56 protein-coding genes and 1 tRNA gene (1 of these 57 running past the window's edge) are annotated in these 56,456 nt (G+C 64.5%); 21 read left to right on the top strand and 36 right to left on the bottom strand.

The features are described from left to right. Positions 1-888, top strand: the 3' portion of a protein-coding gene (locus tag I6F31_RS20585; RefSeq protein ID WP_225186028.1) for a GNAT family N-acetyltransferase. It extends 294 nt beyond the left edge of the window; 888 of the gene's 1,182 nt are visible here — the last part of the coding sequence; its start codon lies beyond the left edge, outside the window; the stop codon is at positions 886-888. Between the two features lie 186 nt (positions 889-1,074). Here I6F31_RS20585 and I6F31_RS20580 read toward each other — a convergent pair whose 3' ends face one another. Then, entirely contained in the window at positions 1,075-3,429 is a 2,355-nt protein-coding gene (locus I6F31_RS20580; protein WP_225186027.1) for an exopolysaccharide transport family protein, read from the bottom strand. A gap of 202 nt (positions 3,430-3,631) precedes the next feature. Here I6F31_RS20580 and I6F31_RS20575 point away from each other — a divergent pair, with 202 nt between their 5' ends. The 3 genes from I6F31_RS20575 (at position 3,632) to I6F31_RS20565 (ending at position 7,844) form a co-directional block, all read left to right on the top strand. Next, positions 3,632-4,765: a glycosyltransferase family 4 protein gene (locus I6F31_RS20575; protein WP_225186026.1), complete on the top strand. Its 1,134-nt coding sequence runs from the start codon at positions 3,632-3,634 to the stop codon at positions 4,763-4,765. A 118-nt stretch (positions 4,766-4,883) separates the two neighbouring features. Next, a complete protein-coding gene (locus I6F31_RS20570; RefSeq protein WP_225186025.1) occupies positions 4,884-6,434 on the top strand; it encodes an undecaprenyl-phosphate glucose phosphotransferase in 1,551 nt (516 codons plus the stop codon). A 153-nt stretch (positions 6,435-6,587) separates the two neighbouring features. Continuing rightward, complete coding sequence (locus tag I6F31_RS20565) at positions 6,588-7,844, top strand: O-antigen ligase family protein (protein ID WP_225147192.1); 1,257 nt, start codon at positions 6,588-6,590, stop codon at positions 7,842-7,844. Here the strand turns inward: I6F31_RS20565 and I6F31_RS20560 are convergent. Beyond that, entirely contained in the window at positions 7,813-8,289 is a 477-nt protein-coding gene (locus I6F31_RS20560; protein ID WP_050995948.1) for a MarR family transcriptional regulator, read from the bottom strand. The two genes, I6F31_RS20565 and I6F31_RS20560, sit on opposite strands and share 32 nt — an antisense overlap. Positions 8,290-8,436: 147 nt before the next feature. On the opposite strand from I6F31_RS20560, the gene I6F31_RS20555 reads away from it, so the two are divergent. Beyond that, complete coding sequence (locus tag I6F31_RS20555; RefSeq protein ID WP_225186024.1) at positions 8,437-9,633, top strand: FAD-dependent monooxygenase; 1,197 nt, start codon at positions 8,437-8,439, stop codon at positions 9,631-9,633. Between the two features lie 99 nt (positions 9,634-9,732). On the opposite strand, the gene I6F31_RS20550 is transcribed toward I6F31_RS20555, so the two are convergent. From I6F31_RS20550 to I6F31_RS20540, 3 genes are read right to left on the bottom strand one after another with little or no spacing between them, the layout of a single operon-like run. After that, entirely contained in the window at positions 9,733-10,911 is a 1,179-nt protein-coding gene (locus tag I6F31_RS20550) for a saccharopine dehydrogenase NADP-binding domain-containing protein (protein WP_225125136.1), read from the bottom strand. A gap of 9 nt (positions 10,912-10,920) precedes the next feature. Continuing rightward, positions 10,921-11,703 (bottom strand): DUF169 domain-containing protein, encoded by a 783-nt coding sequence (locus tag I6F31_RS20545; RefSeq protein WP_225147195.1) that lies wholly within the window; start codon positions 11,701-11,703, stop codon positions 10,921-10,923. Positions 11,704-11,758: 55 nt separating this feature from the next. Next, a complete protein-coding gene (locus tag I6F31_RS20540; protein ID WP_036010382.1) occupies positions 11,759-12,526 on the bottom strand; it encodes a YdcF family protein in 768 nt (255 codons plus the stop codon). A 168-nt stretch (positions 12,527-12,694) separates the two neighbouring features. Here I6F31_RS20540 and I6F31_RS20535 point away from each other — a divergent pair, with 168 nt between their 5' ends. From I6F31_RS20535 to I6F31_RS20525, 3 genes are all read left to right on the top strand, one after another. Next, positions 12,695-13,636 carry an acetamidase/formamidase family protein gene (locus I6F31_RS20535; RefSeq protein ID WP_225186023.1) on the top strand — a complete coding sequence of 314 codons (942 nt, stop codon included), beginning with the start codon at positions 12,695-12,697 and terminating at the stop codon, positions 13,634-13,636. A gap of 200 nt (positions 13,637-13,836) precedes the next feature. Further along, on the top strand, positions 13,837-14,034 hold the full coding sequence (locus I6F31_RS20530; protein WP_024341172.1) for a hypothetical protein: 198 nt from the start codon (positions 13,837-13,839) through the stop codon (positions 14,032-14,034). Between the two features lie 75 nt (positions 14,035-14,109). After that, positions 14,110-14,589 (top strand): GcrA family cell cycle regulator, encoded by a 480-nt coding sequence (locus I6F31_RS20525; protein ID WP_225147196.1) that lies wholly within the window; start codon positions 14,110-14,112, stop codon positions 14,587-14,589. Positions 14,590-14,858: 269 nt separating this feature from the next. On the opposite strand, the gene I6F31_RS20520 is transcribed toward I6F31_RS20525, so the two are convergent. Further along, positions 14,859-16,346 carry a porin gene (locus I6F31_RS20520; RefSeq protein ID WP_036025433.1) on the bottom strand — a complete coding sequence of 496 codons (1,488 nt, stop codon included), beginning with the start codon at positions 16,344-16,346 and terminating at the stop codon, positions 14,859-14,861. Between the two features lie 407 nt (positions 16,347-16,753). On the opposite strand from I6F31_RS20520, the gene I6F31_RS20515 reads away from it, so the two are divergent. Further along, positions 16,754-17,260, top strand: a complete 507-nt coding sequence (locus I6F31_RS20515) for a MarR family transcriptional regulator (RefSeq protein WP_036010395.1) — start codon at positions 16,754-16,756, stop codon at positions 17,258-17,260. Between the two features lie 10 nt (positions 17,261-17,270). Here the strand turns inward: I6F31_RS20515 and I6F31_RS20510 are convergent, their stop codons facing one another. Continuing rightward, entirely contained in the window at positions 17,271-18,383 is a 1,113-nt protein-coding gene (locus I6F31_RS20510; protein WP_036010398.1) for an alpha/beta hydrolase, read from the bottom strand. Between the two features lie 354 nt (positions 18,384-18,737). Further along, positions 18,738-19,709, bottom strand: coding sequence for an SDR family NAD(P)-dependent oxidoreductase (locus I6F31_RS20505; RefSeq protein WP_225133812.1), 972 nt, complete (start codon positions 19,707-19,709; stop codon positions 18,738-18,740). Positions 19,710-20,117: 408 nt separating this feature from the next. On the opposite strand from I6F31_RS20505, the gene I6F31_RS20500 reads away from it, so the two are divergent. Continuing rightward, positions 20,118-20,357: a hypothetical protein gene (locus I6F31_RS20500; RefSeq protein ID WP_025036674.1), complete on the top strand. Its 240-nt coding sequence runs from the start codon at positions 20,118-20,120 to the stop codon at positions 20,355-20,357. A 150-nt stretch (positions 20,358-20,507) separates the two neighbouring features. On the opposite strand, the gene I6F31_RS20495 is transcribed toward I6F31_RS20500, so the two are convergent. Beyond that, positions 20,508-21,479, bottom strand: coding sequence for an alpha/beta fold hydrolase (locus I6F31_RS20495; protein WP_225186022.1), 972 nt, complete (start codon positions 21,477-21,479; stop codon positions 20,508-20,510). A gap of 115 nt (positions 21,480-21,594) precedes the next feature. Between I6F31_RS20495 and I6F31_RS20490 the strand changes: the two genes are divergently transcribed. The 4 genes from I6F31_RS20490 to I6F31_RS20475 all read left to right on the top strand — a co-directional run bounded on the left by I6F31_RS20490 (position 21,595) and on the right by I6F31_RS20475 (position 24,999). Continuing rightward, positions 21,595-22,215, top strand: coding sequence for a TetR/AcrR family transcriptional regulator (locus I6F31_RS20490; RefSeq protein ID WP_036010401.1), 621 nt, complete (start codon positions 21,595-21,597; stop codon positions 22,213-22,215). A 368-nt stretch (positions 22,216-22,583) separates the two neighbouring features. After that, the gene (locus I6F31_RS20485; protein WP_063822468.1) at positions 22,584-23,837 is read left to right on the top strand and encodes an OpgC domain-containing protein; all 1,254 of its coding nucleotides are present in this window, start codon (positions 22,584-22,586) and stop codon (positions 23,835-23,837) included. Beyond that, positions 23,834-24,241, top strand: coding sequence for a hypothetical protein (locus I6F31_RS20480; RefSeq protein ID WP_225133816.1), 408 nt, complete (start codon positions 23,834-23,836; stop codon positions 24,239-24,241). Before I6F31_RS20485 ends, I6F31_RS20480 begins: the two co-directional genes overlap by 4 nt. A gap of 251 nt (positions 24,242-24,492) precedes the next feature. Continuing rightward, positions 24,493-24,999, top strand: a complete 507-nt coding sequence (locus tag I6F31_RS20475; protein WP_225133817.1) for a septal ring lytic transglycosylase RlpA family protein — start codon at positions 24,493-24,495, stop codon at positions 24,997-24,999. A 200-nt stretch (positions 25,000-25,199) separates the two neighbouring features. Here the strand turns inward: I6F31_RS20475 and I6F31_RS20470 are convergent, their stop codons facing one another. From I6F31_RS20470 to I6F31_RS20430, 9 genes are all read right to left on the bottom strand, one after another. After that, the gene (locus I6F31_RS20470; RefSeq protein ID WP_036025451.1) at positions 25,200-25,691 is read right to left on the bottom strand and encodes a YetF domain-containing protein; all 492 of its coding nucleotides are present in this window, start codon (positions 25,689-25,691) and stop codon (positions 25,200-25,202) included. Between the two features lie 197 nt (positions 25,692-25,888). After that, positions 25,889-26,179: an outer membrane beta-barrel protein gene (locus tag I6F31_RS36535; protein ID WP_276573210.1), complete on the bottom strand. Its 291-nt coding sequence runs from the start codon at positions 26,177-26,179 to the stop codon at positions 25,889-25,891. A gap of 749 nt (positions 26,180-26,928) precedes the next feature. Continuing rightward, positions 26,929-27,006 (bottom strand) — tRNA-Pro (locus I6F31_RS20460). Between the two features lie 109 nt (positions 27,007-27,115). After that, a complete protein-coding gene (locus tag I6F31_RS20455; RefSeq protein ID WP_057029740.1) occupies positions 27,116-27,691 on the bottom strand; it encodes a MerR family transcriptional regulator in 576 nt (191 codons plus the stop codon). Positions 27,692-27,715: 24 nt separating this feature from the next. Continuing rightward, entirely contained in the window at positions 27,716-28,057 is a 342-nt protein-coding gene (locus I6F31_RS20450) for an integration host factor subunit alpha (protein WP_036010431.1), read from the bottom strand. Between the two features lie 132 nt (positions 28,058-28,189). Beyond that, on the bottom strand, positions 28,190-29,170 hold the full coding sequence (locus I6F31_RS20445) for a beta-ketoacyl-ACP synthase III (RefSeq protein ID WP_036010434.1): 981 nt from the start codon (positions 29,168-29,170) through the stop codon (positions 28,190-28,192). Continuing rightward, complete coding sequence (gene plsX, locus I6F31_RS20440) at positions 29,167-30,228, bottom strand: phosphate acyltransferase PlsX (protein ID WP_225150114.1); 1,062 nt, start codon at positions 30,226-30,228, stop codon at positions 29,167-29,169. Before plsX ends, I6F31_RS20445 begins: the two co-directional genes overlap by 4 nt. A 299-nt stretch (positions 30,229-30,527) precedes the next feature. Continuing rightward, entirely contained in the window at positions 30,528-31,091 is a 564-nt protein-coding gene (locus tag I6F31_RS20435) for a DUF177 domain-containing protein (RefSeq protein WP_225186021.1), read from the bottom strand. Further along, positions 31,088-31,639, bottom strand: a complete 552-nt coding sequence (locus tag I6F31_RS20430) for a ubiquinol-cytochrome C chaperone family protein (RefSeq protein ID WP_109143544.1) — start codon at positions 31,637-31,639, stop codon at positions 31,088-31,090. The genes I6F31_RS20435 and I6F31_RS20430 overlap by 4 nt, the downstream gene beginning before the upstream one ends. A 98-nt stretch (positions 31,640-31,737) precedes the next feature. Here I6F31_RS20430 and I6F31_RS20425 point away from each other — a divergent pair, with 98 nt between their 5' ends. Both I6F31_RS20425 and I6F31_RS20420 read left to right on the top strand, forming a co-directional pair. Then, a complete protein-coding gene (locus I6F31_RS20425) occupies positions 31,738-32,223 on the top strand; it encodes an outer membrane protein assembly factor BamE (protein ID WP_036010444.1) in 486 nt (161 codons plus the stop codon). 215 nt (positions 32,224-32,438) lie between these two features. Further along, positions 32,439-33,440, top strand: a complete 1,002-nt coding sequence (locus tag I6F31_RS20420; RefSeq protein ID WP_036010447.1) for a tripartite tricarboxylate transporter substrate binding protein — start codon at positions 32,439-32,441, stop codon at positions 33,438-33,440. A gap of 175 nt (positions 33,441-33,615) precedes the next feature. Here I6F31_RS20420 and I6F31_RS20415 read toward each other — a convergent pair whose 3' ends face one another. From I6F31_RS20415 to I6F31_RS20360, 12 genes are all read right to left on the bottom strand, one after another. After that, on the bottom strand, positions 33,616-35,736 hold the full coding sequence (locus tag I6F31_RS20415) for a sodium-translocating pyrophosphatase (RefSeq protein ID WP_036010450.1): 2,121 nt from the start codon (positions 35,734-35,736) through the stop codon (positions 33,616-33,618). 236 nt (positions 35,737-35,972) lie between these two features. Further along, positions 35,973-36,971: a thiamine-phosphate kinase gene (gene thiL / locus I6F31_RS20410; RefSeq protein ID WP_225143241.1), complete on the bottom strand. Its 999-nt coding sequence runs from the start codon at positions 36,969-36,971 to the stop codon at positions 35,973-35,975. Positions 36,972-37,146: 175 nt separating this feature from the next. After that, positions 37,147-37,644 carry a transcription antitermination factor NusB gene (nusB, locus tag I6F31_RS20405; RefSeq protein WP_036010453.1) on the bottom strand — a complete coding sequence of 166 codons (498 nt, stop codon included), beginning with the start codon at positions 37,642-37,644 and terminating at the stop codon, positions 37,147-37,149. A gap of 4 nt (positions 37,645-37,648) precedes the next feature. Beyond that, on the bottom strand, positions 37,649-38,140 hold the full coding sequence (gene ribH, locus I6F31_RS20400; protein WP_036010456.1) for a 6,7-dimethyl-8-ribityllumazine synthase: 492 nt from the start codon (positions 38,138-38,140) through the stop codon (positions 37,649-37,651). Positions 38,141-38,202: 62 nt separating this feature from the next. Continuing rightward, on the bottom strand, positions 38,203-38,832 hold the full coding sequence (locus I6F31_RS20395; protein ID WP_057029743.1) for a riboflavin synthase: 630 nt from the start codon (positions 38,830-38,832) through the stop codon (positions 38,203-38,205). Further along, positions 38,832-39,980 carry a bifunctional diaminohydroxyphosphoribosylaminopyrimidine deaminase/5-amino-6-(5-phosphoribosylamino)uracil reductase RibD gene (gene ribD / locus I6F31_RS20390; protein WP_225143240.1) on the bottom strand — a complete coding sequence of 383 codons (1,149 nt, stop codon included), beginning with the start codon at positions 39,978-39,980 and terminating at the stop codon, positions 38,832-38,834. Before ribD ends, I6F31_RS20395 begins: the two co-directional genes overlap by 1 nt. Further along, positions 39,977-40,459, bottom strand: coding sequence for a transcriptional regulator NrdR (gene nrdR / locus I6F31_RS20385; protein WP_011087793.1), 483 nt, complete (start codon positions 40,457-40,459; stop codon positions 39,977-39,979). The genes ribD and nrdR overlap by 4 nt, the downstream gene beginning before the upstream one ends. Positions 40,460-40,530: 71 nt before the next feature. Next, a complete protein-coding gene (glyA, locus tag I6F31_RS20380; protein WP_036010474.1) occupies positions 40,531-41,829 on the bottom strand; it encodes a serine hydroxymethyltransferase in 1,299 nt (432 codons plus the stop codon). 263 nt (positions 41,830-42,092) lie between these two features. Next, positions 42,093-42,314 carry a hypothetical protein gene (locus I6F31_RS20375; protein WP_025036694.1) on the bottom strand — a complete coding sequence of 74 codons (222 nt, stop codon included), beginning with the start codon at positions 42,312-42,314 and terminating at the stop codon, positions 42,093-42,095. A 37-nt stretch (positions 42,315-42,351) separates the two neighbouring features. Next, complete coding sequence (locus I6F31_RS20370) at positions 42,352-42,588, bottom strand: hypothetical protein (RefSeq protein ID WP_225186020.1); 237 nt, start codon at positions 42,586-42,588, stop codon at positions 42,352-42,354. A gap of 202 nt (positions 42,589-42,790) precedes the next feature. After that, positions 42,791-43,309, bottom strand: coding sequence for a MarR family winged helix-turn-helix transcriptional regulator (locus tag I6F31_RS20365; RefSeq protein WP_025036696.1), 519 nt, complete (start codon positions 43,307-43,309; stop codon positions 42,791-42,793). 516 nt (positions 43,310-43,825) lie between these two features. Next, complete coding sequence (locus I6F31_RS20360) at positions 43,826-44,329, bottom strand: DUF6163 family protein (protein WP_225186019.1); 504 nt, start codon at positions 44,327-44,329, stop codon at positions 43,826-43,828. A gap of 138 nt (positions 44,330-44,467) precedes the next feature. Here I6F31_RS20360 and hemB point away from each other — a divergent pair, with 138 nt between their 5' ends. The 3 genes from hemB (at position 44,468) to I6F31_RS20345 (ending at position 47,146) form a co-directional block, all read left to right on the top strand. Further along, positions 44,468-45,529 (top strand): porphobilinogen synthase, encoded by a 1,062-nt coding sequence (gene hemB, locus I6F31_RS20355; protein ID WP_225186018.1) that lies wholly within the window; start codon positions 44,468-44,470, stop codon positions 45,527-45,529. A gap of 229 nt (positions 45,530-45,758) precedes the next feature. Then, a complete protein-coding gene (locus I6F31_RS20350; RefSeq protein WP_057029747.1) occupies positions 45,759-46,301 on the top strand; it encodes an RDD family protein in 543 nt (180 codons plus the stop codon). Between the two features lie 68 nt (positions 46,302-46,369). Next, complete coding sequence (locus I6F31_RS20345) at positions 46,370-47,146, top strand: arginyltransferase (RefSeq protein ID WP_036014979.1); 777 nt, start codon at positions 46,370-46,372, stop codon at positions 47,144-47,146. 56 nt (positions 47,147-47,202) lie between these two features. Here I6F31_RS20345 and I6F31_RS20340 read toward each other — a convergent pair whose 3' ends face one another. Then, complete coding sequence (locus I6F31_RS20340) at positions 47,203-48,555, bottom strand: Nramp family divalent metal transporter (protein WP_036014980.1); 1,353 nt, start codon at positions 48,553-48,555, stop codon at positions 47,203-47,205. 169 nt (positions 48,556-48,724) lie between these two features. Between I6F31_RS20340 and I6F31_RS20335 the strand changes: the two genes are divergently transcribed. Beyond that, positions 48,725-49,969, top strand: coding sequence for an MFS transporter (locus I6F31_RS20335; RefSeq protein WP_225186017.1), 1,245 nt, complete (start codon positions 48,725-48,727; stop codon positions 49,967-49,969). 113 nt (positions 49,970-50,082) lie between these two features. Here the strand turns inward: I6F31_RS20335 and I6F31_RS20330 are convergent, their stop codons facing one another. After that, complete coding sequence (locus tag I6F31_RS20330) at positions 50,083-51,342, bottom strand: adenylate/guanylate cyclase domain-containing protein (RefSeq protein WP_036014983.1); 1,260 nt, start codon at positions 51,340-51,342, stop codon at positions 50,083-50,085. A 164-nt stretch (positions 51,343-51,506) separates the two neighbouring features. Here I6F31_RS20330 and I6F31_RS20325 point away from each other — a divergent pair, with 164 nt between their 5' ends. Further along, positions 51,507-52,664, top strand: a complete 1,158-nt coding sequence (locus I6F31_RS20325) for an MFS transporter (RefSeq protein WP_225147203.1) — start codon at positions 51,507-51,509, stop codon at positions 52,662-52,664. On the opposite strand, the gene I6F31_RS20320 is transcribed toward I6F31_RS20325, so the two are convergent. From I6F31_RS20320 to I6F31_RS20305, 4 genes are all read right to left on the bottom strand, one after another. Then, positions 52,606-52,860 (bottom strand): hypothetical protein, encoded by a 255-nt coding sequence (locus tag I6F31_RS20320; protein ID WP_225175091.1) that lies wholly within the window; start codon positions 52,858-52,860, stop codon positions 52,606-52,608. The genes I6F31_RS20325 and I6F31_RS20320 overlap by 59 nt on opposite strands. Before the next feature lie 2 nt (positions 52,861-52,862). After that, the gene (locus I6F31_RS20315) at positions 52,863-53,093 is read right to left on the bottom strand and encodes a hypothetical protein (protein ID WP_225147205.1); all 231 of its coding nucleotides are present in this window, start codon (positions 53,091-53,093) and stop codon (positions 52,863-52,865) included. Positions 53,094-53,352: 259 nt separating this feature from the next. Next, positions 53,353-55,353: a hypothetical protein gene (locus tag I6F31_RS20310; protein ID WP_225186016.1), complete on the bottom strand. Its 2,001-nt coding sequence runs from the start codon at positions 55,351-55,353 to the stop codon at positions 53,353-53,355. A 36-nt stretch (positions 55,354-55,389) separates the two neighbouring features. Continuing rightward, on the bottom strand, positions 55,390-56,456 hold a 1,067-nt coding region (locus I6F31_RS20305), incomplete at its 5' end, for a phosphatase PAP2 family protein (RefSeq protein ID WP_225186015.1).

The raw sequence follows: 56,456 nt of genomic DNA, 5'->3' as shown, positions 1-56,456 counted from the left end.
GTGCGCACCGCCGGCTTCATGGGCGGCAAGCACACCACCTTCAACATGGGCCTGTGGAACGCCGAGTTCGCAGCAGAGGCCGCCAGCGCCGATCTCGATGCACTGCTTGCGCCGCTCGGCGAGCACGCCGACGTGCTCGCACTGACACAGCAGCCCGAGCGCTGGCACGACCAGCAAAACCCGTTTGCAGCCCTGCCGCGGCAGCGCCCGATCAACGGTTGCCCGCGACTGGTGATGGAGCCGGGCGGCCCGCCGGCCTCGCGGATCAGCAATTCCCTCCGCCGCCGCCTCAAGAGCAAGGAGAAGAAGCTTCATTCCCTCGCCGGCTACCGCTATCACCTGGCGACGTCGGACGCAGACATCATCCGCCTGCTCGACTGGTTCTTCCGTGTCAAGCCGGCGCGGATGGCGGAGCAGAAGCTGCCGAACGTCTTCGCCGAACCCGGCGTCGAGCAGTTCGTCCGCAGCGCCTGCCTCGCGCCGCGCGGCGAAGGTCATGTCATCGACATCCATGCGCTGGAATGCGACGAGGAGGTGATCGCGATCTTCGCCGGCGTCGCCGACGGCGAGCGCTTCTCGATGATGTTCAACACCTACACGATGTCCGAGCACGCCCGCTACAGCCCCGGCCTGATCCTGATGCGCTACATCATCGACCGCTACGGCGAACGCGGCTACCGCTCGCTCGACCTCGGCATCGGCTCGGACGATTACAAGCGGATGTTCTGCAAGGACGACGAGGCGATCTTCGACAGCTTCGTCCCCCTGACCTCGCGCGGCAAGCTCGCGGCCATGGCGATGTCCTCGCTCAGCCACGGCAAGCGGCTGGTGAAGCAGAACCAGATGCTGTTCGACATGGCCCGCCGGTTACGGCAGGCGTTCGGGTAGCTCTTTCCACTTGCACGGCTGTCTTCCCTTCTCCCCTTGTGGGAGAAGGTGGCGCGAAGCGCCGGATGAGGGGTATGCCTCCGCGAGCTCGAATGGAAAGGTGAACTCGCGGAGAGATACCCCTCACCCGTCTCGCCGCTAACGCGGCGAGCCACCCTCTCCCACAAGGGGAGAGGGTAAGAAAGCCTACGCCGCCACCACGCGCGGCGTCTCGGCGGCATCGGACGGCTGCACCGGCTTGCTCAGCATCGCCACCGCGCTGAAGCCGACGGCTCTAAGCTGCTCGCACATCTGCGCGCGCGCATCCGCCGCCATCGACGCATCGGGCACCACGACGGCGCGGGCATGGGCCGTCAACAGGTCGGCCGGCAGGTCCGAGGCGCTGCCGGCGTCGATCAGCACGTGGTCGTAAGCCCGCAGCAGCGCGTCGATCGCGAGTGCGACGCGCGGCGACTGCAGCAGGCTGCGGTCGAAGCCGGGACGGCCGGCCATCACCAGATGCAGCCGCGACACCTTGTCCCGGGTGATGACTTGCGCGAACGAGGCCTCGCCCTGCATCAGCTCGGCAAGGCCGGGAGCCTGCGCATCGGCGGAGACTGCGGCAATGGTCGGCGAGGAGGCGGCGAGATCGACCACGACGACGCGTGCATCGCGCGCCAGGTTCCGCGCCAGCGTCAGCGTCGACAGCGTGATGGCGTCGCCCGGCGCCGTGCCGAGCACCGTAACCTTCTTGGCCGCAGCGCCCGCGGCACGCAGATCGTCGGCCAGACGCTCGATCTCGGCGAATTCACTCGTATCCAAATCGGCCGCCATCTCCGGCTGCAGCGGCGCGGGCTCCGCCAAGACCGGATCCAACATTGGTTCGCCGCCCCTTTCGACCACGGGCTCGATGGCCCGCTGAACGACCAGCGGCTCCTGGCGCACCGGCGTCTGCGCGGAGCCCATTGCCGCGCCCGGCGCGGTCTGGCGCAGCAACTCGCCGGTGACGACGACGCCGGACGAGAGCAGCAGCGTTGCGATCGTTGCGATCAGCACGATCGGCAGCTTCTTCGGATAGGCCGGCGTGTTCGAGACGATGGCGCGCGAGATGATGCGGCCGTCAGTCGGCGCGGTGTCGATGGTCTCGCGGGTGTTGGCCTCGCGGTACTTGGCAAGATAGGTCTCGAGCAGATCACGCTGCGCCTTGGCCTCGCGCTCCAGCGCGCGGAGCTGGACGTCCTGGCCGTTGGTGGAGGCCGCCTGCTTCTTGAGCTGCTCGAGGCTCACGGTGAGGCCATCGACCCGGCCGCTGGCGATGCGGGCGTCGTTCTCGAGCGAGCGCGAGATCTTGGCGGCTTCATCGCGGATCTGATTATCGAGGTCGCCGAGCTGAGCCTTCAGCTCCTTGATGCGGGGATGATTGCCGAGCAGCGTCGACGATTGCTCGGCGAGCTGCGCCCGCAGCGTCACCCTCTGCTCCGACAGCCGGCGCATCAATTCGGAGTTCACGACCTCGGACGCCTCGATCGGCTTGCCGCTCTGGAGCATCTCCTTGATCAGCCGTGCCTTGGATTCCGCATCCGCCTTCATCGAGCGCGCATTGTTGAGCTGGGTATTGACCTCGCCCATCTGCTGGTTCGACAGCGTGGTGTTGTTGGTTCCGACGAACAGGCTGGACTTGGAACGGAAGTCCTCGACCCGCGCCTCGGCGTCCGAGACCTTCTTGCGCAAACTCTCGATCTCGCCGGCCAGCCATTGGCTGGCGTTCTTGGCCTGCTCCTGCCGCGCCGCCTGCTGCAGCACGAGATAGCCGTCGGCGATCGAGTTGGCGACGCGCGCGGCGAGCTCGGGATCGGCGGACTGGAATTCGACCACGATCACGCGCGACTTGTCGACGGCGTAGGCCGAAAGTCGCTCGTAATAAGAATCGAGCACGCGCTCTTCCGGCGTCATCGCGAACGGATCGCGGACGATACCGATCAACGCGGCAAGCGATTTCAGCGGCGAGATGCCCTGCAGCACCGAGTCGAATTCGGGGCGCTCGGCGAGCTTGTTCTTCTTGATGATCTCGCGCGCCAGATCGCGCGACAGCACCAGTTGCACCTGGCTGGTGACGGCCTCGGCATCGAGCGCCTGCCGCTCCTCGGTGCGGTCGCTGCTCGGACGCAGGAACACGTTCTCGCGGCCGTCGATCAGAATCCGGGTTTCAGATTTGTAGCGCGGCGTGACGAGATTGACGATGGCGAGCGAGGCAACGAGCGCCAGCACCGTCGGCACGATGACCCAGCCGCGCTTGCGCGCCAGGGCCGCACCGAGCGCGTGCAGGTCGATGTCGCCGGATTCGACCTGCCCAGGCTTGGCGATGACGGGCGCGGGCTTCGCTTCGATCTTGGCCTCAACCTTGGCTTCGATCTTTTCGGCTTCCGCTTCGCGCTTTTCGGCCTTCGTTTCGCGCTTTTCAGCCTTCGCTTCGCTCTTGGGCGCAGCTTCGCCTTTGGACTTCGCGACGGCCCGCGCGATCACAGCCTTGTCCTTGCCGGCACGCCAGAACGCTAAACGCATCGAACACTCCCGCAGGGCAATGCTGCGACTCTACCTCAACCGGGGCGATTACACTCCATTAAGGTTGCCGCTGGGTTAATCGGGACGACACGCGCCTTGCTCGCGTCGTCCCGTCACCGTTTGTTAACCACGAGGCCCCTTAATCCATCTCGATTATTTCGTGAGAATTGTTCGGCAAGTCGCCGTCGAGCTGGTTTTGATCATGCCCCCCTCTCCCGACCGGCCGCTTCGCATCCTTCACGCCGTGCGCGCTCCGGTCGGCGGCATCTTCCGCCACATCCTCGACGTCGCCAACGGCCAGGTCGACGGCGGCCATCATGTCGGCATCCTCGCCGACAGCCTCACCGGCGGCGAGCGCGCCGACAAGGCGCTGACCGAGCTTGCGCCGCGCCTGAAGCTCGGCGTCCACCGCATGGCGATCCGCCGCGAGCCGTCGCCCGATGACGTCCTGGTATGGCTCCGCATGCGGCGGCTCATCGCCACGCTCAAGCCCGACGTGCTGCACGGCCACGGCGCCAAGGCCGGTGCCTTCATCCGCATGCGGCGGCGCTCGGACGCCACGATCCGGATCTACACCCCGCATGGCGGCTCGCTGCATTATCCGCTCAACACCTTCAAGGGCGAGTTCTACGCGCGGCTCGAACGCGCGCTGATGGGCTCGACGGACCTGTTCCTGTTCGAGAGCGTCTTTGCCCGCGACACCTATCAGCGCATCGTCGGCATGCCCAAGGGCGTGGTGCATTGCGTCTTCAACGGCGTGACGCCGGAGGAATTCGAGCCGGTCATAACCGCCGAAGATGCGACCGACCTCTGCTACGTCGGCGAGTTCAGGCACATCAAGGGCGCCGACCTGCTGGTCGACGCCGTGGCGCGCCTGCACGAGGGCGGCAAGAAGGTCACGCTCACGCTCGGCGGCGACGGCGAGGAGACGGCCGCGCTGAAGGCGCAGGTCGAGCGGCTTGGCCTGGCGAACGCCATCCGCTTCATCGGTCACGTCAAGGCGCGCTACGGCTTCTCCAAGGGGCGGCTGCTGGTCGTCCCCTCGCGCGGCGATTCCATGCCTTACGTCGTGATCGAGGCCGGCGCCGCGGGCATTCCGATGATCGCATCCAAGATCGGCGGCATTCCCGAGATCCTGGGCGTCGACAGCCCCGCGCTGTTCGCGCCCAGCGATCCCGAGGCCATGGCGGAGGCGATCGCCGCAGCGCTGGACGATCCGCAAACCACCGCGCAACGCGCACTCTCCTTGCGCGAGCGCATCTCGGCGCACTTCTCGCAAGCCGCGATGGTCGAGGGCGTGCTCGCCGGCTATCGCGACGCATTTGCCAATCATTAACCATCCTTAAGTCCAGCTTTAGAGAATCTTCCGATTTGTTCGATAATCGAAGCGCCAGGGTATGCTTGCCCGGGCGCGCAATGCCGTGCCGCGGGTTCTGGAATGGACGTGAACGCCCGTGGAACCGCTCAACGCACGCTCGATGCTCGATGCCGCGGCCAGCGCTGCGGCAAAGCCTGCTGACCAGCCCTTCGTGGAGCGCCGTCGCCGGCTCTCGCCTGCCGCGCTCGACGTCGTCAACCAGAAGGTCGCCCGCGCCTATTCGCCGATCGTGATCGCCGGCTTCGTGCGCCTTGCCGATTTCGCGCTGCTGAGCCTCGTCGGCATCGCAATCTATCTCGGCTACGTCATGCCGCTCGCGGGGGCGTTCAGCTGGATCTATCCAGCCGAGGTCATCGCCGTCGCCATCGCCGCCGTGGTCTGCTTCCAGGCTGCCGACATCTACCAGGTGCAGCTGTTCCGTGGTCAGCTCCGGCAGATGACGCGGATGATCTCGTCCTGGTCGTTCGTCTTCCTGCTCTTCATCGGCATCTCCTTCTTCGCCAAGTTCGGCAGCGAAATCTCGCGGCTGTGGCTCGCCGCCTACTACTTCCTCGGACTCGCCGCGTTGGTTGCCGAGCGCCTGGTGCTGCGCGCGCTGGTCCGCGCCTGGGCGCGCCAGGGCCGGCTCGACCGCCGCACCATCATCGTCGGCTCCGACAGCAACGGCGAGCAGCTGGTCGAGGCGCTGAAGGCGCAGGAGGATTCCGACATCCACGTGCTCGGCGTGTTCGACGACCGCAACGACAGCCGCGCGCTCGACACCTGCGCCGGCGCGCGCAAGCTCGGCAAGGTCGACGACATCGTCGAGTTCGCCCGCCGCACCCGCGTCGACCTCGTGCTGTTCGCGCTGCCGATCTCGGCGGAGACCCGCATCCTGGAGATGCTGAAGAAGCTCTGGGTGCTTCCGGTCGATATCCGCCTCTCCGCGCACACCAACAAGCTGCGCTTTCGGCCCCGCTCCTATTCCTATCTCGGCGAGGTGCCGACGCTCGACGTGTTCGAGGCGCCGATCACCGATTGGGACCTGGTGATGAAATGGCTGTTCGACCGTATTGTCGGCAGCCTTGCGCTGCTCGCAGCCCTGCCGGTGATGGCGTTGGTTGCGCTCGCGGTGAAGCTCGACAGCCCCGGCCCGGTGCTGTTCCGACAGAAGCGGTTCGGCTTCAACAACGAGCGCATCGACGTCTACAAGTTCCGCTCGATGTACCACCATCAGGCCGACCCGACCGCCTCGAAGGTGGTGACCAAGAACGATCCGCGCGTCACCCGCGTCGGCCGCTTCATCCGCAAGACCAGCCTGGACGAACTGCCGCAGCTCTTCAACGTGGTGTTTTCAGGCAATCTGTCGCTGGTCGGCCCGCGCCCGCATGCGGTGCAGGGCAAGCTGCAGAGCCGGCTGTTCGACGAAGCCGTGGACGGCTATTTCGCCCGCCACCGCGTCAAGCCGGGCATCACCGGTTGGGCCCAGATCAACGGCTGGCGCGGCGAGATCGACAACGAAGAGAAGATCCAGAAGCGCGTTGAGTTCGACCTCTATTACATCGAGAACTGGTCGGTGCTGTTCGACCTCGTCATTCTCCTGAAGACGCCGATCTCGCTGCTGACCAAGAACGAGAACGCGTATTGAGTTTCTCTGTCATGCCCCGTAGGCGGGGCATCCAGTACTCCGTAGCGCCAGTGGTTTCCACGATAGGCGCCGCGGAGTACTGGATCGCCCGGTCAAGCCGGGCGATGACGGCTGTGTTGTGGCGCATGAGTTGCGTAAGCGTATGAGCGTGTGATGGCGTATGCGGCGACAGCCGGTGGAGTGAACGCAGCCGCAACGGCCGCGCCCGGCGTGCTGGCGTTGCAGCGCGCGCTGGTGTGGCTGGTCGGCGCCTCTGGCGCCATCGTCTTCATCGAGCCGAGCCCTTACGAGATCGCGACGCTGCTCGCGACCGTCACCTTTTTCGCCACCGGCCTGCGCCTGCGTCTCGTGCTGATGCCGCTGCTGTTGATGCTGATCCTGCTCAATGTCGGCTACACCATCAGCGCGATTCCGCTGTACGAGCGGACGGAGGTGGTGAGCTGGATCGCGACCTCCTGGTACATGGCGGTGACCGTATTGTTCTTCGCTATGGTCATCTCCGAGGACACCGAGGCCCGGCTCGACATGCTGCGCCGCGGCCTCGTGGTCGGCGCGATGATTGCCTCGCTGCTGGCGATGGCCGGCTACTTCCACCTGGTTCCCGGCGGCAACGAGCTCTTGACGCTCTACGGCCGCGCGCGCGGCACCTTCAAGGACCCGAACGTGCTCGGCGCCTACCTGATCCTGCCGGCGCTGTTCGCGCTTCAGAGCGTGGTCTCCGATAAACTGGCCAAGGCATTCCGCAACGTCATCGCCTTCGGCATCATGTCGCTGGCGATCCTGCTCGCCTTCTCGCGTGCGGCCTGGGGCGGCCTGGTGCTGACCTCCGCCTTCATGCTGGCGCTGATGGTGCTGACCAGCCACACCAATGCGCAACGTTCGCGCATCGTCATCATGGCGATCGTCGCCGCGGTGCTCGGCCTCGCGCTGATCGCCGTGCTGCTGTCGTTCGATTCCACGGCGGAGATGTTCAAGCAGCGCGCGAGCTTCGGCCAGAGCTATGACGAAGGCCGCTTCGGCCGGTTCGGCCGGCACATCCTGGGTGCGGAGATGGCGCTCGATCTGCCGTTCGGCATCGGTCCACTGCAATTCAACCGCTACTTCCCCGAGGACACCCACAACTCCTACCTCAACGCCTTCATGTCCGGCGGCTGGCTCTCCGGCGTGTGCTATCCCGCGCTGGTCTTCACCACCGTCATCATGGGTTTCCGCCACGTCTTCATCCGTGTGCCGTGGCAGCGCGCCTACCTCGCGATCTTTTCCGCCTTCCTCGGCACCGTCGGCGAAAGCTTCGTGATCGACACCGACCACTGGCGGCACTTCTGGATGATGCTGGGCGCAGTGTGGGGGATGATCGCAGCCGCGCAAGCCTACAAGCTCAGGTCCGGCGAGGACGCTTCTTCAGCTTGAGATCCGGCCGCTTTTCCGGCGGCGTGTCGAGCAGACCTTTCAGTGCCTCGGTCGCCGCGAGCGTGCCCTTGTATGCTTCATTGGAGAAGCGAAGCAGCAGCCGCAATTCCTCGTCGGAATAGCCGTTGCAGACGTTCTCCATCGCCTGCTGCATCGGCACGTAATACTGGCCGAGGCCGGCGATCGCCTCCGGCACGACCGTGATGAAGACCTTGCGACGATCCTTCTCGTCTCTTTCGCGCCGCACCAGGCCCGCCTTTTCGAGCCGGTCGACAACACCGGTGATGGCACCGGTGGTCAGGCCGGTGACCTCGGCGAGCCGCCCTGCCGTGACGCGGCCTTCGAGATACAGGATGTCCATGCATTCGAGATCGGAATTGGCAATTCCGGCAACGTTGGCAACGGTCTGTCCGTAGAGCACGCCCTGCGCGGAGGACCTGCGCATGGCGTCCTCGAGTTCCTGCAGCAGCGCAGCGCGCGCCTTCGTCCTTGACAAGGCCCACCTCATCTCTTAGACAATATATATCTTAGTCACTAAGATATTTAGTGACCGTAATTTCTCCTAGCACCACGGAAACGTCGGGAGCAAGCCATGGCCCACCGTCCCCGCAAGGCGCTGATTATCGGCGCCGGCATCGCCGGCCCCGTCGCCGCGATCCTGCTGCGCCGCGCCGGCATCGAATCCGCGATCTACGAGGCCTGGCCCTATTCGAAAGGGACCGGCGGCGGCCTGCAGATCGCACCGAACGGCATGCATGTCCTGGACGAGATCGGGCTGGCGAAGCAGCTGATCGACCGCGGCTCGGTCGCGGAAGCCTTCAACTTCTATTCGCAGGGCGGCGAGAAGCTCGGCTCGATCAACCGCGACCTGGCGCGGCGCTTCGGCCAGCCGGCCGTCAACATCGCGCGCGCCACGCTGAACGAGATCCTGATCGACAAGGCCTGGTGCGCCTCTGTCTCGCTCTATTTCGAGAAACGCCTGATCAAGATCGAGGATCGCGGCGACCAGCCGATTATCGCCTACTTCGCCGACGGCACCACCGCCGAAGGCGACTTCCTGATCGGCGCCGACGGCGTGCACTCGGTCGTGCGCCGCCAGGTCGTGCCTGACGGCCCGCAGCCGTTCGACACCGGCCTGATCGGCTTCGGCGGCTTCGTGCCGCATGCCGTGCTCGACGGCAGATCCATCGGCCAGCACGTCGAAACGACCTTCGGACAGAGCGGCTTCTTCGGCTATGGCTATTGCAGCTCCGATCGAAAAGACGGCGTGATGTGGTGGAGCACGCAGCCGGCGCACGGCATGGACGCGGCGACGTTCCGCGCGCTCGACCATGCGACGCTGAAGCAGCATCTGCGCAGCTTCCATCACGGCTGGCATGATCCGATCCCCGCCATCATCGAAGCGGCCGAGAACATCGTGGTCACCGACACGCTCGACGTCGCGACCCTGCCGACCTGGTCGCGCAAGCGTTCGCTCTTGATCGGCGATGCCGCGCACGCGACCAGCCCCCATGCCGGCCAGGGCGCCTCGCTGGCGCTGGAGGACGCGATGCGATTTGCTCGGCTGATGCAGGAGGGCCAGGAGCTCGGCGCCACTTTCCAGGCCTTCGAGGCCGAGCGCCGCCCGCGCACCGAGAAGATCGTCGCGATCGCCCGCCGCAACGGCAACAACAAGCGCGAGTTCAGCGCCACCGGCGCCTGGATGCGCAATCAGATGCTGAAATGGCTGCTGCCGCTGGGCGCCAAGGGCATGGACTTCATGTACGCGTACGATGCGCGGGCGGCGTGACAGAGACGGTGCCGTAGGGTGGGCAAAGCGCAGCGTGCCCACCACCGAGAGATGGTGGGCACGGCGCGTTGCGCCTTTGCCCACCCTACGAGAGCCAACCTAGCTCTCCACTTTGAACGTCAGCCCGGCATTGTCCTGCAGCCGCTTGATCAGCTTGTGCTGCATCGCTGCGCCCGGCGTCCAGAAGCCGGCGGGAACGTCGCTCGCATCGCGCAGCAGGCAGATGGCGCATTCGGAGATCATCTTCGAGGTCGAGCCGTAGCCGGGATCGCGGTCGCCGGTGACGCCGGCGCGGACCATGCGGCCGTCGGGGGCGATCGCGACATAGAGCAGGTTGAACAGGCCGTTCTCCCGCTCCTCCTTCGACGGCCCCTCGCCCGGCTTCGGCGCGTTCGGGCCGGTCTTCTCGGCATTGGCCGCCATCACGCGCTTGGCGTTGGCCTCACCCTTCTCGCCGGGGCCAGTCAGCACCATCTCGTCGTAGACGAAGTCCTTCCCGTAGGGAAAGCCCATCAGCATGTTGGAGCGATGGACGTTGCGGGTGTTGATCAGCGCCATCATGAACGGCGCGGCCCAGGATTGCAGGTCCTCCTCGAAGACCGCCCTGTTGCCCTTGGGCTGCTTCGGGCCGGTGAAATCAGGCGTCAGCGCGAAGTGGTCGTTGAGGATGGCGACGAGGCTGAGATCCTTGGCGACGGCGTCGAAGGTCGCCTTCGCGCTCGCCGCCGTGCCGCCTGACAACGTGCCGCGCATGTCGCGCACGCGGCCCTTCACGCGCGGGGCCGGCGCGCCGAACACGCGCCTGGCTTCCTCCTGCACGAAGAAGGTGCCGAGCTCGAACGGCACGGAATCATAGCCGCAGGAGAACACGATACGCGCGCCGCTCGCCTTGGCCGCAGCCTCGTACTTGTCGATCATCTGCCGCATCCAGACCGGCTCGCCGCAGAGATCGAAATAATCGACACCCGCAGCGACGCAGGCAGCTAACAGGTCCTCGCCGTAGAACTGGTAGGGGCCGACCGTCGTGATCACCGATTTGGTTTGCGCCACCATCGCCTTCAGCGACGCTGCATCCGACGCATCCGCCACGATCAGCGGCGTGTCGGCCGGCGCGCCGATCGCATCGCGCACCGATTTCAGCTTGTCGAGGCTGCGGCCCGCCATCGCCCATTTCAGCGCCTTGTCGTCCTTGTAATGCGCCGCCAGATATTCGGCGACGAGCTGGCCGGTGAAGCCGGTCGCGCCGTAGACGACGATGTCGAATTTCGCAGAGCTCATGATCGGCCTTTACTTCTTCGCGTAGCTCACGCCCATGCCGGCACGGACGTCGCTTTGAATGCCATAGGGCGGGATCGGGTAGCGCAGGCCGTTCTTCGCCAGCGCCTTCATGCCCTCGATTGCCTTGGCGAGATGCGAGGGCTTCAATGCCATCAGCATCTCCTCGTCCGGCACGCCGCCATAGCGCCGTTCGGCATAGCATGGCAAGGACAGGCTGGGCTCCCCGGTCTTGAGCGCCCGCCCCCATGAATCGGCGCAGGCGGTCTCGCCGACCACGCCCCATTCGAACTTCTTGTAGCCGGTATATTGCAGCCCGTTGATCAGGATGATCATCTGCCCCGGCGTCGCATAGACGAGGCAGATATCGGGAGGATCGAGCCGGCCGCTCGCGAGCGGGCTGACGGCGAGCGCCTGATAGTGCCCGAACGGAACCACGTCCAGCGCCGCCTGGCGCTTGCGCGCGTCCTCCGCCGTGCCGTGCCAGACCCCGACATAGTTTTCGCCGGCGAGCCATTTCTCGTCCTGCGGCGCAAGACCGATCACCGCGCGGCATTGGGCGCCTACGAGATCGTCGGCGGTGATGCCGACGGTCCAGCCCAGGCGCGCGGCCATGCTGACAATCTGATCGGTGGTGTGAATTGCGTTCGGGCGGCGGATCTTCGGGATCGCCTCCATTTCTGCGACGCTCGCGAACAGCTTCATGCCGATCACGTTCGTCTTCAGCCGCAGCAGGCTGTTGAGATCGGCGACGAGGCCGGCAAGGTCGATCCTGTCCGTACTCTGCTGTTGCATGGCTTCCTCCGCGCCGGCGATGGTGCGCCGCGTATTCTTGTTTTGCGGCTTTGTTCTAGTCCCTGCCCGGTCCCGGGAGCAACTCGGAGATCCTGCCCATCAGACGGTAAGCGGTAAGACCGATCCACTCGCGCACCGCAACTTCGGTTCGTCTCAAGCCGTCCGCGCCCATGTTGGTGAAGGAGAATAGATCCTCACGTCCCCCCATCCGCCAGTCCACCGGATAGGCCTCGACGTCAAATCCGGCCTTGCGGAAGATTCCCATCGAGCGCGGCATATGGAAGGCCGACGTCACCAGGAGCCAGCGCTCGCCGGGCTTTGGCGATACCAATTGCTTGGTGAAGATCGCATTCTCCCAGGTGTTGCGGGAGTTACGCTCGAGGATCAGGCGGTCCTTCGCGATGCCGAGATTCTCCAGGATCGGCGCGGAATAGTCGGCCTCCCTGGCCTCGCTCGACACCAGGTTCGCGGAGCCTCCGGTGAAGACGATGCGCGCATTGGGGTAGCGGCGCGCAAGCTCGGCCGGCGCAAACAGACGATCGGCCGCGTGCGCGACGACCGGCGTGCGATGCGCCGCCGACAGATCGGTGTCGACCGAGCCGCCGAGCACGATGATGCCGTCGGGCGCGCCGCGCGAGGCGTCCCACGCCGGGAAGCGCGACTCCAGCGGGTAGATCAAGAGATTGCCGAGCGGCGAGAACGCCGCGAGCGCCAGCAGCACCAGCGTGGTCACGGCAAGCCGGCGGCCAAACGCGGCAAAGCGCGTCGCCATCAGCACGACAGACACAATTCCGAGCTCGACCAGAAGATTGATCGGCAGCAGCGCGACGCCGATGGTCTTGGAGAGAGCGAAAAACAGAGGAGCCTCGCTGGAATGATCGTGCCTGCCATGCGCGGGCTTGGCCGGCACGGCCTTGTTCGGAAATCCTTCTTGAAAGAGGATCGATCGCCGGGTCAAGCCCGGACCGATCAAACCAACCGGACGCGGCAAATGACCCATCATCACCTGCATTCCAGCCCCGAAACCTGCCATTGGGGCTTCTTCGAAGCCGCACTCGAGCCCGTCCTCACCGTGGCCAGCGGCGACGAGGTGACGGTCGACACCATCAGCGGCGGTCCCGACATGCTGCCTGATCGCGACAGGTTTCACATTCCCCCCGAGATGCACGAGGTTCATGCCAGGAGCGAGCGCTTGCTGCCGGGCCACATCCTCACCGGTCCGATCGCGGTCGAAGGGGCCGAGCCCGGCGACGTGCTCGCGGTCGAGATCCTCGACGTGCAGCTCCGGCAGGATTGGGGCTGGAACATGATCAAGCCGCTGTCCGGCACCCTGCCCGACGATTTCCACGAGACGCGGATCCTGAACATTCCGCTCGACCGTACCACGATGGTCGGCCGCATGCCGTGGGGCCTCGACCTGCCGCTGAAGCCGTTCTTCGGCGTGATGGGCGTATCGCCGCCGCCAGCCTGGGGCCGCATCTCCTCGCTGATCCCGCGCGCGATGGGCGGCAATCTCGACAACAAGGAGCTAGGAGCCGGTGCGACGCTGTATCTGCCGGTGTTCGTGCCGGGGGCGATGTTTTCCTGCGGCGACGGCCATGGCGTGCAGGGCGACGGCGAGGTCTGCGTCACCGCGATCGAGACCGCGCTGCAGGGCCGCTTCCGCCTGACGCTGCGCAAGGACCTGAAGCTAGACTACCCCCGCGCCGAGACGCCGACGCATTACATGACCATGGCGATGGACCCCGATCTCGACCAATGCGTGGTGCGCGCGCTCCGCGACATGATCGCGCTGCTCGGCGAAACGCGAAATCTGTCGCGCGAGGATGCCTACACGCTGTGCAGCCTCGCCGCCGATCTCCGGGTGACCCAGACCGTCAACGGCGCCAAAGGCATCCATTGCATGATCGAAAAGGCGATCGTGCACGGCTGAGCCGCCGCGCCCTTTCCTGACCTGCCGACATCACGCCGCCGCCCGGTTTTCCCGGCGGCGCGTCGTGATGTGTCCGATTCTCAAGCGATTCCAATCACGTGAGCTTCCGCCCCAGCGCTGATTTGACTTCCACCCCCGAACCTAAATAGAGTCTTAATCGTTACTTTTATGTACCCGAGTAAGAGGCTAGCGTTCGGGCCATGGCCACCGAAAAAGCCGAGACTGACCGCATTCCCGTAACCTTGGCGCTCTCGACCATCGCGTATCTGGAGAAGCTGGTGAGACAGGGCACCCACGGCACCAGCGTTCCCGGCGTCGCACGGACATTGATCGAGGAAGGCATCCGTCTCGCCATCAAGGACGGTCTTCTGTCGATCCGCGACAATGGCAGGACGTGAGCGCACCCGGTACGTGAGGCGGGCGGATCTCGAGACCGCGGATGGCCGACATCTGCAACCTGGGATCGCCGACAAATGCCTGTTCTCTCACCGACCTGGACCGACGAACGAATCGAACTCCTGAAGCAGCACTTCGAGGCCGGCCTCTCCTGTCGCGAGATCGCCGCCGACATCGGCGTCAGCCGCAACGCGGTGATCGGCAAATTGTCGCGGCTCAATCTGACGCGCGGCCGGACGGTCGACGACCGAAAGGTCCAGGACAAAGGCCTGGCGCCGGCGCGGATGCGCAAGGCCGTGCCGCGGCTGCAATACGAGATGCTCGCCTCGATCTATGGCGAGACCGATGCGCCGGTGTTTGCCGGCCCAATCGACGAGGCCAACCGCTGCTCGTTGCTGGAGCTGTCGGAGAATCGCTGCCGCTGGCCGATCTCGACGCCGGGCGCAGCCGATTTCTGCTTCTGCGGCAACACGGCGCCGGACGGCCAGCCCTATTGCGCCGGCCACAGCCGCCTCGCCTATCGGCCGGCGGCGCGCACCCGCGTGATACGCGGCTGACGTTGCGGGCATCTGGACAACAAAAAACCTCCGGCGGGGCATCGCCGGAGGTTTCTGGAGGCTTAGCATGAAGCTAAGAGCCGCAACTTTCGTATCTGGCTGGCAGTGATATAGCTTAGTAGCTCAAGTAAGTAAATAAGTTTGACGCGACGGAATCGCATGGCTCGCCTTCGTGTTCCGCAACGGCATTCGATTTTCCGAAACTCTTGCCATGAAAAACCCCGGCAGTTTCCCGCCGGGGGTCTCCGATCGATTTGCGCGATCGATGATCAGAAGTTGCGCTGAGCGCGCAGCAGCATGCTCACCGAGTCTTGGTCCTTCAGCTCGTACACGGCCGCCGGCTTCGCAGCGCTGGCAATGCCCGGGCTCGCGATGAAGCCGGAGTACTTCTGGTCCAGACGCGACCAGCTCAAGTCGGCAGTGAACGCCAGGCCCTTGACCGGGGTCCACACGGTGTTCACACCGACCACCGCGAAGTTGAAGTCCGGATTACAGGTCGAACCGGCCAACCCGATTGCGGCGAAGTTGGTGCAGATCAGGGCCTTGCCCGTGTTGCCGTACTTCAGCTGGGCGTAGCCACCGTAGATGGCGCTGGCCCAGTTCGGGCTCCAGTTGTGGGTATAGCCGCCACGGAAGCCCCAGGTCTTGACGGTATCGATGCCGGTACCGGTTCCGAACACGCCGTCGGCGAGACCGGCGAACCCGGTGCTCTGATACGCGCCGTTGCCGCTGCCGCTGAACATGAAGAAGCTCTGCGGGAACAGGCTCTGGAAGTTGTAGCGGGTCGCACCGTCGGTGTAGACGGCCTGCAGGTTGATGACGTCACCCGCGCCGGTCGGGATGTTCTTGATCGACAAGGCGCCCTGCACGGCCCAGCCCCACTTGTCGGAGGGATGACCGGTGACTTCAGTCGCGCCGTAATAGGCTGAATGCAGCTCATGGGCCGCGACCGAGATCTGCGCCAGACCCCAGGCCTGGTCGACACGAACCTGACCGATCACCTCGGGCATGCGCGTGCCGCCCCAGGCGCTGGCGCCATAGACGCCGGTCACGAACTGCGCCGCCGTACCCGACGACACGTTCCAGAGGTTCGATTGACCATTGTTCGCCGAGGTCTCGTCCTGCAGCGCGAACGAAGCAGTGATGCCCTGGCCGAAGTCAGCCGTGTAGGCAACCTGGTTCACGCCGTTGACGTGGTTGGAGCCGCCCGGAAGGGTATCGGGGCCGCCGGCCGGATAGCTCTGCCAGGGAGCGTCGAAGATCGAGACCGTGCGGCCGAAAGTGAAGCCCGCGAACTGGATGAACGCATGGTAGAGACCGAGCGAGGCCGAACTGGTCGAGAACGCCGACGGGTTGCTGCCGGTGACGTTCGTGGAGTCGTAGCTGACGACCAGGTCGGCGTAGGTGCGAACAACGCCGTATTCGGTCGCCGTGCGGGTATCGATGTTGAAGTCCAGACGAGCGCGGCTGTAGTAGTAGTTGGTCAGACGGTTGTTGGACCCGCCGTTCACACTGCTCGAGCTGTTCCTGAAGCCATAGTCGCCGCCGCCGCCGAGAAGCATGTCAGCGCGGATGTAACCACCAAACTTGATGCAGGTATCGGTGCCCGGCATGTAGTAGAAACCCGCGCCGTAGAGCGAGCAGATCTTCACGTATTCGACTGCCTTGGCCTTGACCGGAAGATCAGCCGCCTGAGCTCCACCAACGGCGATCAGTCCCGCCGCAGTGCCGAGCAAAAGGCTCTTCACCACTTTCATTTAAAACCTCCAAGTTGCTCATTTCACGGAGACCGGACCGTGAGGCCCCCCAGATCCCCGTCTCTTCATCAAATCCGCTCGGCCGCTTCGCGTTTTCGGACGTACCTGCATTCGCGAGGGACGTGAGCGAACCACCTGCAACGGGACGATCGAGAACCCCCCACCGTCGGGATCAATATGCCCGCGCCGTTCCGTTAATCAAAATAGTTTATTAGATCAGCTTTGTGGTTTCACTAACCCTGTGGCCGCAACGCAACACCGGTGTTGAGCCAAAAAGCCTGATCGGGTCATATTTGTAGTTTTCGTGACACCATTACCCTGCTCTGCACTTGCGTCAGAGCAGAGTTGCGTGGACTATGCCCGCCGAAAATGAGCCGGAAAGAGAATCAGCTTGCGGGAGTGACGCTGTGTCCGCGACGAGGAAGGAAGGCGCGCGCCTGCGCACCATCGGCAACCTGGATATCATCAGGCGATTCACCTGGGAGATATCGTCGATCAACATGTATCTCGAGGAGCTGCGTCAGTTCTGGGCGAGGACGCTCGGCATCAGCGGACCGCAATGGCTGATCCTGATGGCCATCTCGGACCTCGACAAGGACGACGGCATTCCGGTCAACGTCGTGTCCAAGCTCCTCCACGTCGATCCGTCCTTCGTCACCACCCAGTCCAAGCTGCTGGAGAAGAAGGGCCTTTTGCGCCGCCGCCCCTCGCCGACCGACGCGCGCGTGGTCCGGCTATCCCTGACCGAGAAAACGCAGAAGCACCTGGCGAGCCTCAACGAGCAGTACAAGACCATCAAGGAATTCGTCTTCCAGGAGTTCGACGAGGCCGAGCTCGCCGAATTCACCACCAAGCTCGCGACGCTGAAGACCCGGCTGGAAAAGGCCTGCGTCCGCCTCAGCCTGGACCTCTGACGGCTCGCCGCTAGATCCGCCCCGCGCCACGGAGCCGCGATTCCAGCCAGTCGAATATATATTCGTTGGCAAGGCTCGGATTGTCGGCATGGGCCTGCGCGGCGCCGGTCTCCGCCGCGGTGAACACTTTCAGCGTGACATCCGAGCTGCCGAGCCGGGAATTCCGGACGAGCTGACGCGCCCGGTCGGCCTTGAGCCAGCCGTCCTCCCCGAGCGTGATCAGCACCGGGCAGTCGGCGCTGGAGGCCATCAGCGGCGCATGCGGCACAGGGACGATGCTGACGTCGCTCATCGCGAATCGGCTGGCGAAAAAGGCCCGCTCGTGCAGATCCCACAGGCCGCCGTCGCAGACGGCGGCGGCAAGCCGCGGCTCCTGCAGCACCGCGCGCGCCACGAAGGACGAGCCCCAGCCATCGGCGATGATCCCGACCCGCGCGAAATCGACGTCCTGCCGCATCTCCAGATAATCCATGACGCCGGGGATCGCGCTCTCGAGATCCTGGCGCCGCAATAGCGCCTCGAGAAAATCGTCGCGCTGGTCGCCGAACAGGTCGAGCGCCAGCATCGAGAAGCCACGCTCGCGCGCGTGCGGCACGAGCTTGAACAGAAATTCTTCCTTGCGGTGGCCGGGCTCGCCGATGCAGATCACGGTCGGCGCCGGCTCCTTCCCCGATGGCGCGGGCAGGAAGTATCCCTGCAGCGAGTGCCCGTCGAGCCAGGGTATCGTCACCACCTCGCCGGCCGGGCTGCGCGCGGCGAGATAGCGGCGCGCGCATTCCTGCATGGCCAGCACGGCGACCCAGCGGCGCTCGTCGGCGGGATCGAGCGGCATCGCTGCGGCACCATAATAGTTCATGGCGCGCAGCCAATTGCGCTGCGCACTGGCGCGGTGGCCCTCCGCGAACGCGGTCTCCGCGCGCTGCCGATTGGTCTGCGCCAGCTTCTTCCACTCGCGGTGCCAGGAGCGGTCGTCCCCGCGCTTCAGCTGCCGCGCGATCATCAGGCATTCCGCGATCGTGGCGCCGCCCTCCTGGGCCGCCGCGAGCAGCCGCGTGAACTCAGCTGAAATGTCCTCTCGCTCCGGGCAAAAGGTCCAGTCGTCGGAGAGGCATGCGGGCATCATTGGGAGCTACGCTCTAATCGTCGCGTTACCCCGATTGACTAAACCATTTCAAGTCGCCGACCAAGCCGGCGCGCGCGTCATTACAGGCATGTGAGATCAACATCGCTTGAACAACGTCATGACGGATGCGTGACATTGCAACAGATCATGGTGCGCGACGAACATTGGCGGGAGCTGGCACTTAGAATTGTCCAAGTATCTCTTGCCATGACGACCATCATAGCCATATCGGCGCGCCTTGCTGGGCGCGCTAAAGAATATGACCCCTAGCGGCGGCGTGCGCGCACGCCTCTCCTTCGAGACGGCGCTGACGTGCCTCCTCGGGTGCGATGGGTGGGCGCCCCGGCAGCGGCCTCAACCAAGCCGCCAGCCGACCTCCTGCGTAAAACTTTCGAAGAAGGCGCGGTCATAGGCCTGCTCCGGCGCGGCGCGCACGCGCTCGTCGAGAAGCTTGGCGTCCTCGCCGACCAGAATGCGCCACCGCTCCGCCTTGACCCCGTCGAGGATAATCTTGGCGGCTTCTGCCGCCGTCGTCGGCGCATCCTCCAGGAAGCTGCGGGCGCGCTCGGCGAACGCCGCCTGGATGTCCTCGTCCGACATCCCGTCGGCATCCGGCACGCCGGCCGCGACCATGCGCTTGCGGGTCAGCGCGACCTCATCGGCATTGAGCCGCTCCGAGCCGTCGGCGCTCTGCACCTTGCGCGAGTTGGAGACGATCGAGGTGCCGATATGGCCGGGCATCACCACCGAGCATTTGACGTGCGGCGCATGCAGGCGCAAATCGTTGATCAGCGCTTCGGTGAATCCCTTCACTGCGAATTTGGCCGCACTGTAGGCGGTGTGCGCCTGGTTCATGCCGATCGAGGCCCAGAAGCCGTTGACGCTGGCGGTGTTGACGATGTGGGCTTCGTCCGCGGCCACCAGCATCGGCAGGAAGGTGCGCACGCCGAGATAGACGCCGCCCCAGCAGATGTTGAAGGTGCGCTCCCATTGCTCGCGGGTGTTGGTGAACAGGCTGCCGCCGCCGCCAATGCCGGCATTGTTGAACAACAGATGGATCCTGTCGGTCTGCTGCTGCTCGGCGAGCTCGTCGCGAAAACGCTTCAGATGGTCCTCGATCGCGACGTCGGCGACGTGCGTCGTGACGCGCAGCCCCTGCGGCAGCTTCTCGGCCTCGCACAGCCGCTTGGTCTCGGCCATCGCGGCCTCCGAGATGTCGCACATGGCGACGTTGCAGCCCTCGGACACGAGCTGCCGCGCGAGCTCGCGCCCCATGCCCGTGCCGCCGCCGGTGATGACTGCGATCTTTCCAGCAAAATCCTTCATGGGACTTCGGTCCCTCCCCTTGTCGGTGTGTTTCTTGGTCACGGCGCCGCTGACCGCGGCGCGCGCAAAACTGTAGCAGCGCGACATCCGCGGGTAAAAGCCGTGCGCTGCCCTCTTCGCCTTCGGTAATTTCGGCGGGCGGACTACGCGCGATGCTGCGCGCGGGCCTTGTGAAGTGGCTCATAGGCGACACGGCCCGGATAATCGATCATTCCCAGGTGTTTTCCAGCGGGTTCCCCGTATTTGTCCGGCTTCGGGTTAATGGCAATTTTTTTACAATCCGAATCGCCAAATGAGGGTGGACGCTGGATTGAGTCGGCCAGGCCAGCGTGTTGTTTGCGTGTCACAGGCTCTGGCACTCCGCTTGCATCCTCTTCGTGGTCAGAAACAACCAACGAGGTGATAGGAATGTTCGTGACCGTCGTTGCCGTGCTTTGCCGGCTTGGCGCAGCCAGCTCAGGCAGTTGTGTCGAGGAAATCGTGACCGACAGCAACATGACACCCGAGATTTCGCTAATGCAGTGCGCGATCGGCGCACAAGCGCCTCTCGCGAAGTGGATGGGTGAGCATCCGATCTATCACGCGAACTGGCGCCTCGAGCGCTACAAATGCGTGCCGGGTCATTACGAGATCAAGGGCCACGCCTAAGGCCCCGCAAAACCACTGGTACCGAGACCACGGATACCAGAACGATCGATCCAGAGGAAACGCCCGGGGGCCGCTTATCCCTGCGTGCGGACACTGCCAGCGCCAGACCGATCACGGCAGGCGCTCTGTGACAATGATCACGCCCTCCCTCTAAGCCACTTCACGCAAGATGATCGCGCGTGCCCGCCGTCCTTCCGGCGTCGGCATCAGCGCGAAGTTGTGCGGTTGCTCGCGCAATAGATGCAGCTCGATCGGCACGCCCACCGCCCTCGCTCTTGCGGCCAGGTCGACGCTGTCCGGATACAGAAGATCGCGCGTGCCCGAAAAAATCGTCATCGGCGCGAGCCCGCGGAAACTGCCGTTGAGCGGGCTGACGAAGGGATGGCCGACTTCGAGCTCGCCGGCATAGAGCCGCGCGGCCTCGACGATGCCCGGAATATCCTGGATCGGATCGCGCGCCGCGATCGCAACCTGCTCCGGACGGCCGACCGAGGCATCGGCCGCGGGCGAGATCAGCAGCAACCGGCTCGGCTGCCGATGACCGCGATCGCGCAGCCATTGGCAGGCGGCGAGCGCAAGCCCAGCGCCGGCCGAATTGCCGACGACCGTCACTTTTGCATCGCCAGCGTCTTCCAGCAGCATGCGCAGCAGCTCGGCCGTCGCCGGCACGACGTCCTTGGCGGTCGCCCGCGGCGCCAGCGGGTAGATCGGCACGACGCAGCAGATTCGCGCCTTGCGCGTCATCTCACCGATGAAGCGCCAATGCGCCGGCGCGATCTCGTTGATGTAGCCGCCGCCATGCAAGAACATGACGTAGTTGCAGCCCTCGTGGCCTGACGCCGGCTCGGTGTAGTAGACCGGCCAGCCGCCCATCTTGGTCAGCGTCACCTCGACGTTGCCGACCCCGATCGGCTCGTGAGAGGCCGGCGCCAGCGCCAGCTTCTGCACACGCGCCAGCACCGCCTCGGCGGATGCGAGCTGCTGCTTGTAGGGAAGCTGCCGCAGCAGCAGGTTGAGGGCCCGGCTTTGCAGGCTTGGTGCTGGATCGCGCGGCGCCCGCGCGCCGAATACGCAGCCGCCCGGACAGAATTGGAAGGCCGATACAAGTCTCGCAACGCTCATCGCCACATCCCCATGTTTCGACCCGGCGACGAAGAGGGTTGCCGACCCGCCGCCATTGGTCGATATAATGCGAGCATTCACTCGCTTTTCCTACTCGCATTCAGATCACAAGTCCGTGGCCCGCAAACCGTCCACAACACCCCGGAAAAATGCCTCGCAGGAGCGATCCCGTGCCACAGTCGACGCGCTGGTCGAGGCAACTGCTCGCATTCTGGTCAAGGAAGGCTTCGAGAAGGCCAGTACCAACCGCATCGCCGAGATCGCCGGCGTCAGCGTCGGCTCGCTCTACCAATATTTTCCCAGCAAGGAGGCACTCGTCGCCGCCGTGATCGATCGCCACAATGATGCGATCATGAATGTCGTCCGCGCCGCCTTCGCGGAGGTCGCCGACCTGCCGATCGAGATGGCCGTGCACCGCCTCGTCACCGTCGCGATCGAGGCCCATCACATCGACCCGAACCTGCATCGCGTCCTCGCCGAGCAGATCCCCCGCTCCGGTCACCTCGCGGAAGTCGAAGCCTACAGCCACGAAATCCACGCCCTCGTGCGCACCTATCTCGAACGCCACCGCAAGGAGATGCGCAAGATCGATCCCGCGCTCGCAGCATTCATGTGCGTGAGCGCGATCGAAGCCATCGCGCACAACACGGTGCTGAACGGAGAGATGCTGTCGGAGAAGATGGTGAAGGTGCTGGTGGACGAGACGACGCGGATGGTGGTGGGGTATTTGAGGTAGCGGAGCCTGAGATTACGGAAATCGGCGACAGCGCGCCCATTTGGATGAGGCAGCGTCCTGCGCCCTGAGAGGCGCGCCAGAATGCAGTCCAGCACTGTCACCGTAATGTCCGAACACGACGGATCGAGGAAGCGCCCACTTCGCCAGGCCCGATGACACAAAGCGCACCGCGTTTGTTCGGGACCAAGTTACCATGCATAGTACCGGGGCTCTCGGCGGGCCGCTTGACTCAGGTCAATATCCCGCTGGCCTCAGCGCGCCAACATTGTCGTATGGGTGTTGTATTGCCTGCCATCTAGCGTGAGCGATCCCGGCGGAGTGCCGGGGCGCGGACATTGATCGTGAATCGTGACACGACGGAAAGCAGAATGAAGCTCGCGCTTGCGCTGCCACCACCGCAACGTGATTTGCGTCTCGACCTTTTTCGCGGCCTCGCCAACTGGGCGATGTTTCTCGGCCATGTGCCCGGCACAGTGCTGGTGTGGTGTTCGTTCCGAAATTATGGATTCAGCGACGGGGCCGACCTGTTCGTGTTCATCTCCGGCTACACCTCGGCGCTCGTTTATACCCGAAAAATGGAGCGAGGCTTTGTGTTCGGAACGAGCAGGCTCTTCAGGCGCGTATGGCAAATCTACACCGCCCATATCGTGCTATTCATGATCTACCTGGCTTTCATCCATTTCCTGTCGGAGAGGTTCAACGCGCCTGATCTGATCGATCTGTTCAACGCCGGACCGGTCACCAGCGCGCCGATCGAGATGATGACGCAGGGGCTTTTGCTGCGATACAAGCCTCTGAATTTGGACGTGCTGCCGCTGTACGTCGTCTTGATGGGCCTGTTTCCTCCGATCCTCTGGTTGATGTTGAGATTTCCCGACGCCGCCATGATCGGGTCGGTGCTGTTATATCTGGCTGCGCGGCAATTCCATTGGAACCTGCCTTCCTATCCGTCGGGAAGCTGGTACTTCAATCCGCTGGCGTGGCAGCTTCTGTTTGTCACGGGCGCATGGCTCGCGTTGACCGGTGCGGGGCGTCTGCATTTCTTGCTGCGGTCCAGGTTCGTGCTGGTTGTTGCGGTTGCCTATTTGATTTTTGCGGCGATCATGACGTTAGCTGCTCACCAGCCTCAGCTCCGGGCCTTGTTTGCGCCTGCCTTGTTCGAGCTTTTCAATCCCAACGACAAGACCAATCTGGCGCCCTACCGCTATCTTCATTTGATGGTGCTGATTATCCTTGGTGCCCGGTTCATACCGATCGATGCGCGCGGGCTACAAGCCACCATCTTGCGACCCCTGGTAAAGTGCGGCCAGCAGTCCCTCGAAGTGTTCTGTGTGGGCATTCTCCTGGCCTTCATCGGGTACTTCATCCTGCAGTTGGCAGGGAACGGCATCCTCGCTCAACTGCTCGTCGGAGCTGCGGGAATCGCGATCATGACGGCGGTTGCCTACTACAGATCCTGGTCAAAGCGAGTAGAGAAACCTTCACATGAGAGTCCGGTGGATGGAAAGAGGGCGCCGGAAAGCACCGGCCCCCTTGAGCATCTTGTAGTGCGCGCCGCCGGAACGGTGCCGCAGGTCGCTTGCGGGACGGGTACGCAGCAGCAGCCGTTAAGGGAAGTTTGACAACCGCGCCGGCCGTCAAGATCGCGATCGAGGCCCATTCCATCGACCCGAATCTGCACCGCGTCCTCGCCGAGCAGATCCCCCGCTCCGGCCACCTCGCCGAGGTCGAGGCCTACAGCCACGAAATCCACGCCCTCGTGCGCGCCTATCTCGAACGTCACCGGAAGGAGATGCGCAAGCTCGACCCCGCGCTCGCAGCGTTCATGTGCGTGAGCACGATCGAAGCCATCGCGCACAACACGGCGCTGAACGCAGCCGAGATGCTGTCGGAGAAAATGGTGAAGGTGCTGGTGGACGAGACGACAAGGATGGTGGTGGGGTATTTGAGCTGGGTGGGCGACAAGCCAGGGCACTTGCGATCTAGCTCCGCACGATGCTTCTTGAGCTTCGCATCTGGCCTGTGACGATCGCACTGCTCGCGTCCAAAGCTGATCGTATTTGCGCCACTCATCCTCCGCCGGGACGCGACCGCGTCAGTCGTCGCGCGCTAACTCGCCTCGCTAATTTAAATATTTAAATATATTTAATTTTGACAAATTAAATCATTATTATGCTCCGCGATGTCGGTATGTCATCACCGTTTTGCGCGTCTTGAGGAACGCGACCTCTGAGCTTGCATTGTCGGCTTGATCTTCAATCGTTCACGAGGCCGACAATGCATCTTCTCGTCAGAATGGCGGCGATTGCGACAGTCCCTGCTTGGATCGGATTGAACGCGAACGGCGCTGCAGCACAGGATTTCCATGACCGGTGGTCCATCATTCCGAAGGCTCAGGCAGAGCCGGCGCCTGCTGGACCCGAACAGCCGAAGAAGGATCAGATTGAGGCGCCACCTCCAACCGCACAAGAGCCATCGGCCGATCGCTCGGGCATGCGATCTTTCAATCGAGTCTTTTCGGGAAAGGCCTCCTATTATTCATATTCCAAAGGCAAGACAGCGAGCGGTTCGTCATTCAATCGGAACCACCTCACCGCAGCGCATCGCAGCCTGCCGTTCGGCACCAAGGTCCGCGTGACCCATGGAGGAAGCAGCGTCATCGTCACCATCAATGACAGAGGCCCGTTCATTCGTGGCCGCGTCCTCGATCTCTCGCTCGCTGCCGCGCGCAGCTTGGGGATTACGAATCGCGGCGTAGCTCAGGTTCGGGCCGAGGTCTTGTAGCGGGCGGCTCTTGAACGGCCGTGACATTGAAAACCCGACGCGCTTGTGGATATGACCTCGAGTACTCACCGCCTTCAACGGGATGGCGATGGGGTATTTGAGGTATCAGCGCTTGTGCCTTTTGGGGAAGCCGGCGGAAGCCTCGCAGAATAACAAGTAGTCCCGCAACGCCGATCATGTCGGCAGGCAGACGAAGGTCGTCAGGCTTCCTTCTTTTTCACGCTGATATTTCCGTCGCCCTCGATATATGCCTCTACGACGTCCGAGGGACTCGCTATCCCCTCCTCGCGAAGCTTGCTCATCAACTCATCCATCGTCACCAGCTCCTGCCGCATGTGGCGGCGAAGGACCTGCCCGTTTTTGATGAGCAGGAGCGGCGCCGGCCGAGCAAGCCGCTCCACGAAAGGCACGTGATACCCGACCCAGTCGATGGCTAGATTCCAGAAAATGATGGTGGCAACGAGCACGATACCTTCTGTGATCGAGTGGTATTCGCCCGCCATGCCATTCTGCGCCGCGTCCGCCAGCAGGACGACGAGAAGCAAATCGGGAATGCTGAGCCCGCCGGTTTGTCGCTTCAAAATGAACCGCATCAGGGTGAAGATGCCGAGATACATGATGGTGCCCCGCACGATCATTTCCATGATGGAATGCGTCGGGACGAAGATCTCGTTCCACGATAGCTGAAACATGTGTTGCCCTCGCACCTAAATGGAAGCGTCCTGATACCACGTATCGATGGTCCGCCATGAGGCGGCTGATCGTAGCGTCTCCTGGAAGGCTGAACCGTACTGGCGTGATGGCACGGAGATGGTTGCGGACGCTGGTGGGCGAGACGACGCGGGTATTTGAGGTAGGTGGGCCCTTAGGGCACGATCTGCTCAAAAGGTCAAAAATGATAGTTCACGCCGACTCGGGCGACGTGGAAATCTGCCCGACCGAAATTTGCGGTGTATCTGGACAAGTTCGGACCAATGCCCGTTGCGAGTGCGTTGGCCGTCACCGACGATTTGCCGAGGTCAACGTAGAGATACTCGGCCTTAAAGCTCCAACCAGGCGCAAAGCGCCATTCACCGCCTCCGCCGACCGTCCAGCCAGTCTGAATGCGGGAATCGTTCCCCGTGAAGCAAGTCGATCCGATCGTACAGCTGAATGAAGTGCCGGTGACGGAGACGCTCAAAGCGCCCCCCCGGTCCGTTCACGATGTAGTCGTCAAATGTCGCTACTCGACCAAAAGCAAAGCCGCCGGTCCCATACAGAAGAACGCTAGGCGTGACCAGCGCCCCCAGACGCCCACGAACGCTCCCCCACCAGTCGATCTTTTGCTCAGCCGAGATGGTCTGTGTGAAGGCTGGGGGTAGAATCGGCGTTGTTTCACGACCGCCGCCGCGCAAGCTGGATCCGCTCAAGTCAGCTTCTACGCCGACTAACCACTTGCTATCGAGTTGCCAATTGTAGCCGGCTTGCAAGCCTCCCGTTACACCACTCATCGAAAAATCGTGAGGGCTGGGAGCAACCTGCCCCGCAAAGGGAGGCAGAATCGGAACTCCAGGATTGAAGATGAAAGCGGAGGCCGCGTCACTCGTAAAATTGACGGACCGGTCTGCCCATGCGCCGCCAACGTTGCCGCCAGCATAAAATCCCGTCCAGCTTGGGCTGGAGTCAGCCGTGCGCGCTTTCGTGAAAATTGCAGGGCTTTGGTCAGCAGCTTCCGCCCCCGAAGCGACACTCGCCAAGACTGCTACAGCAGCCAGTGCTCTTCTCACGGGACGCCCCTCCGCGATTCCAAAGTGCCCAAATTCTTAAATCATGTTGACGCTGGATGCTGTGACGCGAGGGCAACACCTGCGGAACGTTGCAAAATCAACCGCAAACGGCCGGCCCGCGGTCAACCGACGGCCCGGAAAGGAATTCCGTTCTTGAGGAATTTGGTCGGAGCGAGAGGATTTGAACCTCCGACCCCTAGTCTCCCAGACTAGTGCGCTAACCGGGCTGCGCCACGCTCCGAATGCCGTTCCATTAGCTAGGATCGCCGCTTTGCGCAAGGCGAGGCCGCAGCATTTTGGTGTATCCGCCCAAGCGGGGCCGGAACTGCCCCGCAAAGCCGGGGACCGCCCTAGCCCTCCTTCAGGGCCTGATCCAGCATCTCGCGACAGGCGACGAGGTCGCCGAGGACCCGCTCCAGCCGCTCGCGGTCGAGCGCGCTGGGGCCGGCGGGCACGGCGGCGCCGCCTTTGCGGAAGGTGGTGAGGATCTCCTCGTCGTCGACCTCGGTGAAGCGGAAGTCGATGCCTTCCTCTTCATCGCCCTGATAGTCGTCATCGTCGGTGTCGGTGATGCCCTTGATGGGGGCCTCGTCCTCGGGCTCCATCAGGCTGGCGCCGATCGCGTCCTCGATGGCGCCAAAGGAGACCGCGGCCGCGCTGTCGGCGAGGCCCTGCACCGATTTGACGCCGTGCTCTTTCAGGATCCGCTGCACCCCGCGGATGGTATAGCCTTCGCCGTAGAGCAGCCGGCGGATGCCTTTGAGCAGGTCGACGTCGTCAGGGCGATAATAGCGGCGGCCGCCGCTGCGCTTCATCGGCTTGATCTGGGAGAAGCGGGTCTCCCAGAACCGCAGCACGTGCTGCGGAATGTCGAGTTCCTGCGCTACTTCGCTGATGGTTCGGAACGCATCCGGCGCCTTGTCCAAAGGCCAGTCCTTTCCGAAAGGCGGTTACGCCTCTTCTTGAGCCTGGGTGGCGTCACCGTTGGTACGGTGCTGGGCGTTGATCCGCTGCTTCAGGATCGCCGACGGCTTGAACACCATGACGCGGCGCGGCGAGATCGGCACCTCGGTGCCGGTCTTCGGGTTGCGGCCGATGCGCTGGCCCTTCTTGCGCACCATGAAGGAGCCGAACGAGGACAATTTCACCGTCTCGCCCTTCTCCAGGCAGTCGGTGATCTCCTTCAGCACGAGTTCCACGAAGGCAGACGATTCCGTGCGCGATAGGCCCACCTTCTGGTAGACGGCTTCGCACAGATCGACACGCGTTACGGTTTTGCTGGTCTCGCTCATCGCCCTGCCCCACCTCACGGCGAACAATTCTTGTCTGAAATTATGAGCTTACGATACGGCGGTCAACACCGCACATCAATGCACACGTCGCGATAATCGGCGCGGATTCCGGCAAAATTTTATCGGTGTGGCTTACCAGCGCACCAGCGCGGAGCCCCAGGTGAAGCCGCCACCCATGGCCTCCAGCAGGACCATGTCGCCCTTCTTGATGCGGCCGTCCTTGCGCGCCACCGAGAGCGCCAGCGGGATCGAGGCCGCCGAGGTGTTGCCGTGACGGTCCACCGTCAGCACCACCTTCTCCGGCGCGATGTGCAGCTTGTGCGCGGAAGCGTCGATGATTCGCTTGTTGGCCTGGTGCGGCACGAACCAGTCGATGCCGTCGGCATCGAGCCCGGTCGCCTTGAAAGCATCGACGATCACGTCGGTGATCATGCCGACCGCGTGCTTGAAGACCTCGCGGCCCTCCATGCGCAGATGGCCGACGGTCTGGGTCGAGGACGGCCCGCCGTCGACGAACAGCTTTGCCTTGTGGCGGCCGTCGGAGCGCAGATGCGTGGTCACGATGCCGCGGTCGGTCGCGGCATTGCCGGGCTGCTCCTGCGCCTCCAGCACCACGGCGCCGGCGCCGTCGCCGAACAGCACGCAGGTGCCGCGATCGTTCCAGTCGAGGATGCGCGAGAAGGTCTCCGCGCCGATCACCAGCGCGCGCTTGTAGGCCCCGGTGCGCAGGAAATTGTCGGCGGTGGCGAGCGCGAACACGAAGCCCGAGCACACTGCCTGCAGATCGAAGGCCGCGCCATGATTGATGCCGAGGCCGTGCTGCACGGCGACGGCGGTCGCGGGGAAGGTGTTGTCGGGCGTCGAGGTCGCCAGCACGATCAGCTCGATCGATTGCGCGTCAACGCCGGCATCGCGGAGCGCCGCCTGTGCCGCCTTGATGGCGAGGTGCGAGGTGAACTCGCCCTCGGCCGCGATGTGCCGCTCGCGAATGCCGGTGCGCTGCACGATCCACTCGTCGGAGGTATCGATGCGCGCCGCCAATTGGGCGTTGGTCACCACCTGCTCCGGCAAGTAAGAGCCGCAGCCGAGCACGACCGAACGAATCTGAGTCACGAAACATCCTCCGGCGCGGGCTGCACGAATTTGAGTGCACCACCCTCGCGGTTGAGCATCTGATTGATCTTGTTCAGGAGATCGTAGTGAGCCATCTCATAGCCAACATCGATCGCATAGGCAAAGCCTTCGGCGTTGGTTCCGCCGTGGCTCTTGACCACCACCCCGTTTAGTCCCAGCAGCACGCCACCATTGGACTTGTTGGGGTCCATTTTGTCGCGCAGGGCCTGGAAGGCGCTGCGCGCGAAGAGGTAGCCGAGCTTGGACATCCAGCTCCGCTGCATCTCGTGACGAAGCAATTCCGCCATCTGCCGTGCGGTTCCCTCGGCCGCCTTCAGCGCGATGTTGCCGCTGAAGCCTTCGGTGACGATCACGTCGGCGAGCCCCTTGCCAATGCCGTCGCCCTCGACGAAACCGATATAGTCGAGCTCCGGCAGGTTCCGCGCCCGCAGGATCTCGCTGGCCTCGCGGATCTCCTCGTGGCCCTTGATCTCCTCGGCGCCGATATTGAGCAGCCCGACCGTGGGCCGGGTTTTGTTGAACAGCACGCTCGCCTTGGCCGCGCCCATCACCGCCATCGACACCAGATGGTGGGCATCGCCGCCGAGGGTGGCGCCGAGGTCGAGCACGACGGACTCCCCGCGCAGGGTCGGCCAGATCGCCGAGATCGCCGGCCGGTCGATGCCCGGCAGGGTGCGCAGATGGAAGCGCGCCATCGCCATCAGCGCGCCGGTGTTGCCGGCGGAGATCGCGACGTCCGCCTCGCCCTTCTTGACCGCGTCGATCGCGAGCCACATCGAGGAGGTCTTGCGGCCGCGCCGCAGCGCCTGGCTCGGCTTGTCCTTCATGCTGACGGCGACGTCGGTATGGACGATCTTGGAGGCGGCCTTCAGCTTCGGGTGCTGGTCGAGCTCGGGCTCGATCCTGGCGCGGTCGCCGACCAGCAGGAACTCGGTGTCGCGATGCCGGCCAAGCGAGATGGCGGCGCCCGGAATGACCACGGCGGGGCCGACATCGCCCCCCATGGCGTCCAGCGCGATGCGAACCTTGCTTGGCATGTAAGTCCTGGAAACCTGGTCTGGTGCGGTCTTGGGATCAGCGGGGCCGCAAAATGGGTTCGCCACCGGTACGGCGGCCGGCCAAGCGCCACGCCGCACCCGGACCGGGGCGCGACAATAGCGTTTTGTACCCCCGAAACAACCTCTTGCCCCGAGCCTTTTGCATTCGGGGCAATCCGGCCGCCGGGCGCGGATTTCGCGAGAAATCCATTGAAATCAGAGAGATAAACAGCTGTCTCAAACCATCAGGGCAAATGGCTCGCGTCCCCTGGCAAGGCAGCCGCGAGCCAAAATGCCCCTCATTGGCCCTTCTTCTTGTCCTGCAATGCCTTCAGCACGGCGAAGGGATGGTCTTCGGGGTCGGGAGCGGTGACCTCCGCCTCGAACACGGCCCCCTCCTTGCGTGGATAGGGATCGATCGCCAGGAACAGGACGTCGGTGGCGAGCCGGCCGAGGTCGATGATGCCGCCCGTGATCGGCTCGGGCGGGTCGGCAACCTCGGGCGGCGCCTCGTCGCCCTGCCCCTCCTCGATCAGATCGGCCAGGCGGCGCGCCTCGGCCTCGGGGGCGAACATCAGGTCCACCTCCTCCTCGATCTCGCTCTCGATCGGATCCAGCGTGACGACGCAGGTCTGGCCGATCCGGCCTCGAACCAGGCCCGTGACCTGGACCCGCCCCCCGCTTTTCGGCACGACATCGAAGCTGGCATGGGCGGACAGGATCTCGCGCAAGCCCGCGACCTCCGCCATCGCCTGCCGCTCGGCCACTGAGGCCTCGAGCTCGCGATGCAACCCGCCGTCCGGGATTTGCGCAACGATGACGGGCGCCCGCCAGGGATCGCGCTCGGTATCTGTTCGGCTCATGGCGTGACATCCTGTGACAGCGCCCGGGGAAACTTGAAGGACGCGCGCAGCAGCGCGGCCTCGTCGGTCCGGCCAAGATCGGCCTCGCTGGCCCTCGCATAGGCCGCGAGCCGCTCCGCCTGGTCGAAGCCAGTCCCATTCAAGATATTCTTGCAGATCGCCGCTGCCAGCGCCTCGCCGCCGGCTTCCATCGCCTGGTCGTAGGCCTGGACGCGGCCGTAGAATGCCTCGCCGAAGGCCCGCATCCGCTTCGGCACGGTCTGGTCGCCCACCCCCATCTCGCGCAGATTGTCGTCCATGTCCTCGCAGAAGCGGTCGAACAGCGCCTGCGACAGCTCCGCGGCGCCCTGAACCGCGCGCAGACGGCGCAGCAGCAGCCAGAGATGCAGCAGCAACAGGTCGAAACGCCCGTTAACCGTATCGGGCACACCCAAGACCCGGTAAAACAGGGGTTCTCGCGCCTGCGTCACGATCATGCCATAGATGGCCTCAATGGTGCCAGGCGGGGTTCGCCGGGGTTTCCTGAAGTGATTGAACGGCCAAAGCATTGTGGTTTCCGCAAGCGGGCGCGCGCGAGTTGCATTCAGACGCCCAGCCCGGTACTTCAGCGCCTCGCGCGACGCAAGGGGACGGAATCAGTTCCGCTATGACGACAACGAACCAGATCAGCCTGCGCGCGGACATGCGGCGCGGCCTTCATGCCTGTTGGCGGGGCCTGCGCATGCTCGCGGCCACCGCCGTGATCGGCGTGGCCCTTGCAGCTTGCACCGGCGAGCAGTTCCAGAAAGGCTACATCCTGCCGCCCGGCGCGCTCGAGCAGATTCCGATCGGCGCGAGCCAGGATCAGGTGCTGATCGTGATGGGCACGCCTTCGACGGTCGCGACCCTCGACGGTGAAGTGTTCTACTACATCTCGCAGCGCTCGGAGCGCCCGGTCGCCTTCATGAACCAGAAGGTGGTCGATCAGCGTGTCATCGCAGTCTATTTCGACAAGACCCGGCGCGTGCGCCGGCTTGCGAATTACGGTCTCCAGGACGGCAAGATCTTCGACTTCATCAGCCGCACCACGCCGACGTCGGGTCAGGAGATGAGCTACCTTACCCCGCTGTTCAAGCTGCTCAGCTTCAACTGAGGCCGTCGAAGGATTCGATCGAAGCGGCTTGTCGCTCGCGTCGAAAATGCGCGTCGAACGAGGCTCCTGAAGCCGCTTAATTCCATCGCAAGGTATATGGGCTTACGCCTGCGTCGTCGTGCCGCTCTCTGCGCGGCACTTGTCGTCGCGCGCGACTTGCGGTCGCACGTGCCGTTCCCTACGGTTCCCGCAAAGCAAAAAGCAGGAGTGGATTCGTGCATAAGCCTTTGTTGTCCCGCCGTCGTGTGCTCGCCGGTGCTGCCGGCCTTTCGGCCGCAGCGATTCTACCGCGATCGAGCCTTGCCGACTGGAAGCCCACTGAAAACGTTCGTCTCATCGTGCCGGCCGCGGCCGGCGGCTCGACGGACGTGATGGGCCGCCTCCTGGCCGCGCATCTGCAAACCGCCTGGGGTCAGTCGACTGTGGTGGAAAACCGCTCCGGCGGCGGCGGCACGATCGGCACCGCCGAGGCCGTGCGCGCCAAGCCGGATGGTCACACCATCCTGGTCGGCAACCCCGGCCCGAACGCGATCGCCTACAGCATCTTCAAGAACCTCAGCTACAAGCCGGACCAGCTTCAGCCGGTCTCGAACATGATCCGGATTCCGAACATCGTCTCGGCGCATCCGAAGACCGGCATCAAAACGATTCCCGAGCTGATCGCGTATCTGAAGGCCAATCCGGACAAGCTCAGCTACGCCTCCTCCGGCGTCGGCCAGAGCCCTCACCTCACCGGCGCCTGGTTTCTCCAACTCACCGGCCTGAAGATGACGCACATCCCGTTCCGCGGCGCCGGCCCCGCGCTCCAGGCCGCCCTTGCCGGCGACATCCAGATCCTGTTCGACAATCTCTATCCGACCCTGCCTCAGGTGCAGAGCGGCACGCTCAACGGTCTCTGCGTCACCACGCCCGAGCGCAGCGACCTCGCCAAAGACCTGCCGACCATGCGCGAGAGCGCGCCGGAGCTGGCGAATTTCGACGTGTCCTCCTGGTTCGCGGTCTTCCTGCCGAAGGGCGCTTCGCCCGAGGTGCTGGGCGCGCTCAATCTCCAGGTCAAGGCGATGCTGGAGCGCGAGGACGTCAAGAAGCAGATCGCCGCCATGGGCGCCCGCGCCGACTACGGCACGCCCGAGCAGTTCGCCGCGTTCGTGGATGCCGAGACGAAGAAGTTCGCCGGCATCATCCAGAAGGAAGGCCTGCAGATGGACGTGCAGTAGGTCTCTCTCACGTCATTGCGAGAGAAGCGAAGCAATCCAGGCTGTCTCTGCGGAACGATGCTGCATTGCTTCGTCGCAAGAGCTCCTCGCAATGACGTCGGGAGAGCGTCGGATCGCCAAATCAAAAACCCCGCGGCTCACGCCGCGGGGTTTTCTCTTGTCGCGTCAGCGCCGCTCAGTGCGCCAGGATCGCCAGCAGCAGCAGGGCCACGATATTGGTGATCTTGATCATCGGGTTCACCGCAGGTCCCGCCGTGTCCTTGTAGGGATCGCCGACGGTATCGCCGGTCACCGCGGACTTATGGGCATCAGAGCCCTTGCCGCCGAAATGACCGTCCTCGATGTACTTCTTGGCGTTGTCCCAGGCGCCGCCGCCCGAGGTCATGGAGATCGCGACGAACAGGCCCGTCACGATGACGCCGAGCAGCATGGCGCCGACGGCCGAGAATGCCGCCGACTTGCCGGCCGCGCCGCCGCCCGCGATCGCATAGATCAGGAAGTAGACGACGATCGGCGACAGCACCGGCAGCAGCGAGGGGATGATCATCTCCTTGATTGCCGCGCGCGTGAGCAAGTCGACCGCCTTGCCGTAATCAGGCTTGTCGGTGCCCTGCATGATGCCCGGCTTCTCGCGGAATTGGCGACGGACCTCCTCGACGATCGCACCGGCCGCACGGCCGACCGCGGTCATGCCCATCGCGCCGAACAGGTACGGCAACAGACCGCCGAACAGCAGGCCCACCACGACGTAGGGATTGTTCAGTGAGAAGTCCGGATTGACGCCGGCGAAGTAGGGATGCTGCGCGGAGCGGGCCACGAAGAACTTGAGGTCCTCGTTGTAGGCCGCGAACAGCACCAGGGCGCCGAGACCAGCGGAGCCGATCGCGTAGCCTTTGGTGACCGCCTTGGTGGTGTTGCCGACCGCGTCGAGCGCGTCGGTCGACTTGCGCACCTCCTTCGGCAGTCCCGCCATTTCGGCAATGCCGCCGGCATTGTCGGTGACGGGGCCGAAGGCGTCGAGGGCGACGATCATGCCGGCCAGCGCCAGCATGGTGGCGGTCGCGATCGCGATGCCGAACAGCCCGGCGAGGCTGTAGGTGACCAGGATGCCGGCGATGATGACGATCGCAGGCAACGCGGTCGCTTCCATCGAGATGGCGAGGCCCTGGATCACGTTGGTGCCGTGGCCGGTGACCGAGGACTGGGCGATCGACTTCACCGGACGATAGTCGGTCCCGGTGTAGTATTCGGTGATCCAGATGATCAGGGCGGTGACGATGAGACCGACCACGCCGCACTCGAACAGCGCCAGGCCGGTGTAGTTGACGCCCTCGAGCTTGCCGAAGCCGATCAGGTAGTAGATCACCAGGGCGATGCCGATCAGCGACAGGATGCCCGTTGCGATCAGGCCCTTGTAAAGCGCGCCCATGATCGACTGGCTCGGCCCGAGCTTGACGAAGAAGGTGCCGATGATCGAGGTGATGATGCAGATGCCGCCGATCGCGAGCGGCAGCGTCATCATGTTGGCGAGGATCGGCGTCTTGGCGAAGAAGATCGCCGCCAGGACCATGGTGGCGACCGCGGTCACCGCATAGGTCTCGAACAGGTCGGCGGCCATGCCGGCGCAGTCGCCGACGTTGTCGCCGACGTTGTCGGCGATGGTCGCAGGGTTGCGCGGGTCATCCTCGGGAATGCCGGCCTCGACCTTGCCGACGAGGTCGCCGCCGACGTCCGCACCCTTGGTGAAGATGCCGCCGCCGAGACGGGCGAAGATCGAGATCAGCGAGGCGCCGAAGCCGAGCGCCACCAGGGCGTCGACGACGACGCGGCTATCCGGCGCGAGCTTCAGCGAATGGACCAGGAAGCCGAAATAGAGCGTCACGCCGAGCAGCGCCAGACCCGCCACCAGAAGGCCGGTGATGGCGCCCGCCTTGAAGGCGAGCTCCAGGCCGCCGGCCAGCGACGTCGTCGCGGCCTGGGCGGTGCGCACATTGGCGCGGACCGAGACGTTCATGCCGATGAAGCCCGCAGCGCCGGACAGGATCGCGCCGATGGCGAAACCGATCGCGACATAGAGCCCGAGGAAATAGGCAAGCAGTACGAAGATGACGATGCCGACGATACCGATCGTGGTGTATTGCCGCCGGAGATAGGCTTGTGCGCCTTCGCGCACCGCCCCTGCGATCTCCTGCATGCGCGGCGACCCCGCATCCGCGCCCAAGACCGAAGACGTCGCCCAAATCGCGTAGGCGACGGAAAGCGCTCCGCAGAGCACTATCAACCATAATGCTGTCATGTGATGTTTGCCTCAGATCCTTGATGTACCCCCGGCGCCTTTTGTTGTCCGTCGTGCGGTGAAGCGCCTTGATTTTGAACAAAGCCGCCCCCTTGCCCTTAAGGGACGGCTCCAGTCGGCCGCGAGCTTGCCAAAATCACATTGAGGGTGCAACGCCGGATCAGCCCGAAAAGGCCGATCTTGGCAGGTATTTAGGACCAAGCGCTGAGAACTCAGATGCCGGTTTGGAGCAATTCCTAGAAGTGGCTGTAGGACAGCCGCGTCAAAAGCAGATCCTGGCCCTGCCCGTCCAGGAAGCGCAGCGGCTTCTGCCCCTCCGTGATGGTACCGATTGCAGTCACGGCAACGCCGAGGGACTGCCCCGCGGCAATCAGCGTCTCGCATTGTGCCGGCGGAACGGTGCAGAGCACCTCGTAGTCGTCGCCCCCGGCAAGCAGCGTCTCGACAGACGCGACGTTGCGGGCGCGAAGGCTGGCTGCCGCGGCAGAGAGTGGCAGGCTCGTCACGTCGACCGAGGCCGAGACCCCGGAGGCGGCGCAGAGCTTGGTCAGATCGCCGGCGAGCCCGTCGGAGACGTCCATCGCCGCGGTGGCATGATCGCGCAGGGCCGGCGCCAGCACGTTGCGTGGCTGCGGCACCCGATAGCGCGAGACCAGAAAATCCCGTGCAGCGGGATCGGAGGTCAGCGCGCTGGCGGCAGCCCCGCCTTTGAGCACGTCGAGGCCGAGCGCGGCATCGCCGATCGTGCCCGTGACCAGGACGCGGTCGCCCGGCCTTGCGCCGGTGCGGCCGATCATCCGCCCCTGAGGCACACGGCCGAAGGCGGTGATCGAGATCATCTGCGGGCCCGGCGTCGACACCGTGTCGCCACCGAGCAGAGGACAAGCGAAGGTCTTCGCATCCTCGCCCAGCGCGTCCGCAAAGGGACGCAGCCAGGCATCCTCCTTGCTGCGCAGCGCCAGCGTCAGCACGAAGCCTGCCGGCGTCGCTCCTTTCGCCGCGAGATCGGACAGGTTCACCCGCAGCGCCTTGCGCGCGATGTTGTCAGGCGGATCGCCGGCAAGATAATGCACGCCCTCCACCACCGCGTCGGTGGTGACGACGATGTCCTCGCCGGACGAGGACAGCACCGCCGCGTCGTCGACCAACCCGAACGCGCCGGGATCGGTCGCCAGCGGTTTGAAATAGCGCGCGATGAGGGAGTCTTCGCCGGAGGGATTTTGTGTGGTTTCCATCGGCGTCAGCCCCATCCACCGCTGTCATCGCCCGGCTTGACCGGGCGATCCAGTATTCGAGAGACAGTCGTGTTAGCCCGATAGGCCGCGGCGTACTGGATCACCCGCCTTCGCGGGTGATGACGACGAAGAATGGGGCAGTCGTCTCGCATCACTTCACCGCCCTCGCGGGAAACTACCCCCGCCCGAACTCGTCGCCGCGAAACTGCCGGCCGATCTGGTCGAGCACGGCGTTGACCATGCCGGTCTCCTCGCGGTCGACGAAAGCATTGGCGACGTCGACATATTCGGAGACCACCACCCGGCCCGGCACGTCCTTGCGATGCTGGAGCTCATAGGCTCCTGCCCGCAGCACTGCCCGCAGGATCGCCTCGATCCGCTTGAGCGGCCAGCCCTTCGACAGCGCCTCGTCGATCAGAGGATCGAGCTTCTTCTGGTCGCGGACGACGCCGGAGACGACGTCGCGGAAAAAGGCGGCTTCCGCCGGCAGATACGTCTCGCCCTCGACCTCGTTGCCGAGCCAATGGCTTTCGAATTCGGCAAAGATGTCGTTGATGCCCGCACCGGCGATGTCCATCTGGTACAGTGCCTGCACGGCTGCGAGCCGTGCCGCACCGCGCCGGTTCGCCTTCTTCTCGACAACGCCGGTCGGCTTCTTGGTGTTATCGGCCATGGCTTCAGGCCCGCGCCAGGCGGCGTTTAATGCGCAGCATCGCAAGCGCGGCGCGCGCGGCATCGCCGCCCTTGTTGAGCTCGCTGGCACGCGCCCGCGCCCAGGCCTGCGCCTCGGTGTTGACGGTGAGGATGCCGTTGCCGAGCGGCAGCTTCCGCGCCACGGCGAGGTCCATCAGCGCGCGCGAGGATTCCTGCGAGACGATCTCGAAATGAATGGTGTCGCCGCGGATCACGCAGCCGAGCGCGATCACCGCATCATAGGGCCTGCCGTTCGCCGCCGCGGCATCGACCGCGATGGCGACTGCCGCGGGGATCTCCAGCGCACCGGGAACCGTAATGACGTCGTGGGTCAGGCCGGCCGCCTTCAGCTCGGCCACCGCGCCGTCCAGCAGCGCATCCTGGAGATCGTCATAGAACCGCGCCTCGACAATCAGCGCGCGCGCGCCGGAAATGTCGGTCTGGTCCTTCAGGGGTGCGCGCCGCGCGTCTGCCATCGTTCAATCCGTTTCGAAAGGGGTCGGCGCTATGTAGTCGCCGGAAGCAGGTAAGCCAAGTTCTAAGAGACCGTCATTTCCGTCAGCCGCGCCGCGTAGCGGGCCATCAGGTCGACCTCGATATTAACCTCATCCCCGGCCTTCCAGCTGCCGATCGTCGTGACATCGAGCGTGTGCGGAATGATCAGCACCGAAAAGGTCACGTCTGCAACCGTATTGATCGTCAGCGAGACGCCGTCGAGCGTGATCGAGCCCTTGGTGGCGATGAACCGTGCCAGCTCCCGCGTCGTCGAGAGCACGAACCGCGCCATATCCGGCAAGTCCTCCCGGCTGACGATGGTTGCAATGCCATCGGCGTGGCCGGCGACGATATGGCCGCCGAGCTCATCGCCGATCTTCAGCGCGCGCTCGAGGTTGAGCCTGGTGCCGACCTTCCAGTGCTTGGCCGTCGTCAGCGCCAGCGTCTCGGCCGCGGTGTCAACGTCGAACCAGGTCCTTTGCTTGGAGTCCCTGCCATCCGCAACGCCCGAGGCAACCACAGTCAGGCACACACCGTTGCAGGCGATCGAGGCGCCGTCCGCAATCGTGCTCTGATCGTAGCGGCAGGCGATCCGCAGCCGGTGCAGCTGCCCCGGCGCCGTTGGCGTGAAGCTGACGATCTCGCCGATATCGGTGACAATGCCGGTGAACATTACGCGCGCTCGTAGATGGTGAGGTTATCCTTGCCGCAGGTCTCGCTAGCATGAACCTTGTAGGCCGGCGACTGCGTGATTTTCGACAGGGGCAATGCATCGAGCGCATCGACGCCGCCTTCGCCGACCGCTTCCGCTCCGCGGAACAGCCAGACCTCGTCGACGAGATCGGCCGCGACGAACGATGCCGCAACGCGGCTGCCGCCCTCGACCATCAGCCGTGTGATGCCCTTGTCCGCCAGCGCATGCAGCACGGCCGAAAGATCGAGCCCGGATGCACTCCCCGGAGGCATGCGCATGATTTGCGCACCGGCCGCGCCAAGGCGCGTCGCGGCGGCCGCTTCCGCAAGCTCGGACGCGATCACCCAAAGCGGCGTCTCGCGCGCGGACCGAACCAGCTGGCTCGATGCGGGAATGCGCAGGCTCCGGTCGAGCACGACGCGCACCGGCGAGCGCGCCGTCATGCCCGGCAGGCGGCAGTTGAGCTGCGGATCATCCGCCAGCACCGTGCCGATGCCGACCAGGATGGCATCGCTTTGCGCGCGGAGCAGATGCACGCGGTTGCGTGCCGCCTCCCCCGTGATCGCAAGCGGCTTGCCGCCGGCCGCACCGATCTTGCCGTCAGGCGAGACCGCGAGCTTCAGGATCACATGAGGACGCTGGTCCCGGATGCGGCGGAAATGGCCGGCATGGTCGAACGCGGCCTCCGCCGCGCACAGACCGACGTCCACATTGATGCCGGCGGCGCGCAGGCGCGCATGGCCCTGGCCCGCAACTTCCGGATTGGGGTCCTCGATCGCCGCCACCACGCGCTTGATGCCGGCGGCGATCACAGCATCGGCGCAAGGCGGCGACTTGCCGAAATGAGAGCACGGCTCCAGCGTGACGTAGAGCGTGGCACCCCGCGCTGCTTCGCCCGCCCGCCGCAACGCCTCGGGCTCACCGTGCGGACGTCCGCCTGCTTGCGTCCAGCCGCGGCCGACGATGACGCCGTCCTTGACGATGACGGCGCCCACGGCCGGATTGGGCCAGGTCCGGCCCTGCCCGCGCCGACCGAGCGCAAGCGCCAGCTCCATGAAACGGCGATCAGCATCCTTGGCCTCGCGGGCCTTCTGCGCGAACTGGTCTTCCAGAATGCGGAAGATCATTTGCGGATCGCGGCGAGCCGCGCTTCCTCCTCGCCGGAGAGCTCGCCGAGCACGTCGGCGAAATCCTTGGCCTCGCGGAAATTGCGGTAGACCGAGGCAAAGCGCACATAGGCGACGTCGTCGAGCGTGCGCAGATGCTCCATCACGGTCTCGCCGATCACCTCTGAGGAGATCTCGGCCTCGCCTCCGGTCTCGAGCTCGCGCACGATGGTGGAGACCATCTTCTCGACGCGCTCCGGCTCGACCTGCCGCTTGCGAAGTGAGATCTGCACCGAGCGCATCAGCTTGTCGCGATCGAACGGCACGCGGCGGCCGTTGCGTTTGATCACCGTGAGCTCGCGCAGCTGTACGCGCTCGAAGGTGGTGAAGCGGAAATTGCAGGCGACGCACACGCGCCGCCTGCGGATCACGGACGAGTCCTCGGTCGGACGCGAGTCCTTCACCTGCGTATCGAGACTGTTGCAGTTCGGGCAGCGCATCCGTGTGACCTTTATTTTCGCATGATCTCTTCGGAAAACCGGTACCCACTTTTCCGGATCATGCGGCGCCTTTACTGGTAGATCGGGAACCGGTCGGTGAGCGCCTTGACCCGTTCCTTGATCGCAGCCTCCACCAGCGGCGCCTTGCCGTCGGAGGATTGCGCGATCGCATTGAGGACCTCGGCGATCATGCCGCCGACCTGCTGGAATTCGGCCACGCCGAAGCCGCGGCTGGTCGCAGCCGGCGTGCCGAGCCGAATGCCCGAGGTCACAAAGGGCGATTCCGGGTCGAACGGAATGCCGTTCTTGTTGCAGGTGATGGCGGCGCGAACCAGCGCCTTCTCCGAGACGTTGCCCTTCAGGCCCTTCGGCCGGAGATCGACCAGCATCAGATGATTGTCGGTGCCGCCGGAGACGATATCGAGACCATGGCCCTTCAACGTCTCGGCCAAGGCCTTGGCGTTCTCGACGATGTTCTTGGCGTAGACCTTGAAATCCGGACGCAGCGCCTCGCCGAAGGCGACCGCCTTGGCTGCAATCACGTGCATCAAAGGACCGCCCTGCAGGCCCGGGAAGATCGCCGAGTTGAGCTTCTTGGTCAGCGTCTCGTCATTCCACAGCATCAGGCCGCCGCGCGGACCACGCAGCGACTTGTGCGTCGTGGTGGTGGTGACGTGCGCATACGGCACCGGGGAAGCATGCACGCCGCCGGCGACGAGCCCAGCGAAATGCGCCATGTCGACCAGCAGGTAAGCGCCGACGCTGTCGGCGATCTCGCGGAAACGCTTGAAGTCCCAGGCGCGCGAATAGGCCGAGCCGCCGGCGATGATCAGCTTCGGCTTGACCTCTTCGGCCTGCTTGGCCACGGCATCCATGTCGATGATCTGGTCCTCGCGGCGCACGGTGTAATGCGCGGCCTTGAACCACTTGCCGCTCATGTTCACGGGCGAGCCATGGGTGAGATGGCCGCCGGCGGCGAGATCGAGACCCATGAAGGTGTCGCCCGGCTGCAGCAGCGCCAGGAACACCGCCTGGTTCATTTGGCTGCCGGAGTTCGGCTGCACGTTGGCAAAACTGGCGCCGAACAGCTTCTTGGCACGATCGATCGCAAGGTTCTCGGCGACGTCGACCCACTCACAACCGCCGTAATAGCGCGCGCCCGGATAACCTTCCGCGTATTTGTTGGTCATGACCGAACCCTGCGCTTCCAGCACGGCCCGGCTGACGATGTTCTCGGAGGCGATCAGCTCGACCTCGTGGCGCTGCCGACCGAGCTCACCCTTGATGGCGGCAGCGATTTCCGGATCGGCCTGCTCGAGCGAGGCGGTGAAAAACGAATCGGGCGCGGAGGCGGACTTGGGTGCGGTCATCTTGCGAATATCTCCACCGCCGCAGCCTTTTGGCGGGCTACGGGCGGGTCTGGTGTGGCGGTCGGAAGCACGCGCGATCTACCACATCGGCCGACCGCGGCCAAGCATTTGCGGGTCGGGGCTGATATTTATGCAAGATATGGTGGGATTGGAGGTTTTCAGCCCGGGAGCGGTCTTGCGAGATCCGCTCCCCGTCAATATCCGGGTGGGGCCGCTTTGGGCCTTATTTCTTGCCAGCTGCCGCCGGGGCAGCCGGCGTCGTTTTACAGCCCGGTATACCCCGCCTTCACGGGGTCGACGCTGCCGTCGAGCTGGCGCAGATAGGTCAGGCCGCAGACCGTCAACCTATGGGTGTCGGTCTCGCCGGCTTCCATCAGGATGTTGAGGTAGTTCGTGACCTTTTCACGCGCCTCGGCGCTGGCCGCCGCGGTGCGGTTGGCGAGCAGGTCGTAGGTCTGCATGATGCGGTCGATGGCAGCTTCCATGGCATCCTCTGGTTGGTCGGGATCTTGGGGGTTTTGATCAGCCAACCGCTCTGGCCTCGGTCTGCGCCTGGAACCGGGCGATCGCCCTGTTGGCCAGCCTGATCTTGTTGAATTCGCCCTGCTGGAGCAGCTTGACGATCAGGTGAAGCAGGCGGTCGTCGGTGACGAGAGTGTCCGGGATTGCGCCGGAGCGGCGAAGGTAGTTCGCGGCGATGGCGTAGGCCTCGCTGACGAGTTCCACGTTCATCACCCGAAGCCCGCGCTCGACCAGCATCGCCGTTTCTCCGATCCGAAGAAGATAAGCGCCGAGCCCGGAACTGGTTCCTGGCTGCCGGGGGGATTTTTTCGCAGGTGCAAAAAAATATCAACGCACCGGTCCGGGGCAACTCCGGACCGGCGCGCTTGGGGAAGTCAGGCACGTTCGGGAGGGCTGCCGGTCTTGTTGCGGGCCGGCTTCGCCCATATCCCTTTAGAACTCAGAGGCGATAGAGGATCTGGTCGGTCCAGAACCGCTCCAGGCGGTGCAGCGACTTGTTGAGGGTCGCGAACTCGTCGCCGGAGATGCCGCCGACCTGCTCCACCGTCTTGACGTGCTTCTGGTAGAGCGCATCGACGATGCGGCGGACTTCCTGGCCCTGCGGGGTCAGGCGGATGCGCACCGAGCGGCGATCGACCCGCGAGCGCTGATGATCGAGGAAGCCGAGCTCGACGAGCTTCTTCAGATTGTAGGAGACGTTGGAGCCGAGATAGTAACCGCGCGTGCGCAATTCGCCCGCGGTCAGCTCCTTGTCGCCGATGTTGTAGAGCAAGAGCGCCTGGACCGAGTTGATGTCCGCGCGGCCGCGGCGATCGAATTCGTCCTTGATCACGTCGAGGAGCCGGCGATGCAGCCGCTCCACCAGAGTCAAAGCTTCCAGATAGAGCGACTGCACCGAACCCTGCTGGCCGGAGACGCGCTCTGCGGTATCTGCCGCAGTTGCGACGGCTTTCATCATGACACTTCCCCTGTTGTCGTTTTTATCGACACTTATTCGACGAAACTTGTGTCCCGTCTGATAGGTGCAACTTAAGAGGGGCGTTTGAAGATCGGCTTAAATAAGAGAATAAAGAGATCATGAATTTAAGACAGTGAATTGCGCATTAAGCCTGTGCCACAAGTACTTTTTGAAAGCCTCTGTTGACCTTCGCAAGGTCCTGTTCACCCTCCGTCCGCCGCTGTTGTCGCATTCCAGAACAGCCCCGCCCCGTTTCGAAACGCACGCGTAAGAGCTGTGGCGGAACCGGCTGGTCAATGAAAACTTACCGCGAATTTTAGGCAACCAGCGGTCAACCAAACGCAACATTCTCCTGTCCCGGACAAGCGCAGCAAGCGGCGCGCAGACCCGGGATCCCAGAAGCCAAAAGCGAGATATCGGAAAGATGGGCCCCGGCTCTGCAACGCATCACGCCGCAAACTTCGGCGTGCTGCATTGCGTCCGGGGCACGAGAGCGTGAGCGTGAATCTCTGCGCGCTACGGCGGCCGCTCGCGCGCGGCCATCCAGGCGAGCGCAAGATAAGCGGCAAGCATGAAGACCTCGACGCCGACCACGACGAGGCTGCCGCCGTAGATTCCCGGGAACATCAGCTCGATCACGGCCATCGACACCACGGTCGTCAGCCACACCACCGCGCCCCAGGGCGTCGCCAGCCAGAGGCCGACGGCGGCGACGAGCTCGATCACCGCGAAGTAGACCGTCGCGGCCTGCCAGGCCATCGACTGGTTCTCGAACGCCTCGTCCTCGCCGCCGACGAAGCCCGTGACCTGCGCCCAGTGATAGAGGCCTTTCAGGATCGAGAGCAGCGCCATCACCCGCAGGAACAGCACCAGCCGTCGGGTCCAGACATTGTCGTCGGACTCCGAGCGCTCCGAGGAGATCGCCGCCACTGAGAGCGCGCTCTCTCGGGCAGTGTCACGGGCAGCTTCCCTGGCATTGGCGCCGCCTTGGGCCGCATCGCGGGTGGAGATCTCGGACATGGCCCCTTCTGGCTGCTTCGGCCCGCAAAATCAATCGGCTGCCCAAGTCAGGTTCAGATCTGCCTTGCGGCAGGTCAAGCCGCGGTGACGGGAACCATGCGAGCTGGTATAAGAATAATTCCAGCCGGAGGAAGAGTGATGGCGATCAAATACGGACGTCCGATCGAATTGCGCGACGTTTCGCGCCGGGACAGCACGGCAGTGCCGCATGCCCTCGATCTGACCGTCCGTCCGCGCCGCAACCGCAAGGCCGAGTGGGCCCGGCGCATGGTGCGCGAGAACGTCCTCACCACCGACGACCTGATCTGGCCGCTGTTCCTGATCGACGGCACCAACAAGCGCGAGCAGGTCGCCTCGATGCCCGGCGTCGACCGCCTCAGCGTCGACCAGGCCGTGCGCGAGGCCGAGCGCGCGATGAAGCTGACCATCCCCTGCATCGCGCTGTTTCCCTACACCGATCCGTCCCTGCGCGACGAGGAAGGCTCGGAAGCCACCAACCCGAACAACCTGGTCTGCCAGGCCGTGCGCGCGATCAAGAAGGAGTTTCCGGAGATCGGTATCCTCTGCGACGTCGCGCTCGATCCCTTCACCAGCCACGGCCATGACGGCCTGATCTCCGACGGCAAGATCCTGAATGACGAGACGGTCGCCGTGCTGGTGCGTCAGGCCTTGGTGCAGGCCGAAGCCGGCTGCGACATCATCGCGCCCTCCGACATGATGGACGGCCGCGTCGCCGCGATCCGCGAGGGGCTGGACCGCGCCGGCCTGCTCGACGTGCAGATCATGGCCTATGCCGCGAAATACGCCTCCGCCTTCTATGGTCCGTTCCGCGACGCCATCGGCTCGGCCAAGACGCTCACCGGCGACAAGCGCACCTATCAGATGGATAGCGCCAACACCGATGAAGCGCTGCGCGAGGTCGAGCTCGACATCGCCGAGGGCGCCGACATGGTGATGGTGAAGCCCGGCATGCCCTATCTCGACGTGGTCCGCCGCGTGAAGGACACGTTTGCGATGCCGACCTTCGCCTATCAGGTCTCCGGCGAATACGCGATGATCGCCGCAGCCGCGAACAACGGCTGGCTCGACGGCGACCGTGCCATGATGGAAAGCCTGCTCGCCTTCAAACGCGCCGGCGCCGACGGTGTGCTGAGCTATTTTGCGCCGAAGGCGGCGGAGAAGCTGCGGGGCAAGACGTAAGCTGTCGTAGGGTGGGCCAAGCGAAGCGGGCCCACCGATTCATCCATCGTGTAAGTCGGCGGGCAATGGTGGGCACGGCGCAAGCGCGCCTTTGCCCACCCTACAGGACCGCCCGATCACCGCCCCCGAATCGCCGGAATATTTCGGCTTGCTGCCGCCCGCGCGCCCTTGGCACGGGCATGGCCTGTTCCCATGTCCTGCGAGGGGAGCTTCGCTGGGAGAACCGACCATGTCGTACAACTCGGGCAATTCAGGCGGCTGGCGCAATGACGGCGCCATGCAACCGCATGCCTACGACCCTGACCTGCATCCGGAACTGTTCCGGGGCGTCGCGACGCGGCGGGTGTTCGCCTTCCTGATCGACATGGTCGTGATCTCGGTGCCGGTGATCCTCGGCTACATCTTCATCGCCTTGTTCGGCGTGGTCACCCTCGGCATCGGCTGGGCGCTGTTCTGGATCGCCTGGCCGGCCTCCGTGATCTGGGCTATCGTCTATTACGGCGCCAGCATCGGCGGTGCGTCCTCCGCCACGGTCGGCATGCGCCTGATGGACCTGGAGCTGCGCACCTGGTACGGCGCGCCCGGCTACTTCGTGCTCGGCGCCACCCATGCCGTGCTGTTCTGGGTGACGGTCTCGTTCCTGTCGCCGTTCGTGGTGCTGGTCGGCCTGTTCAACGGCCGCCGGCGCCTGCTGCACGATTTCGTGCTGGGAACGGTCGTGATCAACAATTCGGTTCGCATACCCGCACCGCAGGCGGCGCGGACGTGGTGAGCTAATCGATTGACCGGGGGCTTTTGGAGCGCGATGCTGATGCCTGTTTCGGAGGCCCACGACGTCCCTTGACCCAGCACTCGCGCGACACCCCCCAGTTTTACCTCACGGCGCCCTCACCCTGCCCGTATTTGCCGGGCCGACATGAGCGCAAGGTGTTCACGCATCTGGTCGGGGACCGCGCCGGTGACCTCAACGACCTGCTCACCCATGGCGGTTTCCGCCGCAGCCAGTCGATCGCCTACCGTCCCGCCTGCGACCAGTGCCGGGCCTGCGTCTCGGTCCGGGTCATCGCCAACGAGTTCCGCCCCTCGCGCAACTTCCGCAAGGTGATGGCCCGCAACGCCGACATCATCGGCGAGCAGCGCAGCGCGGTGCCGACCTCCGAGCAATATTCGGTGTTCCGCGCCTATCTCGACGCCCGCCACCGCCACGGCGGGATGGCCGACATGACCGTGCTCGACTACGCCATGATGGTCGAGGACAGCCACGTCGAGACCCGCATCATCGAATATCGCAAGCGCGGCCCCGACAGCGGCATCACCGGCCGCGGCGAGGAGCTGATCGCAGTGGCGCTCACCGACGTTCTCAGCGACGGCCTGTCGATGGTCTATTCGTTCTTCGAGCCTGGCCAGGTCAGCCGCTCGATGGGCACCTTCATGATCCTCGACCATATCGCCCGTGCGCGACGGCAAGGGCTGCCTTACGTCTATCTCGGCTACTGGATCGAAGGCTCCAAGAAGATGGACTACAAGGCCCGCTTCCTGCCGCAGCAGCGCCTCGCCCCCTCAGGCTGGCTGCGCATCGACGCGCAGGGCGACACGGCGTCCGAGCCGCAGGATTAGTGAATGGCGAGTAGCGAATAGGAGAACGCCCCCACTCGCTACTCGCCATTCGCCACTCACCCAAAGAACGTATCTGCCAGCAACTTCAGATTCAAAATCACGATGATGCCCGCGACGATCCAGGCGACCGCGGCAACCGACATCGGGATCGCGAACTTGCCCATCTTGCGCCGATCCGAGACGAAGCGCACCAGCGGGATCACCGCGAAAGGCAGCTGCATCGACAGCACGACCTGGCTGAACACAAGCAAATCCGCGGTGCCGCGCTCACCGTAGATCGCGGTGACGATGATCACGGGAATGATGGCGATGCCGCGGGTCAAGAGGCGGCGCGCCCAGCTCGGCAGGCGCAGGTCGAGAAAGCCCTCCATCACGATCTGGCCAGCGAGCGTCGCGGTGACCGTCGAGTTGAGGCCCGAGGCGAGCAGCGCCACCGCGAACAGCGTCGAGGCGATGCCGAGGCCGAGCAGCGGCGACAGCAGTTCGAACGCCTGCTCAATCCCGGCCACGTCGGAGTGGCCGCTCTTGTGGAAGGTCGCAGCAGCGACGACAAGGATCGCGGCGTTGATGAACAGCGCCAGCATCAGCGCGATGGTCGAGTCCGTCGTCGCCCATTTGATCGCTTCGCGCCGGCCGGTGTCGTTGCGTTCATAAGCGCGCGTCTGCACGATCGAGGAGTGCAGGTAGAGATTGTGCGGCATCACGGTGGCGCCGATGATGCCGATCGCGATGTAGAGCATGTCGGAATTGGTGAAGATCTCGCTCTTGGGCACGAAGCCCCGCAAGACCTCTGCCACCGGCGGAGCCGCCGCCGCGATCTGCACCGCGAAGCAAACGGCGATCACCACCAGCAGCGCGATGACGAAAGCCTCCAGGAAGCGGAAGCCCCGGTTCATCAGCAGCAGCAGCAGGAAGGCGTCGAGGGCTGCAATCAATGCGCCGCCAATCAGGGGAATGCCGAACAGCAGCTTCAGCGCGATCGCCGTGCCGATCACCTCGGCGAGATCGCAGGCGATGATGGCCGCCTCGCAGGCGAGCCAGAGCAGGAAGTTCACCACCCGGGGATAGGAGGCGCGGCAGGCCTGCGCGAGATCGCGGTCGGTGACGATGCCGAGCCGAGCCGCCAGCGACTGGAGCAGGATCGCCATCAAGTTCGAGATCAGGATGACGGAGAGCAGCGTGTAGCCGAACTTCGACCCGCCGGCGAGATCGGTCGCCCAATTGCCGGGGTCCATATAGCCGACCGAGACGAGGTAGCCCGGCCCGACGAAGGCCAGCAGCCGGCGCCACCAGCGGCCCGCGGCGGGAATGGCAACGGTGGAATTAACCTCAGCGAGGCTTTTGGTGGTGGGCGCATCAGCGCGCCAGCCGGCGAGGTCGGGAGTTATGTGGGGTGATCGGGCATCCATATCGGCAGAATACCCAAGTTCATTCTTATTGCAACTCATTTGCAACTGCATCTAGCGACGGGCATTCCCGCCGCCGATCGCGGAAATCGCCTCTTGTCGGGAAGCGGGTGGGTTTGGTGGTCATCGGGGGCCAACATTGGCGCAAATTCGCCTCTACCGGATATGCGCCATGTCAACGCCGCCTCGCCTTCCTGACACTTTCAACCGCCTCGCCTGGTCCAATCTCGCAGCGCAGTCGGCCGAGCAGATCGCGCTCGCGGCAGCGCCCATCGTCGCCGTGCTGACGCTGGGGGTGGCCGAAGGCCAGACCGGCCTGCTGCAGACCGCGCTCACCCTGCCCTTCGTCCTGTTCGCCATCCCCGCCGGTATGTTTGCAGACCGAATTTCCCGCCGCAGGCTGATGGCGAGCGCCGAGGCGCTGCGGGCGGTGGCGCTCGCGGCCGTCGTGCTGCTGCTCGCGCTGGGAGCCCTCAACCTGCCGCTGCTGGCCCTGCTCGGCTTCGCCGCCGTGTGCGGCACCGTCGTTTACAGCGTGGCAGCACCGGCGCTGGTGCCCTCGCTGGTGAGCTCTAACTTGTTGCCGGCGGCGAATGCGCGCATCGAGCTGGCGCGCACCATCGCCTTCGCCAGCGGGCCTGCACTCGGCGGTGCGCTGGTTGGGTGGTGGGGCGCGAGCCCGGCGTTCGGCTTTGCCGCGGCGCTCTCGGCCATCGCGGTCGTGCTGCTCTCCGGCATCTACGAGCCCGCACGTGCGCCGGCGCCCCGGCGGCATCCGCTGCAAGAGATCCGCGAGGGCGCGGCCTTCGTGTTTCACCATCCGCTGCTGCGGCCGGTCTTCATCACCCAGTTCATCTTCAACACCGGCTGGTTCCTGCAGATCGCGGTGTTCGTGCCCTACGCCGTGCGCCATCTCGGTCTGAGCGCCGCCGGTGTCGGCACGGTGCTGACGATGTACGGCGTCGGCATGGTGATCGGCGCGCTCCTCGCCACGCGCGTGATGAAGCGCATCGCCTTTGGCACCGTGGTGGGGCTCGGCCCCGTCACCGGCTTTGTCGCCGCCTTGGTGATGGCGCTGACGGTGCTGGTCCCCTCGCCCTGGCTCGCGGGCTTGAGCTTCTTCCTGCTCGGCGTCGGCCCGATCCTATGGGTGATCTCGACCACGACGCTGCGCCAGTCCGTGACGCCGCCGCGCCTGCTCGGCCGCGTCTCCGCCATCAACATCATGAGCTACGGCGCCCGCCCGCTCGGTTCAGTGCTGGGCGCGCTCGTCGGCGGCCTCTGGAGCGCGGAGGCATGCCTCTATCTCGCCGCGGCGTTATTCGGCGTGCAGGCGCTGGTGATCCTGCTGTCACCGGCAGTGGGACTGGACCGGCAGCCAGACATGGTGGGAGATGAGGTGGCGGCGCGGTGCTGACCACAAGTGCATTGCGAGGAGCGTAGCGACGACGCAATCCAAGGTCCCTCCGTTGAGGGACCCTCGATTGCTTCGCTGCGCTCGCAATGACGGCGTCTGTGACGCCGCGGAGACTAACCCGCCAGATAGCGCTCGTAGCTGCCCCTGACCGGCTCGCTCGCGTCGACTTCCGGATCGAGCGTGTAGAGATCCTGCGCGCGGCCGATGCCGCGCAGCGCGTAGCGGCCGGTGGAGACGAGATAGCGGCGGCCGGCAGCATCTAGGCCCTTGTAGAATTCGGACGAGGCCAAGAGCTCGCGATCCACCGAGCGGCTCATCGAGGCGATGCGGCTGACCTCGTTGACGGTCGGGCCGACCACGGTGAAATCAAGCCGGTCCTCGCTGCCGATATTGCCGTAGAAGACCTCGCCGACATGCAGGCCGATATAGGCTGACGTGGTCGGACGGCCCTCCGCCGCCCGCCGTTCGTTCAGCGCAGCGACATTCTTGCGGAACAGGTGCTCGGCGCGGAGCGCGGCCCGCCGCGCATCCGCCATGTCCTCGCCCCAGAACATCGCGAGCACGCCGTCGCCGATCAGCTTCAGTACGTCGCCGCCGGCTTCGTGGATCGGATCGATCACGGCCTGCGCATAGTCGTTGAGGAACGGGATGATCTCGTCGGGACCGATGCTCTCGCTGATGCCGGTCGAGCCGCGCAGGTCCGAATACCAAAGCACGGCATTGATGCGCTCGGTGACGCCGCGCGAGATGCGCCCGCGCAGCACCTGCTCGGAGGCGTCGCGGCCGAGATAGACCCGGCCGAGCGTGCGCGCGATGTCGACCTGCTGCGCCGACTTGATCGCGAGCCCCAACACCGGAACCAGATCGCGCAGCGCTTCCAGCTCCAGTCCGGAGAACCCGCTCGCGCGGCGGGTGGTCCAGCAGGAATAGAGGCAATCCATCAGGCCGAGCGCCCCGTTCTCGCCGAAGCGGTGGACGAAGGCGAGATAGTGCTTGTGGCCCTTCTCGGCGAGCTCGCCGATCTGCGAGAAATCCATCGACGGCGCATCGGCGAGATCGATCACCATCTCGTCGTGGCCATTCTCGAGCATGTGGAAGAACACCGAGCGGCGCCAGCTCTTGGCGGCGTCGCCGTCGGCGGTCGAGCCGTATTCGAAGGCATCGCTCTCGTTGCTGGGACGATCGCTCCAGCGGAAGCCGCGGCCTTCATAGATCGGATGCAGCGTGTCGATGACGACGAGGCCACGCGACAGTTCCAGCCCCTCGGCGCAGCAACGCTCGCAGAAGCCGCGGAGCAGTTCAATTTCAGGCAGGCCCGTGAGCCCCTGGCCGGTCAGCCAGTTCATCAGCGTAAGGCGCGAGGTCAATTGCATGCGCCATTATGGCGTGCATTCGTGACGAGCGGAAGGCGGGTATCTGCATACAACCCAAAGGCTCCCCGCCGGCAGCAGGTCGAATATGCCGCAGACGCGGTTGACGCGCTCTCGCCGCGAGCTGCAAATGCGCCGATGACACGGCCGATCAAAAATACGGGGACATGACCCGGCACCAGCTCCCGATCATCCTGGCGCTCGGCACCACGCAGACCCTCGCCTGGGCCTCCAGCTATTATCTGCCGGCGCTGCTCGCCGACCCAATGGGACGCGAGCTCGGTGTCTCCTCCAACTGGATCTTCGGTGCGTTTTCGGCCGCGCTGGTGATCTCCGCAATGCTGGGCCCGCGCATTGGACGGCAGATCGATCTCGTCGGCGGCCGTCAGGTGCTGTCGGCGTCCAACCTGACCATTGCCGCCGGCCTCGTGCTGCTTGGCATCTCGCAGTCGGTGATGGTGATGGCGATCGCCTGGCTGGCGCTCGGCATCGGCATGGCAATGGGGCTCTACGATGCCGCCTTCGCCGCTTTGGGGCGCATCTACGGCACCGAGGCGCGCAGGCCGATCACCGGCATCACGCTGATGGCGGGCTTCGCCTCCACCGTCGGCTGGCCGCTCACCGCCTGGGGCCTGTCGCATATCGGCTGGCGCGAAACCTGTTTTGCCTGGGCCGCCGCCAATATCCTGATCGGCCTGCCGCTCAATTTCTTCATGCTGCCGGTCATCAAGGGCGCCAAGCAGGCGGCAGCCGCGGCCGCGAAGCCGCATGTGCCGCTCGACCGCACCATGATGTTGCTGGCCTTCATCTTCGCGGCGGTCTGGACTGTCACCGGCGCGATGGCCGCGCATTTCCCGCGCATCCTGGAAACGATGGGGGCAACGCCAGCCGAGGCGATCGCGGCCGGCGCATTGATCGGGCCGGCGCAAGTTGGTGCCCGCATGCTGGAGGCCGGCTTCCTCAGCCGCTTCCATCCGCTGTGGTCGACGCGGCTCGCCAGCCTCACCCACCCGCTCGGCGCCGTGATCGTTGCGATTTTCGGTGGCGCTGCGGCGAGCGCGTTCGCGTTGTTCCACGGCTCCGGCAACGGCATTCTGACGATCGCCCGCGGCACCCTGCCGCTGTCGATCTTCGGCCCGAAGGATTTCGGCTATCGCCTCGGCATCATCGGCGCGCCGGCACGGATGGCGCAGGCGGTGGCGCCGCTCGCCTTTGGCCTGCTCATCGACCTCATGGGCGCCAAGGTGCTGATCGTCTCATCCGCGCTCAGCCTCTCGGCGCTGGCCGCGCTGTTCCTGATCCGCGCCGGCCGGCGGCCGGATTGACCAGCACGCCGGCAATCCATTGCGCCGCCGTGAAGTGCTCGAGCGCTGCAAAGCTGCCTTTCGCCAACCCCGCCAGCACCAGTACGACGGCGCCCGCGCCCATGCCGACGGTGAGAAAACCGAGCGCGCTCGAGCGCTGCATCAGCGGTCGCGACAGCACGTTGTAGAACGCCATGCAGAACACCACACCGGTCATGATCACTCGCCGCGCCATGCGCCCGGTGGGCTTTGCGCGAGGCCAGCCGCCAGCGCCGCCGACACGCCGAGCAGAAACGCGCAAGGCAACAGGCAGAGAAAGCCGATCCCCCAACGCAGGGCCGCGAGCAGGACGGGATCGGCGCCGCCGACGAGGTAGCGGGTGACGGCCGCGGCAGTCCCGCCGAAGCTGCTCGAGACAAGCGCGATCGTAACTCCGCCCCACTCGCCCACGACCTTCTCCTGTCACGGAGCTTTCGCGGGCCCTAGCATGATGCTGTTGCCACCCTTGTGGCAGCGGCCTCAGGGAAAGGTCAGTCGGTAAAACTCCGGCGCCATCCTCTGGCTGTCGCGCTGGGCGGTTGTCGTGGTTGATCCAGAGCTGCGCCTTCTCCTTGGCGAGCGTGTCTGCGATCTTCTGCATCGAGGCCGGCGGCGGCCGGAAGCTTGCCCCGACCGGATGCCCTTCCAGCTGGCGCGCTCTTCGCCCACATCACGGCGGATAGAGATCGCCATCACCTCGCTTCTCGTCCGGAGGGCTGGCTGGAGCATCGTGCACCGTCAACGGTCGCCGATCCGCAACCAATCGCGCCAGCTGCGGCGCGGCGGCACTGGTACCGATGAGCCGAAACACCACGCCGCTTCGATTGCCCCCGGCACGTACACCCTGCAGAGCATCTGACTCGTCGCAGAACAGCGCATAGTCGGGACCAACTCGCCGTGGGAGCGGCCCGGTTCGTGCGGGGCCCGCCGACGAATAAGGCGACTTGCGTTTCGGCGCCGACAGAATGTAGCCGCCGGCCACGTGCACACCCGCGACGCTGTCCGTACCGATCCCGTTGAGGGTGCCCAGGCGAGAAACAAGCGAGCCGGTCCTGTCAAATTCCCCACCGGCATACGTGCAGCCGGCCTCGGCCGCGCGGCCCGCCTCCCATCCGGCGTCGATGAAGTACGAACGCTTCGCACCCGTGCGCATGTTCATGTTCGGATCGGTACGTGCCACATAGGCATAAACCTCGCTCCCCAACTCGATGCCCTCCACCTTGATCTTCCAATTCCCATGCTCGGGCACCATGCCGGCTCCCGCGATGGTGGGCTCGACCGCAATCAGCCACACCCTGTTGTCACCCCAGTCAACGGGGCCATACGCACCGGTATAGGGCGGAAGCGCCGGTGCAGCGGGCGGCGGGGGTGGGGGACCGGGAGGCGCTGGACCGGCAGTCGACGAGGAGCTACGACCGCCGGGCGAGGTGAGCGTAACAATGACATTGTCCGTGCAGTTCTTCTTCATCCAGACTTCGGCAAAGCAGAGCACGGTATTGTCGGGGGGAAGGCGCCACGTCCATTCGACATGGTCGGGCTCTGCCATGCTTTGCCTGACGAAATGGATGTGCCCATCGCTCAGATAGTTGTTGCCGGCAGGCAGGAAGACGTCGAGCTTTGGACTTACGGAAACGCCGTCATAGTGGGTGACAAGCTCCCTCAGCTTGCCCTCGAGCTCCGACGTGCCGTTGTGAGGTCCGGTTGTCGGCCCGTAGCTGACATTGATCACCACGTTCGTTGTGCCAGAATTGACAAATGACATGATGTAATCGACTGCATCGGCGACGTAACCTTTCAGCCAGACGCCGGTCGCGTCACGAAGGCAGCTCTCGGGAAACTGCACGAACACGATATCTGCTTCGCAAGCGGGATCGGTCAGGGGATCTCCGGGCTGCCAACTTGGCGGATCGCGGCGCGCGATGCGTGCCGAGAGCGGAATGCGTCCGGCGAGGACATCCATTACATGTGCGCCATGCGAGGCCTGATGCTTGAGGGTCTTGAAACCTCCACGCGCGTAGCAGCCATCCTCGTCGATCGTGTTTGCCCTCTTGTGCAACTGGATCCAGTCGTTGAGTCCAACCACGCCGGATATGGAGTCTCGAAGGAACTCGAGGCCGTAATTGAAATCGAACGGCTTCTCGCCAAAGACGTCGGCACCTACCGGGATCGGGACTCGGCCTGCGTGCTCGTTCTGATCCCAGACGCCGCGCACGCGTGTCCCGGTTGCGACACCCGCGATCCTTTTGACAAACTGAGCGGCCGCGAACGGACAGCCATCGTCGATCACGCCGATGAGGAGAGGTGTCGGTGGTTGTTCGCTCGCGGACCTGTTGCGCTGCGCACCCTTTTGTATGGCCGTCGGCTTCAACGGGAGGGACAGCTCGACCCGGGATACGTTGTCGTCCCACGCCCGGAAACTGTCCTTCTCGACAGCCCTTATGTAAGCCCGCATGGTCAGATATCGCGAGTTCGGGCTGGTCAGCCCGAATTCGGCGCCGAAGTCACTAGGACTCATGGCTCTCACAAAATTATCGGCCAGCCCGGCGTGCTTAAGCTCCACGAACAGGAATAGCTTGGACTCCTGCTCGTCGAAAAAATCGAAGTTCTTAAATTCGCTCGCGATTGCGTACCGGAGGTACGGGTCGAAGCATCTCGGCAATTCCTCGGCCATGGAATGCTCTCCACTTCGGTTGCAGGGACGTGTTTCCTACGGAAATCTTGTCGAAACTTCGTAGTAGGCCTTGTCCCATAGTTCCTTCATCAGGAGGGACTGCGTAACAGTCCCTCCTGTGGTTTCCGAATAGAACTTGTTGGCATTGAGCGCCTGGTCAGCGTGGAAGGGATTGAAATCCGTGCGAGAGTTACTGTCGGCGTGGCTGGCGTTGAATTTGCGGCTCTTGGTTGCCGTGCTCCCGAGACAACGGCCGACGAAGTACTCGCCCAAGGCGATACCCAGCATCCGTCCTGCCATGCTGTCGACCGGAAAATGCATTCCGGCCACGACCCGGTTGGTTGCGATCCGTGCCGCCTGGCGATCGAGCTGCTCGACGATCTGGGGGAATCCGGGTGTCGTCTTATGCAGGCTCAATAGCCGTTTCAGCACGTAGGCTACCGCGTAAGCCTGCGTCGCATGTCCGCTCGGGAAACTTCCGTGTCCCGGCGTCGTGATCATCGGCTGAACCTGGGCGTTGTATTCCACGGGACGCGAGCACCCCAGCGCATGCTTGAAGCGCATTTCCACGTAAACGCAGAATTGCAGGACCATGTTGATGAGCTCGAATGTCCGCCTGGTCCTCTCGGGATGCAGGTAGACGATCGAGGACCAGAAGGCATACTGGGGATCGATCTGCGCCATGATTTCTGTGGCGCGTTCGTTGCGCAGCTCGGCCCAGCTCACGACCATCTCAATCTGGTCTTGAAACGTCGATTGGACCGGACGCCCTATCTCCGCAATCACGTATGCGGACGAGCGAACCAGGAATGCGTTCGGATCGGCGCCCGACACCTGAAGGGTGATGCCCTGCAGCATCTCCCCGACCGCTGTGTAGGCGCGCACCCACGGCTCCCAGCGATCCAATTGGGCTGGGTCTTCGATCCCCGGCAAGGCCGGCGCGTAGTAGTAAAAATACGGAGAGGTCGGTCGCTCCGGAACAACGATTGTCCCTTCGCGAGCGCGGATGAGTGCATCCACCATGATGGGATTGGCCCAGACGTCGCCGAGCGTGCCAAGTATCGCCCCACCGGCCCCTCCAGCGCCGCCCGCTCCGCCTGCAC

The sequence above is a fragment of the Bradyrhizobium sp. NBAIM01 genome, from assembly GCF_020194115.1.
GTDB lineage: Bacteria > Pseudomonadota > Alphaproteobacteria > Rhizobiales > Xanthobacteraceae > Bradyrhizobium > Bradyrhizobium yuanmingense.
The sequence above is the reverse complement of the archived record's forward strand: the minus strand, read 5'-3'. Positions and strand labels throughout refer to the sequence as shown.

Bases quoted from the DNA above. Each gene is read 5' to 3' on its own strand.
- I6F31_RS20580 (WP_225186027.1), bottom strand. From the start codon at position 3,429: ATGCGTTTAGCGTTCTGGCGTGCCGGCAAGGACAAGGCTGTGATCGCG.
- I6F31_RS20575 (WP_225186026.1), top strand. From the start codon at position 3,632: ATGCCCCCCTCTCCCGACCGGCCGCTTCGCATCCTTCACGCCGTGCGC.
- I6F31_RS20565 (WP_225147192.1), top strand. From the start codon at position 6,588: ATGGCGTATGCGGCGACAGCCGGTGGAGTGAACGCAGCCGCAACGGCC.
- I6F31_RS20560 (WP_050995948.1), bottom strand. From the start codon at position 8,289: ATGCGCAGGTCCTCCGCGCAGGGCGTGCTCTACGGACAGACCGTTGCC.
- I6F31_RS20555 (WP_225186024.1), top strand. From the start codon at position 8,437: ATGGCCCACCGTCCCCGCAAGGCGCTGATTATCGGCGCCGGCATCGCC.
- I6F31_RS20550 (WP_225125136.1), bottom strand. From the start codon at position 10,911: ATGAGCTCTGCGAAATTCGACATCGTCGTCTACGGCGCGACCGGCTTC.
- I6F31_RS20545 (WP_225147195.1), bottom strand. From the start codon at position 11,703: ATGCAACAGCAGAGTACGGACAGGATCGACCTTGCCGGCCTCGTCGCC.
- I6F31_RS20535 (WP_225186023.1), top strand. From the start codon at position 12,695: ATGACCCATCATCACCTGCATTCCAGCCCCGAAACCTGCCATTGGGGC.
- I6F31_RS20530 (WP_024341172.1), top strand. From the start codon at position 13,837: ATGGCCACCGAAAAAGCCGAGACTGACCGCATTCCCGTAACCTTGGCG.
- I6F31_RS20525 (WP_225147196.1), top strand. From the start codon at position 14,110: ATGCCTGTTCTCTCACCGACCTGGACCGACGAACGAATCGAACTCCTG.
- I6F31_RS20520 (WP_036025433.1), bottom strand. From the start codon at position 16,346: ATGAAAGTGGTGAAGAGCCTTTTGCTCGGCACTGCGGCGGGACTGATC.
- I6F31_RS20510 (WP_036010398.1), bottom strand. From the start codon at position 18,383: ATGATGCCCGCATGCCTCTCCGACGACTGGACCTTTTGCCCGGAGCGA.
- I6F31_RS20505 (WP_225133812.1), bottom strand. From the start codon at position 19,709: ATGAAGGATTTTGCTGGAAAGATCGCAGTCATCACCGGCGGCGGCACG.
- I6F31_RS20500 (WP_025036674.1), top strand. From the start codon at position 20,118: ATGTTCGTGACCGTCGTTGCCGTGCTTTGCCGGCTTGGCGCAGCCAGC.
- I6F31_RS20495 (WP_225186022.1), bottom strand. From the start codon at position 21,479: ATGAGCGTTGCGAGACTTGTATCGGCCTTCCAATTCTGTCCGGGCGGC.
- I6F31_RS20485 (WP_063822468.1), top strand. From the start codon at position 22,584: ATGAAGCTCGCGCTTGCGCTGCCACCACCGCAACGTGATTTGCGTCTC.
- I6F31_RS20475 (WP_225133817.1), top strand. From the start codon at position 24,493: ATGCATCTTCTCGTCAGAATGGCGGCGATTGCGACAGTCCCTGCTTGG.
- I6F31_RS20470 (WP_036025451.1), bottom strand. From the start codon at position 25,691: ATGTTTCAGCTATCGTGGAACGAGATCTTCGTCCCGACGCATTCCATC.
- I6F31_RS20450 (WP_036010431.1), bottom strand. From the start codon at position 28,057: ATGAGCGAGACCAGCAAAACCGTAACGCGTGTCGATCTGTGCGAAGCC.
- plsX (WP_225150114.1), bottom strand. From the start codon at position 30,228: ATGCCAAGCAAGGTTCGCATCGCGCTGGACGCCATGGGGGGCGATGTC.
- I6F31_RS20435 (WP_225186021.1), bottom strand. From the start codon at position 31,091: ATGAGCCGAACAGATACCGAGCGCGATCCCTGGCGGGCGCCCGTCATC.
- I6F31_RS20430 (WP_109143544.1), bottom strand. From the start codon at position 31,639: ATGCTTTGGCCGTTCAATCACTTCAGGAAACCCCGGCGAACCCCGCCT.
- I6F31_RS20425 (WP_036010444.1), top strand. From the start codon at position 31,738: ATGACGACAACGAACCAGATCAGCCTGCGCGCGGACATGCGGCGCGGC.
- I6F31_RS20415 (WP_036010450.1), bottom strand. From the start codon at position 35,736: ATGACAGCATTATGGTTGATAGTGCTCTGCGGAGCGCTTTCCGTCGCC.
- thiL (WP_225143241.1), bottom strand. From the start codon at position 36,971: ATGGAAACCACACAAAATCCCTCCGGCGAAGACTCCCTCATCGCGCGC.
- nusB (WP_036010453.1), bottom strand. From the start codon at position 37,644: ATGGCCGATAACACCAAGAAGCCGACCGGCGTTGTCGAGAAGAAGGCG.
- ribH (WP_036010456.1), bottom strand. From the start codon at position 38,140: ATGGCAGACGCGCGGCGCGCACCCCTGAAGGACCAGACCGACATTTCC.
- I6F31_RS20395 (WP_057029743.1), bottom strand. From the start codon at position 38,832: ATGTTCACCGGCATTGTCACCGATATCGGCGAGATCGTCAGCTTCACG.
- ribD (WP_225143240.1), bottom strand. From the start codon at position 39,980: ATGATCTTCCGCATTCTGGAAGACCAGTTCGCGCAGAAGGCCCGCGAG.
- nrdR (WP_011087793.1), bottom strand. From the start codon at position 40,459: ATGCGCTGCCCGAACTGCAACAGTCTCGATACGCAGGTGAAGGACTCG.
- glyA (WP_036010474.1), bottom strand. From the start codon at position 41,829: ATGACCGCACCCAAGTCCGCCTCCGCGCCCGATTCGTTTTTCACCGCC.
- I6F31_RS20375 (WP_025036694.1), bottom strand. From the start codon at position 42,314: ATGGAAGCTGCCATCGACCGCATCATGCAGACCTACGACCTGCTCGCC.
- I6F31_RS20370 (WP_225186020.1), bottom strand. From the start codon at position 42,588: ATGCTGGTCGAGCGCGGGCTTCGGGTGATGAACGTGGAACTCGTCAGC.
- I6F31_RS20365 (WP_025036696.1), bottom strand. From the start codon at position 43,309: ATGATGAAAGCCGTCGCAACTGCGGCAGATACCGCAGAGCGCGTCTCC.
- I6F31_RS20360 (WP_225186019.1), bottom strand. From the start codon at position 44,329: ATGTCCGAGATCTCCACCCGCGATGCGGCCCAAGGCGGCGCCAATGCC.
- hemB (WP_225186018.1), top strand. From the start codon at position 44,468: ATGGCGATCAAATACGGACGTCCGATCGAATTGCGCGACGTTTCGCGC.
- I6F31_RS20350 (WP_057029747.1), top strand. From the start codon at position 45,759: ATGTCGTACAACTCGGGCAATTCAGGCGGCTGGCGCAATGACGGCGCC.
- I6F31_RS20340 (WP_036014980.1), bottom strand. From the start codon at position 48,555: ATGGATGCCCGATCACCCCACATAACTCCCGACCTCGCCGGCTGGCGC.
- I6F31_RS20335 (WP_225186017.1), top strand. From the start codon at position 48,725: ATGTCAACGCCGCCTCGCCTTCCTGACACTTTCAACCGCCTCGCCTGG.
- I6F31_RS20330 (WP_036014983.1), bottom strand. From the start codon at position 51,342: ATGCAATTGACCTCGCGCCTTACGCTGATGAACTGGCTGACCGGCCAG.
- I6F31_RS20325 (WP_225147203.1), top strand. From the start codon at position 51,507: ATGACCCGGCACCAGCTCCCGATCATCCTGGCGCTCGGCACCACGCAG.
- I6F31_RS20320 (WP_225175091.1), bottom strand. From the start codon at position 52,860: ATGACCGGTGTGGTGTTCTGCATGGCGTTCTACAACGTGCTGTCGCGA.
- I6F31_RS20310 (WP_225186016.1), bottom strand. From the start codon at position 55,353: ATGGCCGAGGAATTGCCGAGATGCTTCGACCCGTACCTCCGGTACGCA.